This is a genomic window from Streptomyces sp. HD, assembly GCF_028369295.1.
In the GTDB taxonomy this organism is placed as follows: domain Bacteria; phylum Actinomycetota; class Actinomycetes; order Streptomycetales; family Streptomycetaceae; genus Streptomyces.
In genome coordinates this window covers 56833-113547 of sequence record NZ_JAQMYP010000001.1, presented here as the reverse complement: position 1 = coordinate 113547, position 56715 = coordinate 56833, and the positions used below count along the sequence as shown (strand labels likewise).

At 72.1% G+C, this 56715-nt stretch carries 49 protein-coding genes and 2 pseudogenes (2 of these 51 cut by a window edge); 31 read left to right on the top strand and 20 right to left on the bottom strand.

From position 1 onward, the window contains the following. From POF73_RS00535 to POF73_RS00515, 5 genes are all read left to right on the top strand, one after another. A protein-coding gene (locus tag POF73_RS00535; protein WP_272112330.1) for a bifunctional aldolase/short-chain dehydrogenase crosses the window boundary here: on the top strand, positions 1-372 show its end. 1668 nt of this gene lie to the left of the window's left edge; only the last 372 of its 2040 coding nucleotides appear in the window; the start codon falls outside the window, past its left edge; the stop codon is at positions 370-372. Further along, positions 369-1817 (top strand): rhamnulokinase, encoded by a 1449-nt coding sequence (locus POF73_RS00530; RefSeq protein WP_272112329.1) that lies wholly within the window; start codon positions 369-371, stop codon positions 1815-1817. Before POF73_RS00535 ends, POF73_RS00530 begins: the two co-directional genes overlap by 4 nt. A 71-nt stretch (positions 1818-1888) precedes the next feature. Further along, entirely contained in the window at positions 1889-2644 is a 756-nt protein-coding gene (locus POF73_RS00525; RefSeq protein WP_272112328.1) for a (Fe-S)-binding protein, read from the top strand. After that, a complete protein-coding gene (locus POF73_RS00520; protein ID WP_272112327.1) occupies positions 2641-4137 on the top strand; it encodes a LutB/LldF family L-lactate oxidation iron-sulfur protein in 1497 nt (498 codons plus the stop codon). The genes POF73_RS00525 and POF73_RS00520 overlap by 4 nt, the downstream gene beginning before the upstream one ends. Continuing rightward, positions 4134-4811, top strand: a complete 678-nt coding sequence (locus POF73_RS00515) for a LutC/YkgG family protein (RefSeq protein WP_272112326.1) — start codon at positions 4134-4136, stop codon at positions 4809-4811. The genes POF73_RS00520 and POF73_RS00515 overlap by 4 nt, the downstream gene beginning before the upstream one ends. Here the strand turns inward: POF73_RS00515 and POF73_RS00510 are convergent. Both POF73_RS00510 and POF73_RS00505 read right to left on the bottom strand, forming a co-directional pair. After that, entirely contained in the window at positions 4784-7906 is a 3123-nt protein-coding gene (locus tag POF73_RS00510; RefSeq protein ID WP_272112325.1) for an alpha-L-rhamnosidase, read from the bottom strand. The genes POF73_RS00515 and POF73_RS00510 overlap by 28 nt on opposite strands. Positions 7907-8095: 189 nt before the next feature. Then, positions 8096-9025, bottom strand: coding sequence for a hypothetical protein (locus POF73_RS00505; RefSeq protein WP_272112324.1), 930 nt, complete (start codon positions 9023-9025; stop codon positions 8096-8098). A 246-nt stretch (positions 9026-9271) separates the two neighbouring features. On the opposite strand from POF73_RS00505, the gene POF73_RS00500 reads away from it, so the two are divergent. Continuing rightward, on the top strand, positions 9272-10063 hold the full coding sequence (locus tag POF73_RS00500; RefSeq protein ID WP_272112323.1) for an ABC transporter ATP-binding protein: 792 nt from the start codon (positions 9272-9274) through the stop codon (positions 10061-10063). Between the two features lie 3 nt (positions 10064-10066). After that, positions 10067-11377, top strand: coding sequence for an FtsX-like permease family protein (locus POF73_RS00495; RefSeq protein ID WP_272112322.1), 1311 nt, complete (start codon positions 10067-10069; stop codon positions 11375-11377). Between the two features lie 43 nt (positions 11378-11420). On the opposite strand, the gene POF73_RS00490 is transcribed toward POF73_RS00495, so the two are convergent. Further along, entirely contained in the window at positions 11421-11990 is a 570-nt protein-coding gene (locus POF73_RS00490) for a TetR/AcrR family transcriptional regulator (protein ID WP_272112321.1), read from the bottom strand. Positions 11991-12149: 159 nt separating this feature from the next. Between POF73_RS00490 and POF73_RS00485 the strand changes: the two genes are divergently transcribed. Next, a complete protein-coding gene (locus POF73_RS00485; RefSeq protein WP_272112320.1) occupies positions 12150-13007 on the top strand; it encodes an AAA family ATPase in 858 nt (285 codons plus the stop codon). Further along, positions 13004-14359, top strand: a complete 1356-nt coding sequence (locus tag POF73_RS00480; RefSeq protein ID WP_272112319.1) for a vWA domain-containing protein — start codon at positions 13004-13006, stop codon at positions 14357-14359. Before POF73_RS00485 ends, POF73_RS00480 begins: the two co-directional genes overlap by 4 nt. A 64-nt stretch (positions 14360-14423) precedes the next feature. On the opposite strand, the gene POF73_RS00475 is transcribed toward POF73_RS00480, so the two are convergent. After that, positions 14424-15128, bottom strand: a complete 705-nt coding sequence (locus POF73_RS00475) for an SDR family oxidoreductase (RefSeq protein ID WP_272112318.1) — start codon at positions 15126-15128, stop codon at positions 14424-14426. Between the two features lie 224 nt (positions 15129-15352). Here POF73_RS00475 and POF73_RS00470 point away from each other — a divergent pair, with 224 nt between their 5' ends. After that, positions 15353-16330, top strand: coding sequence for an NAD(P)-dependent alcohol dehydrogenase (locus POF73_RS00470; RefSeq protein ID WP_272112317.1), 978 nt, complete (start codon positions 15353-15355; stop codon positions 16328-16330). 24 nt (positions 16331-16354) lie between these two features. Here the strand turns inward: POF73_RS00470 and POF73_RS00465 are convergent, their stop codons facing one another. The 3 genes from POF73_RS00465 to POF73_RS00455 form a co-directional block, all read right to left on the bottom strand. Continuing rightward, a complete protein-coding gene (locus tag POF73_RS00465) occupies positions 16355-16714 on the bottom strand; it encodes a cupin domain-containing protein (RefSeq protein ID WP_272112316.1) in 360 nt (119 codons plus the stop codon). Positions 16715-16855: 141 nt separating this feature from the next. Then, complete coding sequence (locus tag POF73_RS00460) at positions 16856-17833, bottom strand: threo-3-hydroxy-L-aspartate ammonia-lyase (protein WP_272112315.1); 978 nt, start codon at positions 17831-17833, stop codon at positions 16856-16858. Next, positions 17830-18546 (bottom strand): helix-turn-helix transcriptional regulator, encoded by a 717-nt coding sequence (locus POF73_RS00455; protein WP_272112314.1) that lies wholly within the window; start codon positions 18544-18546, stop codon positions 17830-17832. Before POF73_RS00455 ends, POF73_RS00460 begins: the two co-directional genes overlap by 4 nt. Positions 18547-18750: 204 nt before the next feature. On the opposite strand from POF73_RS00455, the gene POF73_RS00450 reads away from it, so the two are divergent. The 4 genes from POF73_RS00450 (at position 18751) to POF73_RS00435 (ending at position 23407) form a co-directional block, all read left to right on the top strand. Further along, entirely contained in the window at positions 18751-19947 is a 1197-nt protein-coding gene (locus tag POF73_RS00450) for an MFS transporter (RefSeq protein WP_272112313.1), read from the top strand. Between the two features lie 63 nt (positions 19948-20010). After that, on the top strand, positions 20011-21792 hold the full coding sequence (locus tag POF73_RS00445) for a glycoside hydrolase family 35 protein (protein ID WP_272112312.1): 1782 nt from the start codon (positions 20011-20013) through the stop codon (positions 21790-21792). Positions 21793-21928: 136 nt separating this feature from the next. Further along, on the top strand, positions 21929-22237 hold the full coding sequence (locus tag POF73_RS00440) for a hypothetical protein (protein WP_443049377.1): 309 nt from the start codon (positions 21929-21931) through the stop codon (positions 22235-22237). A gap of 102 nt (positions 22238-22339) precedes the next feature. Continuing rightward, complete coding sequence (locus tag POF73_RS00435; protein WP_272112311.1) at positions 22340-23407, top strand: LacI family DNA-binding transcriptional regulator; 1068 nt, start codon at positions 22340-22342, stop codon at positions 23405-23407. Positions 23408-23436: 29 nt separating this feature from the next. On the opposite strand, the gene POF73_RS00430 is transcribed toward POF73_RS00435, so the two are convergent. From POF73_RS00430 to POF73_RS00410, 5 genes are all read right to left on the bottom strand, one after another. Further along, positions 23437-25434, bottom strand: a complete 1998-nt coding sequence (locus tag POF73_RS00430) for a heavy metal translocating P-type ATPase (protein ID WP_272112310.1) — start codon at positions 25432-25434, stop codon at positions 23437-23439. Between the two features lie 78 nt (positions 25435-25512). Next, on the bottom strand, positions 25513-26259 hold the full coding sequence (locus POF73_RS00425; RefSeq protein ID WP_272112309.1) for an SOS response-associated peptidase: 747 nt from the start codon (positions 26257-26259) through the stop codon (positions 25513-25515). A 291-nt stretch (positions 26260-26550) separates the two neighbouring features. Continuing rightward, positions 26551-28266 carry a sensor histidine kinase gene (locus POF73_RS00420; protein WP_272112308.1) on the bottom strand — a complete coding sequence of 572 codons (1716 nt, stop codon included), beginning with the start codon at positions 28264-28266 and terminating at the stop codon, positions 26551-26553. A gap of 153 nt (positions 28267-28419) precedes the next feature. Beyond that, on the bottom strand, positions 28420-29448 hold the full coding sequence (gene gap / locus POF73_RS00415) for a type I glyceraldehyde-3-phosphate dehydrogenase (protein ID WP_272112307.1): 1029 nt from the start codon (positions 29446-29448) through the stop codon (positions 28420-28422). 127 nt (positions 29449-29575) lie between these two features. Then, entirely contained in the window at positions 29576-30265 is a 690-nt protein-coding gene (locus tag POF73_RS00410; protein WP_272112306.1) for a response regulator, read from the bottom strand. Positions 30266-30932: 667 nt separating this feature from the next. Here POF73_RS00410 and POF73_RS00400 point away from each other — a divergent pair. The 4 genes from POF73_RS00400 (at position 30933) to POF73_RS00385 (ending at position 36129) form a co-directional block, all read left to right on the top strand. Then, entirely contained in the window at positions 30933-31943 is a 1011-nt protein-coding gene (locus tag POF73_RS00400; RefSeq protein WP_272112566.1) for a zinc-dependent alcohol dehydrogenase, read from the top strand. Between the two features lie 41 nt (positions 31944-31984). Then, complete coding sequence (gene ppdK / locus POF73_RS00395) at positions 31985-34669, top strand: pyruvate, phosphate dikinase (protein WP_272112305.1); 2685 nt, start codon at positions 31985-31987, stop codon at positions 34667-34669. A 205-nt stretch (positions 34670-34874) separates the two neighbouring features. Beyond that, entirely contained in the window at positions 34875-35366 is a 492-nt protein-coding gene (locus POF73_RS00390; RefSeq protein ID WP_272112304.1) for a pyridoxamine 5'-phosphate oxidase family protein, read from the top strand. A gap of 100 nt (positions 35367-35466) precedes the next feature. Then, positions 35467-36129 carry a DUF4389 domain-containing protein gene (locus POF73_RS00385; RefSeq protein WP_272112303.1) on the top strand — a complete coding sequence of 221 codons (663 nt, stop codon included), beginning with the start codon at positions 35467-35469 and terminating at the stop codon, positions 36127-36129. A gap of 35 nt (positions 36130-36164) precedes the next feature. Here POF73_RS00385 and POF73_RS00380 read toward each other — a convergent pair whose 3' ends face one another. The 4 genes from POF73_RS00380 to pflB form a co-directional block, all read right to left on the bottom strand. Continuing rightward, positions 36165-37088, bottom strand: a complete 924-nt coding sequence (locus POF73_RS00380; RefSeq protein WP_272112302.1) for a universal stress protein — start codon at positions 37086-37088, stop codon at positions 36165-36167. A 387-nt stretch (positions 37089-37475) separates the two neighbouring features. Then, positions 37476-37721 carry a universal stress protein gene (locus tag POF73_RS00375; RefSeq protein WP_334313568.1) on the bottom strand — a complete coding sequence of 82 codons (246 nt, stop codon included), beginning with the start codon at positions 37719-37721 and terminating at the stop codon, positions 37476-37478. A 52-nt stretch (positions 37722-37773) separates the two neighbouring features. Further along, on the bottom strand, positions 37774-38502 hold the full coding sequence (pflA, locus tag POF73_RS00370) for a pyruvate formate-lyase-activating protein (protein WP_272112301.1): 729 nt from the start codon (positions 38500-38502) through the stop codon (positions 37774-37776). Between the two features lie 14 nt (positions 38503-38516). Further along, positions 38517-40787, bottom strand: coding sequence for a formate C-acetyltransferase (gene pflB, locus POF73_RS00365; protein ID WP_272112300.1), 2271 nt, complete (start codon positions 40785-40787; stop codon positions 38517-38519). A 240-nt stretch (positions 40788-41027) separates the two neighbouring features. On the opposite strand from pflB, the pseudogene POF73_RS00360 reads away from it, so the two are divergent. The 3 genes and pseudogenes from POF73_RS00360 to narI all read left to right on the top strand — a co-directional run. Next, positions 41028-41651, top strand: a pseudogene (locus tag POF73_RS00360) (molybdopterin-dependent oxidoreductase); the annotation flags it as partial. 136 nt (positions 41652-41787) lie between these two features. After that, the gene (narJ, locus tag POF73_RS00355; RefSeq protein ID WP_272112299.1) at positions 41788-42555 is read left to right on the top strand and encodes a nitrate reductase molybdenum cofactor assembly chaperone; all 768 of its coding nucleotides are present in this window, start codon (positions 41788-41790) and stop codon (positions 42553-42555) included. Continuing rightward, positions 42552-43286: a respiratory nitrate reductase subunit gamma gene (narI, locus tag POF73_RS00350; RefSeq protein WP_272112298.1), complete on the top strand. Its 735-nt coding sequence runs from the start codon at positions 42552-42554 to the stop codon at positions 43284-43286. The genes narJ and narI overlap by 4 nt, the downstream gene beginning before the upstream one ends. Here narI and POF73_RS00345 read toward each other — a convergent pair whose 3' ends face one another. Next, complete coding sequence (locus tag POF73_RS00345) at positions 43287-44291, bottom strand: Acg family FMN-binding oxidoreductase (RefSeq protein WP_272112297.1); 1005 nt, start codon at positions 44289-44291, stop codon at positions 43287-43289. It lies immediately after the preceding gene. Positions 44292-44550: 259 nt separating this feature from the next. Between POF73_RS00345 and POF73_RS00340 the strand changes: the two are divergent. After that, positions 44551-45812 (top strand): annotated as a pseudogene (locus POF73_RS00340) (nitrate/nitrite transporter). A gap of 149 nt (positions 45813-45961) precedes the next feature. Here the strand turns inward: POF73_RS00340 and POF73_RS00335 are convergent. Continuing rightward, entirely contained in the window at positions 45962-46402 is a 441-nt protein-coding gene (locus tag POF73_RS00335) for a pyridoxamine 5'-phosphate oxidase family protein (RefSeq protein ID WP_272112296.1), read from the bottom strand. Positions 46403-46682: 280 nt separating this feature from the next. Between POF73_RS00335 and POF73_RS00330 the strand changes: the two genes are divergently transcribed. Beyond that, the gene (locus POF73_RS00330; protein ID WP_272112295.1) at positions 46683-47387 is read left to right on the top strand and encodes a CBS domain-containing protein; all 705 of its coding nucleotides are present in this window, start codon (positions 46683-46685) and stop codon (positions 47385-47387) included. Between the two features lie 97 nt (positions 47388-47484). Then, positions 47485-47895, top strand: a complete 411-nt coding sequence (locus tag POF73_RS00325; RefSeq protein WP_272112294.1) for an STAS domain-containing protein — start codon at positions 47485-47487, stop codon at positions 47893-47895. 20 nt (positions 47896-47915) lie between these two features. Here the strand turns inward: POF73_RS00325 and POF73_RS00320 are convergent, their stop codons facing one another. Beyond that, positions 47916-48917 carry an Acg family FMN-binding oxidoreductase gene (locus tag POF73_RS00320; protein ID WP_272112293.1) on the bottom strand — a complete coding sequence of 334 codons (1002 nt, stop codon included), beginning with the start codon at positions 48915-48917 and terminating at the stop codon, positions 47916-47918. A gap of 284 nt (positions 48918-49201) precedes the next feature. Here POF73_RS00320 and POF73_RS00315 point away from each other — a divergent pair, with 284 nt between their 5' ends. Together POF73_RS00315 and POF73_RS00310 are read left to right on the top strand one after the other, a co-directional pair. Beyond that, positions 49202-49795, top strand: a complete 594-nt coding sequence (locus POF73_RS00315) for an Rv1733c family protein (RefSeq protein ID WP_272112292.1) — start codon at positions 49202-49204, stop codon at positions 49793-49795. A 139-nt stretch (positions 49796-49934) separates the two neighbouring features. Next, entirely contained in the window at positions 49935-50357 is a 423-nt protein-coding gene (locus POF73_RS00310) for an Hsp20/alpha crystallin family protein (RefSeq protein ID WP_272112291.1), read from the top strand. Between the two features lie 81 nt (positions 50358-50438). Here the strand turns inward: POF73_RS00310 and POF73_RS00305 are convergent, their stop codons facing one another. After that, positions 50439-51341, bottom strand: a complete 903-nt coding sequence (locus tag POF73_RS00305) for a universal stress protein (protein ID WP_272112290.1) — start codon at positions 51339-51341, stop codon at positions 50439-50441. Positions 51342-51521: 180 nt separating this feature from the next. Between POF73_RS00305 and POF73_RS00300 the strand changes: the two genes are divergently transcribed. The 5 genes from POF73_RS00300 to POF73_RS00280 all read left to right on the top strand — a co-directional run. Then, complete coding sequence (locus tag POF73_RS00300) at positions 51522-52346, top strand: universal stress protein (protein ID WP_272112289.1); 825 nt, start codon at positions 51522-51524, stop codon at positions 52344-52346. A gap of 120 nt (positions 52347-52466) precedes the next feature. Further along, positions 52467-52973 carry a hydrogenase maturation protease gene (locus tag POF73_RS00295; RefSeq protein ID WP_272112288.1) on the top strand — a complete coding sequence of 169 codons (507 nt, stop codon included), beginning with the start codon at positions 52467-52469 and terminating at the stop codon, positions 52971-52973. Then, entirely contained in the window at positions 52970-55261 is a 2292-nt protein-coding gene (hypF, locus tag POF73_RS00290) for a carbamoyltransferase HypF (RefSeq protein WP_272112287.1), read from the top strand. Before POF73_RS00295 ends, hypF begins: the two co-directional genes overlap by 4 nt. A gap of 5 nt (positions 55262-55266) precedes the next feature. Further along, on the top strand, positions 55267-55524 hold the full coding sequence (locus POF73_RS00285) for a HypC/HybG/HupF family hydrogenase formation chaperone (protein WP_272112286.1): 258 nt from the start codon (positions 55267-55269) through the stop codon (positions 55522-55524). A gap of 236 nt (positions 55525-55760) precedes the next feature. Beyond that, positions 55761-56715, top strand: partial view of a 4Fe-4S dicluster domain-containing protein gene (locus POF73_RS00280; protein WP_272112285.1) — the 5' portion only. It continues 245 nt past the right edge of the window; 955 of the gene's 1200 nt are visible here — the first part of the coding sequence; its start codon is at positions 55761-55763; its stop codon lies beyond the right edge, outside the window.

The window sequence follows — 56715 nt, the reverse complement described above, 5'->3', positions numbered from 1 at the left end:
AAGAACGCCGTCTTCGCCGGGCCCAACAACATCGCCTACTCGGCCACCAAGGCCGACCAGGCTCATCAAGTGCGGCTGCTGGCGGCCGAGTTGGGCGAGCACGGCATCCGCGTCAACGGGATCAACCCGGACGGCGTCGTGCGCGGGTCGGGAATCTTCGCCGGAGGGTGGGGCGCCAAGCGCGCCGCCGTGTACGGGGTCGAGGAGGAGAAGCTGGGCGAGTTCTACGCCCAGCGCACCATCCTCAAGCGTGAAGTGCTCCCGGACCATGTCGCGAACGCCGTCTTCGCCCTCACCGGCGGGGACCTGACGCACACCACCGGGCTGCACATCCCGGTCGACGCCGGCGTCGCGGCCGCCTTCCTGCGGTGAGCGCGGCCGTGAAGTCGTACGCCGCGGTCGACCTCGGCGCGTCCAGCGGGCGTGTCATGGTCGGCCGCGTCGGCCCCGACAGTCTGGAGCTGACCGAGGCACACCGGTTCGTGAACCGGCCGGTGCGGGTGCCCGAGGGGCTGCGCTGGGATGCGCTCGGCCTCTATGCCGGGGTGTTGGACGGCCTGCGGGCGGCCGGGCAGGTCGACTCGGTCGGCATCGACAGCTGGGCCGTGGACTACGGGCTGCTGGATGCCGACGGGGCGCTGCTCGGCAATCCCGTGCACTACCGGGACTCCCGGACGGAGGGGGTCGCCGAGAAGGTGTGGGCGACCGTGCCCGCGCGGGAGCTGTACGCCGCGACCGGGTTGCAGTACGCCCCCTTCAACACCCTGTACCAGCTGACGGCCGCCCGAGCCTCGGCCCAACTGCCGCACGCCAAGCGTCTGTTGCTCATCCCCGACCTCCTGACGTACTGGCTCACCGGCGAGCAGGGCACCGAGCTCACCAACGCCTCCACCACCCAGCTGATCGACCCCCGCACGCGCGACTGGTCGTACGGCATCGCCTCCCGGCTGGGCATCGACCTGGGGCTGTTCGCGCCGCTCCGGCAACCCGGCGACTTGGCGGGGGTACTGCGCGACGAGGTGCTGGAGGAGGCCGGGCTCACCGGGCCGGTGCCGGTCACGGCGGTCGGGTCGCACGACACCGCGTCCGCCGTGGCCGCCGTTCCGGCCGAGGGCGAGCGGTTCGCGTACATCTGCACCGGGACCTGGTCGCTGGCGGGGCTTGAGCTGGACGCGCCCGTGCTGAGCGAGGAGAGCCGGGCCGCCAACTTCACCAATGAGCTGGGGCTGGACGGCACGGTCCGGTATCTGCGGAACATCATGGGGTTGTGGCTGCTCCAGGAGTGCGTACGGGCCTGGGGGGACCCGGAGTTGGGCGCGTTGCTGCTGGACGCCGCCAAGGTGCCGGCGCTGCGGTCGGTGGTGGACGCGGGTGACTCGGCGTTCCTGGCGCCGGGGCGGATGCCGGAGCGGATCGCCGAGGCGTGCCGGGCCTCGGGGCAGCCGGTGCCCGTCTCGCCCGCCGAGATCACGCGGTGCATCCTCGACTCGCTCGCCCTCGCCCATCGCCGGGCCGTCGCCGAGGCGCAGCGGCTGGCCGACCATCCGGTGGACGTCGTGCATGTCGTCGGGGGCGGCACGCGCAACGCGCTGCTGTGCCAACTGACCGCCGACGCCTGCGGGCTGCCCGTGGTGGCCGGCCCGACCGAGGCAGCCGCCCTCGGGAACGTCCTCGTCCAGGCCCGGGCCCACGGGCTGGTCGGCGACCTGAGAGACGGGCGGCGCCTGCTCACCCGTACCCAGCCGTTGACCCGGTATGAGCCGCGCGGGGGCGCGGCGCGCTGGAGCGGGGCGGAGGCCCGGCTCGCCCGGGGGTGAACGGGGTCTCCCCGCGGCCGCGCTGCCGCATTACCCTGCACTCATCCGATGATCGATCACTAGGAGCCGCGATGCGTGTCGCCCTGTTCCTGACCTGTATCAACGACACGCTCTATCCGGACACCGGGCGCGCCGTGGTGAAACTGCTGACCAGGCTGGGCGTCGACGTCGACTTCCCGATGGCGCAGACCTGTTGCGGGCAGGCGCACTACAACACCGGCTACCGGCATGAGGCCGAGCCCCTGGCCCGCCATTTCTCCGATGTCTTCGGGGAGTACGAGGCGATCGTCACGCCGTCCGGCTCGTGCGGGGCGATGGTGCGGGAGCTGTACCCGCGGATGGGTGAGCGGGCCCGGGCCGAGGGGCGCGGGGACACACTCGCGGCGACGCTGGCGCCGGTGGTGCCGAAGACGTACGAGCTGACGGAGTTCCTGGTGGACGTGCTGGGGGTGACGGACGTCGGGGCCTGGTACCCGCACAAGGTGACCTATCACCCGACCTGTCACGGGCTGCGCGGGCTGGGGCTCGGCGAGCGGCCCCGGCGGCTGCTCCAGGCGGTCGAGGGGCTGGAGTTGGTCGAGTTGCCGGGGGCGGAGGAGTGCTGCGGGTTCGGCGGCACCTTCGCGCTGAAGAACCCCGATGTCTCGGCGGCGATGGGCGCGGACAAGGTGCGCAACGCCGAGTCGACGGGAGCGGAGGTGCTGTGCGCGGCCGACAACTCCTGTCTGATGCACATCGGCGGCACCATGGCCCGGCTCGGCACCGGTATGCGGCCGGTGCACATCGCGGAGATCCTGGCGAGCACGGAGGAGGAGCCGGCCGTATGAGTGGGACGTATCTCGGGATGCCGGCGTTTCCGAAGGCCGCGCACGAGGCCGTGCACGACGCGACGCTGCGCGGCAATCTGCGGCACGCCACGCACACCATCCGCGCCAAGCGGGCCAAGGCCGTCGCCGAGGTGTCGGACTGGGCGGCACTGCGCGAGGCGGGCAAGCGGATCAAGGACCACACGCTGCGTCATCTCGACCGGTATCTCGTGCAGTTGGAGGAGTCGGTGACGGCGGCGGGCGGCACGGTCCACTGGGCCGCGGACGCCGACGAGGCCAACCGGATCGTCGCGGACCTCGTGAAGGCGACCGGAGAGTCGGAGGTCGTCAAGGTCAAGTCGATGGCCACGCAGGAGATCGGGCTGAACGAGGCCCTTGAGGCGGAGGGCATCCGCGCCTACGAGACCGATCTCGCCGAGCTGATCGTGCAGTTGGGCAAGGACCGGCCGTCGCACATCCTGGTCCCGGCGATCCACCGCAACCGGGGCGAGATCCGGGACATCTTCCGCAGCGAGATGGGCGAGTGGGGCCGCCCGGCACCCGAGGGCCTCACGGACACGCCCGCCGAACTCGCCGAGGCCGCCCGCCTGCATCTGCGTGAGAAGTTCCTGCGGGCCAAGGTCGGCATCTCCGGCGCCAACTTCATGGTCGCGGAGACCGGCACCCTGGTCGTCGTGGAGTCCGAGGGCAACGGGCGGATGTGCCTGACCCTGCCCGAGACACTGATCTCGGTCGTCGGCATCGAGAAGATCGTCCCGACCTGGCGAGACCTGGAGGTGTTCCTGCAGACGCTCCCCCGCTCCTCCACCGCCGAGCGCATGAACCCGTACACGTCCATGTGGACCGGCACGACGGACTCCGAGGCGGCGGACGGGCCGCGTACCTTCCATCTGGTCCTGCTCGACAACGGCCGTACCGACACGCTCGCCGACGAGGTCGGCCGCCAGGCCCTGCGCTGCATCCGCTGTTCGGCCTGTCTCAACGTGTGCCCGGTGTACGAGCGGGCCGGCGGGCACGCGTACGGCTCGGTCTACCCGGGCCCGATCGGCGCCATCCTCAGTCCTCAACTGAGGGGCGTGACAAGCGAGATCGACGCCTCACTGCCGTACGCCTCGTCGTTGTGCGGTGCCTGCTACGACGTGTGCCCGGTCGCGATCGACATTCCCGAGGTGCTGGTGCATCTGCGGGAGCGGGTCGTGGAGGGCGGCGAGGTGACGGCGAACGGCAACAAGGTGGTGCTCAAGCCGGCGAAGGGACATGCCGCCGAGCGGGCCGCGATGCGGGCGGCGCGCTGGACGTTCGCCCGTCCCGGCGCCCTGCGGGCCGGGCAGCGGCTCGCCTCGCGCACCCGTCGGCTGCATCCGCGGTCGCTGCCGGGTCCGGGTAAGGCGTGGAGCGGCAGCCGGGATCTGCCGGCGGTGCCCGCCGAGCCGTTCCGGGACTGGTGGCAGCGGACGCAGGGCGGGAACGACGGCAAGGGGGCCGCCAAGTGAGCAGCAGGGAACGGATCCTGGGCCGGGTGCGGCGGGCGCTGGCCGACGTACCGGACGGAGCGCATGACGACACGCCGTACGACCAGGCGGTTCCGCGTGACTACCTGCGGGAGCACGGGGAGCGGAGTGTCGGGCAGACAGTGGATCTGCTGGCCGAGAACCTCGCGGACTACCGGGCGATCGTGCACCGCTGCCTTGCTGGTGACCTCGCGGCGACGATCGCCGGGATGCTCGCGGCGCGCGGGGCGCGGACGGTGCTCGTGCCACCCGGGCTGGACTCCGGGTGGCTCGCGGCGGCCGACGTGGAGCAGATCGCGGATCGGGCGGAGAGCACCCCGCACGAGCTGGACCGGGTGGACAGCGTGGTCACGGCGTGTGCCGTGGCCGTCGCCGAAACCGGCACCATCGTCCTGGACGGCTCCCCCGACCAGGGCCGCCGCCGCATCACGCTCGTCCCCGACCACCACATCTGTGTCGTACGGGTCCCCGAGCAGGTCGTCTCCTCCGTCCCGCAGGCCCTCGAACGCCTCGACCCGACCCGTCCGTTGACGTGGATCTCCGGTCCGTCGGCGACCAGCGACATCGAGCTGGACCGGGTCGAGGGGGTGCACGGCCCGCGCACCCTTGAGGTGGTGCTGGTCGGGGATCAGGCGAGCTCGGACGTCAACTCGTAGCGGCCGGACGGGAGTCGATAGGAGGCGGTGCCGTCCGCGAAGCCCAGGTACTCGACGCCGTCGACCTGGGAGAGGGGGGTGCGGCCCTCGCGGACGGTGGACGGATCGGTGGTGGGGATGCGCAGGGTCGCGGTGCTGTTCGTGGGGACCGTGGCCCGGTAGGTCAGCTTCCGGTCGTCCTTGTGCCACTCGCTGACGATCTCGCCGTACGGCGAGAGATGCGACCCGGTCACCCGTGTGACCTTGCCGGTCGGGTCGAGGTGGGGCTTGAGGAGGAAGTGCCGGAAACCGGGGTGGGCCGGGTCCTTGGCGATACCGGCCATGCCCTCGTACATCCACTCCATGATCGCGCCGTAGGAGTAGTGGTTGAACGAGTTCATGTCGACCGGACCGAAGCCGTCCTCCTTGGAGTACGAGTTCCAGCGCTCCCAGATGGTCGTGGCACCGTTGCGCACCGAGAACAGCCAGGACGGCATGGCGTCCTGGTGGAGCAGCTTGTACGCCAGGTCGACGCGGCCCTCGTCGGTGAGCACCGGGGCGAGGACGTTCACGCCGAGGAAGCCGACGGAGAGGGTGTTCTCGGCGTACTTGACGCGGGTGCTGTCGGGGTGGGCCTCCTTGTAGGCCTCGTCGTTGCCGATGTTCTCGGCGAGCAGTTCGACGAGGCGGCGGCGCTGGGCCTCGGTGTCGTAGAAGCCGAGCTTGAGGACCCAGAGCAGGGCGGTCTGGCTGTTGTCCTCGGGTTTGCCGCCGGTCCACGGCGGTGCCTCGCCCAGGCTGGAGCGGACCGTGACCTCGCCCGTGGCGGGGTCGGTGACGAGGTACTTGGCCACGAAGGCCCGCTTGATGCGGGAGAAGAGCTCGTCGTAGGCACGGGAGTCGGCGTCGCGGCCGGTGGCGCGGGCCATGTCGGCCATCAGGCGGGCGCTGTAGCCGTAGTAGGCGTCGCTGATGAGCTGGGTACTGGTGACCTGGAACGCCAGCCAGTCGCCGAAGATCGCGCCCTGTCCGGCGTAGTTGTCGCCGGTGCGCTGCCGGATCCAGTCCAGGTACTTCGTCATCGCCGCCCAGCTGCGGTCGATGACGGTGGTGTCGCCGGACATCTGCCACACCGTCCACGGCACGACGACCCCGCAGTCCGCCCAACCGCTCGCGGGCACCGGCTGGTTGTAGCGGGAGCCGGGTGCGACCCAGGTGAACTGGGCGCCGTCCTGTCCGTAGGTCTTCTGGGAATCGATCAGGACGTCCTCGAAGTGGCTGAGGAAGTTGACGGCGTCGGCGTTGTAGAGGCCGGTGTTGCAGAAGAGCTGGGTGTCACCGGTCCAGCCGAGGCGTTCGTCGCGCTGCGGGCAGTCGGTGGGCACCCAGAGGTAGTTGCCGCGCTGGCCCCAACGGACGTTGCTGATCAGCTGGTTGACGTCGGTGTCGTCGGTGGTGATCGTGCCGGTGTCGAGGAGGGCGGAGCTCGCGACGCGGCCCGTGAACCGGGTGAGGGTGACGGTGTCGGTCGCGGTGACGGAGACGTAGCGGAAGCCGTAGAAGGTCAGCGAGTCCTCGTGGGTCTCGCCGTCGGGGTCGCCCTTGAGGAAGTAGGTGCTGGTGGCCTTGGCGGCGCGCAGGTTGGCCCGGTAGACCGAGCCGACGGGGCCGTCGGCGCCCGCGCTGTCGTCGTTGAGTATCTCGCCGGGCCGGAAGGTGACTTGGGCGCCCGTCGGGCCGCGCAGGGTGTAGCGGGGCACGCCGACCATGTTCTGGCCGAGGTCGATCACGGCGGTGTCGCCGGGGCGCAGTGTCACGGACGCGGTGGCCGCGGCCGCGGGGTCGGTGACCGTGCGGGCGGGGTCGACGACGATACGGCCCTTGCCGTTGGGGCTGCCGTCCTGCCCGGACACGCCGGTGCAGACGGTGATGGAGTGCGGCTTGCGGTCCCGGTCCGGCACCAGGCGGGCGCTCTCGCCGGGGTAGGCGACCAGCCGCGCGTCGGGGAACCTGCTGGTGAAGTCGTGCTGCTCGGTGCCCGCCCAGGCAGAGGTGTCGAAGCCGTTCGCCGTCCAGCCCGGGAGTTCCTGCCGGGCGTCGTAGGTCTGGCCGTCGTAGATGTCGTCGGCGCGGTGGGGGCCGGTGTCGGTGGCCTTCCAGTCGTCGCCGGGGGCGGTGACGATCGTCTGCTCGGATCCGTCGGCGTAGCGGATGAGGAGTTTGGCCTTGAGGGCGAGGCGGTTGCCGGTGGCCGAGTAGTACGTGCTGTTCTCGGAGACACGGCTGTTGTACCAGCCGTTTCCGAGTACGGCGGCGAGGGTGACGTGGCCTTGGTGCTCCCCCGCGACCAGGTCGGTGACGTCGTAGGTGAAGTAGTTGACGGTGCTGTCGTAGTTGGTCCAGCCCGGGGCCAGCAGTTCGTGGGTGGTGCCCGCGCCCTGCGGTACGGCGACGCGGTGGCCGTTGACGTGGGCCTCGTACACGCCGAGGGCGGTGATGTAGAGCCGGGCGGTGCGTATACGACTGCCTGTCAGCGCGGCTTGTCTGCGCAGCAGCGGGGCGCCGGGGGTGTTGGGTTTCTTGCCGGCCATGGTGATCCACCGAGCGTCGTCCCAGCCGGCGGTGCCGTCGGTGCCGAGGAGGCCGGTCTCGAAGTGGGCGGTCGGGGCGGCGGGGGTGGGGCGGCCGGTCTCGTCCCAGGCCGTGACCGTCCAGTGGTAGCGGGTGGAGGGGTGCAGGGCGGGGCCGTCGTAGGGCACGGCGACCGAGTCCGGTGAGGTGACCCGGCCGCTGTTCCAGACGTCGGCACGGGTGGGGGTGAGGCGGTCGGGGCGGGTGGCCACCAGGATCCGGTACGCCGACTGGCGGCGGCCGCGCACCGAGGAGCTCAGGCGCCAGCCGAACCTCGGGTGGGCGGCGTCCACGCCGAGGGGGTTGGTCCTGTGCTCGACCGTCAGGCCCTCGACCGCGGTGCGTGGGGAGGCCGGTGCGGCCGACGCGGGACCGCCTCCCATGATGCCGCCCGCCACGGCCAGGGGTGCGGCGCCGAGTGCCGTGGTGAGCACCGTCCTTCGACGCACCCCGTCGCCCTGTGTGCTGTCGACTCCGTCATTCATGCCGTAGTCCCTTTCGGCTGCTCGGAGTTGGAACGATTCAGCTCGAACGACGGTGAAGCTAGTGGCAGAAGTGAATGGTGTCCATGCCTGGATCAGGACGAATGCGAGGCAAATTTCAACAGAACTCCCCAGCGGTAGAGGCCTGCTGGAGAGCCAGGGAGCTCGGATTGAAACCGTTCAAAAACGGAATCAGGTGTTCTTGCCCGCTCGGCGCGTCGAGTCACGGCTCAGGATGCCGAAGGCCCACCGCTCGTTGAAGCCCGCCACGAAGCCGACGGCACACCAGAAGCCCCAGAACTCGGTGCCCAGGGCGGCCGATCCCGGGCTGCCCGCGGCCGGACAGATCTCGGCGGTGGTGGCGGGTGGTTCGAAGACCGGCATGACGCCGCCGCTGAGCAGGAAGTAGACGGCAAGGGCGAGGATCCAGCCGACGAAGACCCGGTACACGCCCTCGTGGCGCATGGTGCGGGCCATCTGGCCGGGGACGACCAGGCCCTCGCGGCCGTCCGTCTTGCGCCGCGCCAGCTGGTCGGCGCTGCCCCGCAGCCGTACCAGCACGCTCAGCACGGCCCCGAACGCGCCGACGCCGCCGCACACGAACGCGCCCAGCAGACTCCAGCGGTTGGTGCAGTTCAGCGTCACGCCCAGAGCGCCGAGCAGTCCGACGCCCCAGAGCACCGGCACGGCGAGCAGTGCGAGGCTCGCGGCCGAGCCGACGGCGAGTCCGACGTTGAGGCCCCGGCTGACGGCGGTCGCGCCGTCCTGGGCGAGCCGGCCCTTCAAGTCGGCGATCTCCTCGTCGAGATACAGGGTCAGGTGGTCGCTCGGCTTGGCGTCGGCGAGCCGTGGATCGCTCAGCGCGTTGCCGAGCACCCGCACCGCCGCGACCCGCCCCGAGACCCGTGTCCTGTGTTCGAAGGCGCGCTGCGAGGCACTGTAGAGGAGCTGCAGTTGCACCTGCTGCTCGGGATACAGATCGCAGAACTGTACGTAGGCGCCGTCGAACCCGTCCGGCACGACCTCCATCAGTCCCTCGGGCCACAACTCGGTGTCCGCCCCTTGGACCGACTCACGTAATCCCCGCCACCAAGGGTGGCGCTGTCCCCCGTTGTCCGTCATGAGAAATCTGTACCGGCATCGACCCCACGGCCGGAAGCCTCCCACGGCACCAGACGGCACCAGTCCGGTCACCGACGTCACGGAGCCATGACCTCCGCCTCGACGCGAGCGCCGCGTCAGCGGGTCCTCCCCCCGTCGGGGGTGTCGCTGAGTACACCCGGCAAGACGGGTTCTGCGCCCAATGTGGTCGACTCGCCCGCTCCGTAGCTTCTTCGGCAGGGCACAGGGAGTGCCGGACGGAGAGTGATGACGATGTTCCGGGCAGGCGCACGAGGTACGCACGACAAGGGACCCGCCGCCGAGGCGCTACGGCTGGTCAAGGTCACCAAGACCTACGGTGCGCACGACAGTGCCGTGACCGCTCTGGACGGGGTCACCCTCGGGCTGGGGCGGGGCACCTTCACGGCGGTGATGGGGCCGTCGGGTTCCGGCAAGAGCACACTGCTGCACTGCGCGGCCGGGCTCGACCGGCCCGACAGCGGAATCGTGCGTGTGGACGGCACCGAGCTGACCGGGGGCGGCGAGGCCGAGCTGACGAAGTTCCGGCGGGGCCGGATCGGGTTCGTGTTCCAGCAGTACAACCTGCTGGAGACGCTGACCGTCGCGCAGAACACGGTGCTGCCGCTCAAGCTCGCCGGGCAGCGAGTCGACCGGCGGCGGGCCCGGGAGGTCCTGACCTCCGTCGGCCTCGGCGACCGGCTCGGGCACCGCCCCGACCAGCTGTCCGGCGGCCAGCGGCAGCGCGTCGCGATCGCCCGTGCCCTGGTGACCGAGCCCCGGGTGATCTTCGCGGACGAGCCGACGGGCGCCCTGGACACCCGCAGCGCACGCGATGTGCTGCGACTGCTCCAGCAGGCGGTGCGGGTGCACGGCCGTACCGTCGTGATGGTGACCCACGACCCGGTCGCCGCCTCCTACGCGGACTCGGTGCTGTTCCTGGCCGACGGCCGGCTGGCGGGGCGGATGGACGCGCCGACGCCGGACGCGGTGGCCGAGCGGCTGGCCCACCTCGGCGACGACGTGGCGCTGGGGGTGTGAGCGATGTTCATGCTGGCCATGCGGTCGATCCGGCACCGCCCCGGGCGGTTCCTCGCCACTTTGCTGTCCGCGTTCCTGGGCGCGGCGATCATCATGACGTTCAACTCGATGCACGACACGGCGGCACAGGACCGCGTCGACTCCACCAGCGCGGAGACCCTGTCCACCGCGGCGGGCGTCGTCGGCGGCTACGGCACCCTGCTGGTCTTCTTCGCGGTCGCCTCGACGCTGACGGTCAACGTCCGTCAGCGCACGGCCGAGTTGGAGCTGCTGCGCTGCTCGGGGGCGACTCCGGCGCAGCTCAAGCGGATGGTCGTGGGTGAGGCCGTGGCCGTGGCCCTGGTGGGCGCTGCGCTGGCGATCGGCCCGGCGATGCTGGGCGGCCGGGCCCTGCTGGAGGTGTTCCAGGACAGCGGCCAGGTCGCCGGGTCCGTCGAGCACTCCTTCGGGCCGATCGCGCTCATGACGGGCATCGGCATCACCCTGCTCGCGTCGGCGGGCGCCGCCTTCCTCGCCGTACGGCGTGCCACGCGCGGGCACGAAAAGCGGGGCGGGGCAAGGAAGTTCCTCGCGTATGCCGCGCTGCTCGCCGGTGCGGCGTCGGCGACCTCCACCTTCGCGTTCTCGGCGACGGACGCGGCCCTGATGGCGCCGCCCGCCTATGGGGCGATCCTGCTGTCGGTGGGCTTCGCCCTGATGGCGCCGCGGCTGCTGGAGGGCGTGCTGGACCGGCTGCCGCTGGACGGGGCGAGCGGCTGGCTCGCCGTACGCAATCTGCGGGAGCGGGCCGCTCGGCTGGCCGGGATCCTGATGTCGCTGATCCTGTTCACGGCGGTCGCCACGGCCACGCTCACCATGCAGGCGGTGGAGAGCGACGCGGTCGAGGCCTCGGGTCTGACGAAGTCGATCGACGCGAAGAACCTGGAGACGCTCAACTTCACGGTCGTCGGCATCATCGTGGTCTTCGTCTGCGTGATGCTGGTCAACTCGCTGTACGCGGAGACGAGTTACCGCGGCCGGGAGTTCGGGCAGCAACGGCTCGCGGGCGCGACACCGGGGCAGGTGCTCGGGACGGTCGGTGTCGAGGGGCTGATCCTCACGGTCACGGGCGTCTTCTTCGGCGCGCTGGCCGCGCTCGCGGGGATCATCCCCTTCACCGTGGTCCGCTCCGACGCGGTCCTGCCGGCCGAGGTCTACGGCATCGGCGCTGCGGTCGTCGCGGTCGGGGCGGCGGTGACGCTGGGGACCAGCCTGGTCACGGGGCGGCGGATGCTGCGGACACCGGCGGTCGGGGCGGTCGCGGTGGCATCGTGAAGAGGGCTGCTCGTGCGGGACGGTCGCTTCGGCGGCCGTCCCGTCATTTCATTCCGGCCGCGTCCAGCAGTGTGGTCACCGTCGGCACGGCCAGCCCGCCCAGCGTCTCGACCCGGGCCCCCGCCCGCGCACTGGCTCCGTCGAAGACCAGCATCAACTGGCGGGCGAGCAGCTCCGGATCGCGTGCCCCGCCCTCCTCGGCCTGCGTACGGAAGTAGTCCTTCAGCCGTTCCTTCGCCCCACGGGCGACCACGCTCGCCGGGTGTTCCGGGTCCTTCAGCTCGACCAGTGCGGCGAGGTAGGGGCAGCCCTGGTAGGCGGGTTCGGTGGACACTTCCTCCAGGCGTTCGAAGACACGCAGGATGCCCTCGCGGGGTGTGCCCGCCGGCTGCGACCCGGGCGTCAGCTGCGCCTCGTACGCCGGCAGCCGTCGCTCCAGGCTCGCCGCGAGCACCTCGTCCTTGCTCGTGAAGAGCTGGTACATGGACCGCTTCGAGACCCCGGCCGTCCGGCACAGCGCCTCGACGCCGATGGAGACGCCGTCGCGGTAGAAGAGCTCGGCCGCCGCGTCGAGGAGCCGGTCCCTGGTGGACGCCTTGTCGGTTGTGGCCATACGGGCGAGGTTACCTCGGCGCGGCCCGACAGGAAACCGATCGGTCTACCACCTTCCGGTATCCGGAACCCGCATGACATCATCACTGAACAAGCGCTTAGATATGTTCGCGGGCGGTCCTGATCGCCCCTCACTGTCGCCGCCGACCTGGAGGCCCCGTTGTTCACATCCGTCGACGACGTCTCCGCACGTCTGGCCGAGACCGGCTATCTCGCCTCGCCCGCGGTCGCCACGACCGTCTTCCTCGCCGACCGCCTGGGCAAGCCTCTCCTGGTGGAGGGCCCCGCCGGGGTCGGCAAGACCGAGCTCGCGAAGGCCGTCGCCGAAGTCGCCGGGGCGGGGCTCGTGCGTCTGCAGTGCTACGAGGGGGTCGACGAGTCCCGGGCGCTGTACGAGTGGAACCACGCCAAGCAGCTGCTGCGCATCAGCGCGGGTCGCGACGAGACCTGGGACGAGACCCGCACGGACATCTTCAGCGAGGAGTTCCTGCTCACGCGTCCGCTGCTGACGGCCATCCGGGGCGATGACCCGAAGGTGCTGCTGATCGACGAGACCGACAAGGCGGACGTCGAGGTGGAGGGCCTCCTCCTGGAGGTGCTCAGCGACTTCCAGGTCACGGTCCCCGAGCTGGGCACCATCACCGCGACCCGCCGGCCGTTCGTCGTCCTCACCTCCAACGCGAGCCGGGAGCTGTCCGAGGCGCTGCGCCGCCGCTGCCTGTTCCTCCACATCGGCTTCCCGGACGAGGAGCTGGAGCGTCGGATCGTACGGCTGAAGGTGCCGGGGCTGGACGAGGCGCTGGCCCGTTCGGTCGTGCGGGTCGTGGGCGCGCTGCGGGCGATGGACCTGCGGAAGGTGCCGTCGGTCGCCGAGACCATCGACTGGGCGCGCACCCTGCTCGCGCTCGGCGCCGACACGCTGGACGAGACGGTCGTCCAGGCCACTCTCGGTGTGCTCCTCAAGCATCAGGACGACGTCCTCAAGGCGGGCGCCAAGCTCGATCTGGACGCCCTGTGACCACGCCCGCGGGCGTGGCGGAGCGGCTGACGTCCCTCGTCGGGGCGCTGCGCGCGCACGGCATCCGGATCGGCACGAGCGAGACGGTGGACGCGGCGCGGGCGATCGAGGCACTCGGGCTCACGGACCGGGAGCGGCTGCGCGAGGGACTGGCGGCGACGCTGCTGCACGGCCCCGGCGGGCGGCAGGTGTTCGACCCGGTCTTCGACCTGTACTTTCCGCGGGGTGTCGGCGCGCCGGAGCAGAAGTCCGCGGGTCGGGCCGAGCTGCGCGACCGGCTGGCGGAGGCGTTGACCGCCAACGACCAGGCGCTGATGGGCCGGTTGGCGGTCGAGGCGGTGGACGGTTTCGGCGGCTACGGTTCGCCGGGGTCGGACGGCTGGTCGTCGTACCAGGCGCTCGAACGCCTGCGTCCGCAGACTCTGCTCGCCCGTGTGCGTGACAACGTCCGGGCGCGGGGCGGGAGTTCGGGGTTCGCCGACCGGCTGCTTGAGGACGAGATCCGGCAGCGCATCGAGGCGTTCCGGGCGCTGGTGGCCGCGGAGGCGCGGCGCCGGGTCGCCGAGCGGCGCGGCCGGGACGAGATCGCCCGCCGGGCGGTGACGCCGACCGCCGACCGGGTCGACTTCCTGTACGCCGGGAAGGCCCAACTGGCGGAGCTGCGCAGGGCGGTTCAGCCACTCGCCCGCAAGCTCGCGACCCGGCTCGCGGCCCGTCGCCGCCGCGCCGCGCGGGGCACGATCGATCTACGGCGGACCCTGCGCGGTTCGCTGTCGACGGGCGGTGTGCCGATGAAGCCGGTGCTGCGCCGGCGGCGTCCCGTCCGTCCCGAACTGGTGCTGCTGTGCGATGTGTCGGGCTCGGTGTCCGGCTTCTCGGACTTCACGATGCTGCTGGTGCAGGCGCTGCACGACCAGTTCAGCAAGGTGCGGGTGTTCGCCTTCGTCAACCGGATCGACGAGGTGACCGGGCTGCTCGAACACGGCACCGCCGACCCGGAGGGCCTCGGCGCCCGCATCGAGGCGGAGGCCAGGCTGACCGGCTACCACGGCAGCAGCGACTACGGCATGGCGCTGGGCGAGTTCGCGGAGCGGTACGGCGACGCGGTCGGCCCGCGCACCACCGTGTTCGTCCTCGGGGACGCCCGCACCAACATGAGCGACCCGAACCTGCCGGCGGTCCGACAGATCGCCGAACAGGCCCGCCGGGTCTACTGGTTGAACCCCGAGCAACACTCCCTCTGGGGCACCGGCGACTCCGTCGCGCCCGCCTACGCCGAGCTGGTCGAGATGCACGAGTGCCGCACCGCCCGGCAGCTCGGCGCGCTGGTGACGCGACTGCTGCCGGTGTGATCGGGCGGCGGTCCGCGGACCCCGGGGGCGATCAGGCGGTGCCGAGCCAGGAGGCGGCGGCGAGCTAGGCGGCGGCGAGCTGCGGGTAGAGGGCGGCCGGATCTGCCGCCAGGCCCGCCTTGACCTGCCGTGACAGATCGTCGGCCAGGACCTCGTAGGCGCCCGACGCGATCCCGTCGAGGGCCTGGGCGGCGACGCTCTCGGGCGTGGCCTTGGGCGCGTCGACGGCGGCGGCCAGGTCGGTGTCGACGTAGCCGACGTGCAGGCCGGTGACGTCGATGCCGCGCGGCTTCAGGTCGAGGCGCAGTGAGTTGGTCTGCGACCAGAGGGCGGCCTTGGACGCGCTGTAGGAGCCGGCGAGGCCGATCCATGACAGCACGGAGTGGACGTTGAGGACGTGGCCGCCGCCGTTGCGCTCGATGACGGGGACGAAGGCCCGGGTGACCAGGAGCGGTCCGTAGAAGTTGGTCTCGAATTCGCGGCGGACGTCCTCGACGGGCGAGTCCAGGAAGTTCGCGTTCACCGCGGCGCCCGCGTTGTTGATCAGCAGGGTGACGTCCTGCGCCCGCTCGGCGGCGGCCGCGACGGAGGCGGGGTCGGTCACCTCCAGGGCGAGCGGCACGGCGTCCGGGTGCGTCACCGTGCGCGGGTCGCGGGCGGTGGCGTACACCTTCCGCGCGCCCCGCTCGTAGAGGGCGGCGACCAGGGCGCGGCCGATGCCGCGGCTGCCGCCGGTGACCAGGGCGACGGAGCCTTCGATGGCGGTCATGGGGTTCTCCTGACTGGGTGACGGGCCTGAGGAAAGGCCCGAGGGAAAGCACGCCGCTCGCGGCGAGCATCAGAAAACCGATCGGTTTCCATCCGTGAGAAAGAGTAAACCGATCGGTTTCCTCAGGGCAACCCCGGCATCGCCCCCGGAGAAGTTCAGGGTTCGTCCCCGATGTCCGCGGTGCGAGAACGGCCGTACTGTCCTCGGTAGCGGAGGGGGGACTCATGAAGGCAGTGGTTCAGGACCGGTACGGCTCTGCGGACACGCTGGAGTTCACGGACATCGACCGACCGGTACCGGCCGCCGGCGAGGTGCTGGTGCGGGTGCTCGCGGCGTCGGTCAACGCCTACGACTGGCATTTCATGCGCGGTGACCCGCTGTTGGGCCGCGGCATGATGGGCCTGCGCAGGCCCAGGACGCGAGTGCGGGGCCGGGACTTCGCCGGGCAGGTGGAGGCGGTGGGCGCCGGGGTCACGGGAATCGAGCCGGGCGACGAGGTGTTCGGGGAGGCCGACGGCGCGTTCGCGGAGTACGTATGCGCGCGGGACGGCGAGGTGGGTCCGAAGCCGGCCAACCTCACCTTCGAGCAGGCGGCGGCGATACCCCTGGCGGGGAACACCGCCCTCATCGGCCTGCGGGACGTCGCACGGGTACAGCCGGGGCAGACGGTCCTGGTGAACGGCGCGTCGGGCGGCGTGGGCACCTTCGCCGTGCAGCTCGCCAAGGCGTACGGCGCCGAGGTGACGGCCGTGTGCAGCACGAGGAACGTGGACCTGGTCCGGTCACTCGGGGCGGACCGGGTCATCGACTACGAACGGGAGGACTTCGCCCGGGGCGAGCGCCGCTACGACGTGGTGCTGGACCTGGTGGGCAACCACTCTCTCGCGGAGTTCCGGCGCGTACTGAGCCCCACCGGGGTGCTCGTCCTGTCGGGCGGAGGGGTGTACGAGGGCGGCAGCTTCGTCGGACCGATGGGCCTCTTCCTCAAACGGCGGCTGGTGGCGCCCTTCTCACGCCACCAGCGGCTGCTCGAAATATCGGCCCGGCAGAGCAAGGCGAACCTCGCGGCGCTGCGGGAGCTGGCCGAGTCCGGGAAGATCGCCCCGGTCGTCGAGCGGACGTATCCGCTGAGCGAGGCGGCCGAGGCCATCCGGTACCTGGAGGTGGAGCACGCGCGCGCGAAGATAGTCGTCACCGTGTGACGCGCCGGGCCGGTCCGGTCGGCACTACTTCGGCTTCGCGTACTCCCTCGCCGTCTGCCCCTGGAAGTCGTAGACCACGACCTGCTCGTCGCCCACGACCCAGGCGTCGTGTCCGGGCGAGCACACGAAAACGTCCCCGGGACCGACTTCGGTCTCCCCGCCCTCGTCCATGGTGATGTGCATGCGGCCCTGCACCATGTAGCAGTTGTGGTGCATCTGACAGCTCTCGGTGCCCGCGAGCGGGGCCACGGACTCCGACCAGCGCCAGCCGGGCTCGAAGGTCGCCACGGCGAAGTCGAGATCCGTCATGTGGACCGCTTCGAGGTGCCCACGGGGGAAATCACGCCGCTCGTCCGGCTTTTCGAGGGGCTTCACTTCCAACATGACGTGCTCCCTTCCGGCCGCGGTCGACCGCGGCCGGGGCCGGACTCCCCGGCGGCCCTGGGCACCGCCGCGGGCTGGCCGACCCCCTACCACTCCATGGTCCGCCCGGCCTCCCGGGGCCGCCAATCGGCAGACGCCCGCTCAGCCCTGCTTCCCGCAGAGCTCGGCGAAGCGCGCGGCGTCCACATTGCCGCCGGAGATGATCACGCCGACCCGGCGCGGAAGTGCGCCCACCCGGCCGGTGAGCAGAGCCGCCAGCGGGGTGGCGCCGCTCGGCTCGACGACGATCTTGAGCCGCTCGAAGGCGAACCGCATCGCGTCCCGGATCTCGTCGTCGCCGACCAGCGCGATCTCGTCCACGAGCCGCCGGTTGACGGAGAAGGTGAGCTCGCCGGGCGTGTGCAGGGCCTGGCCGTCGGCGATGGTCCGCGGCACCGGGATGCTGATGCGCCGCCCCGCCTCCAGGGACCGCTTGGTGTCGTCGCCGGCCTCCGGCTCGACGCCGATCACCCGGGCGCCCGGGTGCAGCCCCTTGACGACGGTGGAGCTGCCCGCGATCAGCCCGCCACCGCCGACCGGCGTGATCAGTGCGTCCAACTCCCCCACCTCTTCGAGGAGTTCGAGGGCGGCGGTGCCCTGCCCGGCCATGACGTGCGGATGCTCGTAGGGCGGGATCAGGGCGAGACCGCGCTCGGCCGCCAGGGCCTCCCCGATGGCGACACGGTCGCCGGTGTAGCGGTCGTAGGTGACGATCTCCGCGCCGTAGCCGAGGGTGGCGTCCCGCTTGGACGGTGGGGCGTCCTCCGGCATGAGGATCACCGCGCCGGTGCCGAGCTCGCGGGCGGCCAGGGCGACGGCCTGGGCGTGGTTGCCGGAGGAGTAGGCGGCGATGCCCCGGGCCAGCTGCTCCGGGCTCAGCCGGGACACCGCGTTGTAGGCGCCGCGGAACTTGAAGGCGCCGACCCGCTGGAAGTTCTCGCACTTGAGGAAGACCTCGGCGCCGACGAGTGCGTCGAGCGTGCGTGAGCGCAGCACCGGGGTGCGGTGCACGACGCCCTTGAGCCGGGCGGCGGCATCGCGGACGTCGTCGAGGGTGATCGGCGGGGTGGTGGTCGTCACGCGTGTCCTCCGGAGGAAGTCGTATCGGTCGTGGCGCCGTCCGCCGCCGTCCCGGCCTCGGCGCGTGCCTGCGACAGATAGCTGTAGGCGGACGCGCGGGAGATGCCGAGCCGCGCCGCGACCTGCTCGATCGCACGCCGCACGGCGAAGACGCCCCGCTCGTCCAGGCCCCGGAACAGCTCCAGCCGCTGGGCGCGGTCGAGGGCGGCCCAGCTGCCGTTCTGCCGGAGCCGGTGGGCGTCGAGGATGGCGTCCACGACGGAGTCGATGTCGTTGCCGAACGTGGTGACCGGCGGTTCGGCCGGGGTGCCGCCGAGGCCGGCGAGGGCGCCGAGCAGGGCGTGGGCGTCGCCGACGGCGGTGACGTCCAGGTTGACGCAGAGGGCTCCGAACACGGTGCCGGTGGAGTCCCGCAGCACCATCGTGGACGCTTTCACCAGCTTGCCGCCGCGGGTCCGGGTGACGTAGTTCAGCTCGTCGCCCGCGTCGTCGCCGCGCGCCACGATCCGCATGCCGATCTCGCTCATCGCCCCGCCCACGGCCCGCCCGGTCACCGAACCGGCCACGGCGACCACCGACTTCTCCAGCCGCCGGTAGTCGTGCAGGACCACCTCGCACATCGGCCCGAACGTCGCCACGAGCCCGTCCACGACCGGCCGCAGCGCGGCAACGATCGCGTCCCGCTCGGATTCCAGGGCCTGCTCGGCCGCCATCGCCCACTCCTCGCTCCGCCCGGGCCCGACGGTTGCCCACCGAGCCACCTCTAGACTACACGTCCAATCCTTGTACTGACAGTCCAACCCCCTCCCGGCCTGACAGGGCCGGGCCGTCGCACCCCCGCCCCCCGGATCCCACCATCGATCAGCCCGCCGTAAATCTTGACGAGCGCGCGGATGTTACCGGTAACATCACTCTCCATGACGCTGACGTCGGCGCCCCCTCACCTCCGGGTCTTCAGCCCCGCCGCCGTGGTCGCCTCCTGTGTGGGCTTCGTGCTCATGGGTGCCCTCCAGGCCCTGTACGGCCCGGCGATCCCCGCCTTCCGCGAGGAGTTCGGCCTCTCCCCGTCGGCCGCCGGGCTGGGACTGAGCGCACACTTCGTCGGCGGGTTGGCCGGTGTGCTGCTCTTCGACCGGCTGTACGGCCGCATCGGCAACCGGCAGGTGCTCGGTGCCTCGTATCTGCTGATGGCCGTAGGCGCGGCGGGGTTCGCACTGGCCCCCGACTGGCCGACGGCGCTGGCCATGGCGCTGCTCGCCGGGCTCGGCTTCGGCGGGATCGACTACGGGCTCAACCAGCTGTTCGCCGTCGGCTTCGGTCACCGCTCGACGGCCATGCTGAACATCCTCAACGCCCACTTCGGCATCGGCGCGATCCTCGGCCCCGCCCTGATCGGCGCGATCGGTTCGGCGCACTACCCCGCGGTGTTCCTCGGCTTCGCGCTGGCCAACCTGCCGCTGCTGCTGTGCCTGCGCGGCGTGCGCGACCGGGCACCGCAGCCGTCCGGGACGCCCGGCGGGTCGGACGAGGGCGAGGGCGGCGGCCAGAGCAGCGGCCCGGTCCTCGCCCGCAGTCTCGGCTCCGTGCTCGCCGTGTTCGTCGCCCTGTACGTCCTGCACGTCGGGATCGAGGCCGGTGTCGGCGGCTGGGAACCGACCCACTTGGCGACCGTCGGCTACGGCGCCGGATTCGCCGCCACCGCGACCTCCGTGTACTGGCTGATGATGACCGTCGGCCGCTTCCTCGTCGCCCCGATCGCGTTACGTTACTCGGCCCAGACCATCATCACGGTCTCGTGCGCGGGCATGACGGTCTGTCTGCTGCTCGCCGCGGTTCCGGTGCCGGCCCCGTACGCCTACGCCGGTGTCGGCCTGTTCATCGCGCCGATCTTCCCGACCGGCCTGCCGTGGCTCCACCGTGCCGCCCCACGGGCCCGCCGGGCCGGCGCCCTCGTCATCGCCGCCTCCATGGCCGGCGGCGTGGTGGCGGGCCCGGCGCTGGGCAAGGCCATCGAGTGGTCCGGCGTCCGCACAGTCCCGCTCCTCCTGGGCGCCGTCTCGGCCCTGTGCCTCGCGGCGGCCCTGTGGCTGATCCGAAGTACCCGTCCCCGCTGATCCGCAGTGCCCGTCCTCGCTGAACCACCGCCGAAGCCGTTCGCATCGAAGGGAAGCCTCCGTATGCCCGCCATTCCCGCCACGCCCGCTCTGACGACCTCCTCCGACGGTTTCCTGCTGCACGGCGAGCCCTTCCGGATCATCTCCGGGGCGATGCACTACTTCCGCGTCCACCCGGACCTCTGGGCCGACCGGCTGCGCAAGGCGCGGCTGATGGGCCTCAACACCGTCGAGACGTATGTGCCGTGGAACCTGCACCAGCCCCACCGCGACGGCCCCCTGGTCCTCGACGGCTTCCTCGACCTCCCCCGCTATCTGAGCCTCGCCCAGGCCGAGGGCCTGCACGTCCTGCTGCGGCCCGGGCCGTTCATCTGCGCCGAATGGGACGACGGCGGGCTGCCCGCGTGGCTCATCGCGGACCCCGACATCCAGCTGCGCACCAGCGACCCGCGCTTCACCGAGGCGGTCGACCACTACCTCGACGTACTGCTGCCCCCGCTGCTGCCGCACATGGCCGCGGCGGGCGGCCCGGTGATCGCCGTGCAGCTGGAGAACGAGTACGGCGCCTACGGCGACGACTCCGCCTACCTGAAGCATCTGGAACAGTCCCTGCGCTCCAGGGGAGTCGAGGAGCTGCTGTTCACCTGCGACCAGGCCAACCCCGAGCACCTGTCGACCGGCACCCTGCCCGGCGTCCTCGCCACGGCCACCTTCGGCAGCCGGGTCGAGAGGAATCTGGCCGAACTCCGCGCCCACCAGCCCGAAGGCCCCCTGATGTGCGCCGAGTTCTGGATCGGCTGGTTCGACCACTGGGGCGGCCCGCATCATGTGCGGGACGCGGCCGACGCCGCCGCCGACCTGGACCGTCTGCTGTCCGCGGGCGCCTCCGTCAACATCTACATGTTCCACGGCGGCACCAATTTCGGCTTCACCAACGGAGCCAACCACAAGCACGCCTACGAGCCCACGGTCACGTCGTACGACTACGACGCGGCCCTCACCGAGTGCGGTGACCCCGGCCCCAAGTACCACGCCTTCCGCGAGGTCATCGGCCGCCACGCGCCCGTCCCCGCCGAACCGGTCCCCGCACCGGCGCCCAAACTCCCGCCCACCACAGTCGAGTTGGACCGCCGTGCCGCGCTCCTCCCGTATGCGTCCACGCCGGCCGAGCCGATCCGCACCGAGGACCCGGCGACCATGAACGACCTGGGCCTGCACGCCGGTTACGCCCTCTACCGCACGGCGTTCAAGGCAGCGGGCGACGGCCTGCTGCACTTCACGGGCGGGGTCGGCGACCGCGCCCAGGTCTTCGTGGACGGCGCGCCCGTCGGCGTTCTGGAACGCGAACGCCACGACGCGACCCTGCCCGTCCGTGTCCCCCGCCCCGGCGCCACTCTGGAGGTCCTCGTCGAGAACATGGGCGGCGTCAACTACGGCCCCCGCATCGGCGACCCCAAGGGCCTGCTCGGCCCCGTCACCTTCAACGGCGCCCCCTTGCACGGCTGGGACTGCCACCCGCTGCCGCTGGACGACCTCAGCGGGGTGCCGTTCCACCCGTCCGACGCGACCGCGGCCACCGAACCGGCCTTCCACCGCGGCACCTTCGAGGTGGACACGCCTGCCGACACCTTCCTGGCCCTGCCCGGCTGGACCAAGGGTCAGGCCTGGATCAACGGCTTCCACCTCGGCCGCTACTGGAACCGCGGCCCACAGCACACCCTGTACGTGCCCGCCCCGATCCTCCGCCCGGGCGCCAACCACCTCGTCGTACTGGAACTCCACGCCACGACCGACACCCGCGCCCGGCTCACCGACACCCCCGACCTCGGCCCGGAGATCGACTGATGCCTCGCCCGCACCACCTGCGCGTCCCCGCGCCCACCACTCCCCCGCTGACGGGCCACCTCCCCTTCACCGACGCGCCCGGCGTCCCCGACCCGATCGAGGTGACCAGCCGCTGGCTCACCCGTACTTCGACACGGTGGCCGCCGAGTACCGCGTCGATGTGCCGGAGGACCTCCCGGAGGGCAGCGTCCTGCGGCTGTACTGGAGCGGGGACGTGGGGCGGGCGTACGGGGGAGACACGCTGGTCGCCGACCAGTTCTTCTCGGGACGGGTCTGGGACATCGGTCGGCTCCCGGCGGGAGCGGCGCTGCGGGTGCGGGTCCTGCCGCTGCACGCCGATGCCGGGGTGTATGTGCCGCGCGGTGCCGGGGAGGCGGCTCGGACGGCTGCCGTGACGCGTGCCGAGTGGGTGCTCAGCCGTACCCGGACCGTCAGGGCGGGCTGAGGCGGCGCTCGTGAGGGATCCCGCCCCGGCCGGTCCTGCCTATGCTGTGATCGTGCCGGGGCGGGACCGCACCGCCGTGCCGACGTCGAGGAAACAGCCATCATGACCCGAAGCTCCGCCGACGGCCCCGCTCCGAGGGGGCGCAGCAGACGGAACTTCGCGGGCGCGCGTCCCGTGATGGACGACGTGGCCCGGCTGGCCGGGGTCTCCAAACAGACCGTCTCCCGCGTCCTCAACGACCATCCGTCGGTGCGGCCCGAGACCCGCGAGGCGGTTCTGACCGCCATGCGGACGCTGGGCTACCGGCCGAGCCGCAGTGCCAGGTCGCTGGCCAGCGGGCGGACCCGGATGCTCGGCGTGATCTCCTTCGACGCGGCCCGCTACGGGCCCGCCTCCATCCTGACCGCGATCAACACGGCGGCCCAGGAGGCCGGTTACCTGCTGAGCTCGATCGCGCTGGACACGGCCGAGCCCGACACGGTGGTCGAGGCGGTGAACCGGCTGTCGGCGGAGGGCGCGGACGGTGTGATCGCGATCGCCCCGCAGCTGTGGGTGGGCAAGGCCCTGGCGGACACCCGCCTCGACACCCCGCTGGTCGTGCTGGAGAACGGCCTCGACGCCGACACCCAGCAGGTCACCGGCGACTCCCGGACCGGGGCCCGCAAGGCCGTCGAGCATCTGCTGGGCCTCGGCCACCGCACCGTGTGGCACATCGCCGGCCCGACCGGCTGGACCTCGGCCGACCACCGGCTGGGCAGCTGGCAGGCCACTCTGGAGGCGGCCGGCGCCGAGGTCCCGGCTCCGCTGACCGGCGACTGGAGCGCCGGCTCCGGCTATGAGCTGGGCCGGCGGCTGGCTGCGCGCCCGGAGGTCACGGCCGTGTTCGTCTCCAACGACCAGATGGCCCTCGGTCTGCTGCACGCCCTGCACGAGGCGGGCCGCTCCGTCCCCGGCGACGTGAGTGTCGTGGGCTACGACGACATCCCCGAGGCCGCGCACTTCCTGCCTCCGCTGACCACCGTACGGACGGACTTCGCCGAGATCGGCACGCGTTCGCTGCGTCTGCTGCTGAGCCGGCTCGACGGCCCCGCCGAGCCGCCCCAGGTCGACACCCTGGTCCCGGTCGATCTCGTCGTCCGCCGCAGCAGCGGGCCGGCGCCCGGGCGCTGACGGCCCGTCGGCCGCGTCGGCGGTGCCTGTCAGCCGGCCCCGTCGGTCGCCGCCCGTTTCCAGGCCGCGTCCCGCAGCATGCGCAGCCCGTTCAGGCCGACGAGGACCGTGGAGCCCTCGTGCCCCGCGACGCCGAGCGGCAGCGGCAGGGTGCCGAGCAGGTCCCAGAGGACCAGGCCGGCGATGAACACCCCGGCGATGACGAGGTTCTGCACGACCAGTTTCCGGGCACGGCGCGAGAGGGCGACGGTGGTGGGGACGGCGGCGAGTTCGTCGCGGACGATCACCGCGTCGGCGGTCTCCAGGGCCAGGTCGGAGCCCGCCCCGCCCATCGCGACACCGATGTGGGCGGCGGCCAGGGCAGGCGCGTCGTTGACACCGTCCCCGACGACCATCACCTTGCGCCCGGCGCCCTCCAACTCCTTGACCGCGCTCATCTTGTCCTGCGGCAGCAGCCCGGCACGCACGTCCCCGACCCCGGCCTCGGCGGCCAGACGGGCGGCGGCCCGGGGGTTGTCGCCGGTGAGGAGGATGGGGGCGGTTCCGGTGAGCGCGGTGAGGGCGGTCACGGTGGCGGCCGCGTCGGGACGCAGCCGGTCCGCGATGCCGAGCACTGCGGCGGGGGCGCCGTCGACGACCACGAGGACGGCGGTACGGCCCTCCTTCTCCAGCTCCTCGGTCAGCGCCACGACCGTGCCGTCGGGGTCGTCGGGTTCGTCGGGTTCGTCGAGCAGGCGGGCCGGGGCGCCCACCTCGACCGTACGGCCGTCGACGACCGCCTTCACCCCGACGCCGGGCGCTGACGCGAAGTCCCGCGCGGCGGGGAGTTCCAGGCGCCGTGCGTGTGCGGCGTCCACCACCGCCCGGGCCAGCGGGTGTTCGCTGGGGTGCTCGGCGGCCGCGGAGAGCATCAGCAGCCCGTTCTCGTCCAGGCCGCATGCGGGCAGCGGCCGTACGTCGATGACGCGCGGTGTGCCCTCGGTGAGGGTGCCGGTCTTGTCCAGGGCGACGGCGTCGACCTGGCCGAGGCGTTCCATCACCACCGCCGACTTGACCAGGACACCGTGCCGGCCGGCGTTGGCGACGGCCGACAGCAGCGGCGGCATGGTCGCCAGGACCACCGCGCACGGCGAGGCCACGATCATGAACGTCATGGCGCGCAGCAGCGCCTCGGCGAAGTCCTCGCCGAGGGCGAGCGGGACACCGAACACCGCGAGGGTCGCGGCCACCATGCCCAGGGAGTACCGCTGTTCGACCTTCTCGATGAACAGCTGGGTGGGCGCCTTGGTGCCGGACGCCTCCTCGACCATGCGCACGATCCGGGCGATCACGGAGTCGGAGGCGTCGCGCTCGACGCGGACGCGCAGCGCGCCGGTGCCGTTGAGGGTGCCCGCGAAGACCTCGTCGCCCGGTTCCTTCACGGCCGGCAGCGGCTCTCCGGTGATGCTCGCCTGGTCCACCTCACTGGAGCCGTCCAGTACCCGGCCGTCGGCTCCGACGCGCTCACCGGGCCGCACGAGGATGATGTCCCCGACCGTCAACTCCTCGACGGCGACGGTCTGTTCGGTGCCGTCCGGTCCGATCCGGGTGGCCGTGGCGGGGGCCAGGTCGAGCAGTCCGCGCACCGAGTCGGCGGTACGGGCGGTGGCGAGTGCCTCCAGGGCGCCCGACGTCGCGAAGATGACGATCAGCAGGGCGCCGTCCATCACCTGCCCGATCGATGCGGCGCCGAGGGCGGCGACGACCATCAGCAGATCGACGTCGAGGGTCCGGTCCTTGAGCGCCTTCAGCCCCTCCCGGCCCGGCTCCCAGCCACCCGTGGCGTACGCCAGCGCGTACAGCGGGCCCCAGGTCCAGGCAGGCGCTCCGGCGAGCTGGAAGGGCAGCGCGAGCAGGAAGAGCGCCGTGGCCGCGCCGGCCCGGCGGACCTCCGGCAGCGCGAGGAGCCGGGTGCCCGGGCGGGGCGCGGCTGCGGGGCGCGCGGGCACGGCGGGGGCGGCCGACCGTGGAGTGAGCGTGGCAGTCATGGCCCCACAATAAAGGAACAGATGAAGACTCGTTCATATCTTCATGCCGACCTCGACGCCTCCGCCTGCCTTCCGCGGTCAGGGGGCGGCGACCTCGTCCAGCAGCTGGGGGCCGTTGTTGCGGACGCTGTTCACTGCGGGAGAGACGGGGCGGGCATCCAGGTGGCCGCCTGCCGGAGGGGTGAGCAGGGTGCGCAGGTCGTCGGTGGTCCGGTGACGCGGGTCGAGCCAGGCGTCGTAGTCGTCGGGGGTCAGCGCCAGGGGCATGCGGGGGTGAATGCGGCCGGCGGCGTCGGTGGCCTCTGTGGTGATGATGGTGCAGGTCATCAGCCAGGCGGCGGGGTCGTCGGCGTCCTTGACCTCCGGATCGCGCCAGTACTCGTAGAGGCCGGCGAGGGCCATCACCTGCCCGTCCTCCGGGTGGATGTAGTACGGCTGCTTGCGGGTCTTGCCCGACTTGGTGTCCTTGACCTCCTCCCACTCGTAGAAGCCGTCGGCGGGCAGCAGGCAGCGGCGTGTGACGAAGGCGCGGCGGAAGGCGGGCTTCTCGTGCACGGTCTCCACGCGCGCGTTGATCAGCCGCGCGCCGCCCTTCGCGTCCTTCGCCCATGAGGGCACCAGGCCCCAGCGCAGCGGGCGCAGCCGGCGTCGCGCCGGCGCGTCCTCGTCCCCGTCACGCGGTGTGCGCTCCAGGACGGCCCACACCTCGTCGGTCGGGGCGACGTTCCAGCTCGGTGCCAGGGCTTCTTCCGGGTGCCACTCGGAGACCTGGAACAGCTGGGCCAGGTCCTCGGGGCCGCGGGTGGAGGCGTAGCGGCCGCACATCTCAAACCACCTCTCCGAACTGCGGAAACGCTGGTTCACATCGGCTCGGTCAGCACCAGATGGGCACGGTTCCGGGTCAGGGTCGGATCCGTCACCTTCACAGTGTGGGCCGTCGCGTCCGGGGCGGCACGGGCACAACAGCGGGGCCGTACGTCCCCCCGCGCGGGACCGAAGCGCCCAACGGCCGACGGCGTCCGTTCTGCGACGGTGCTCTGCGGGCCGGCCCGGACCTGTGGTTGGGCCAGGGGTGAAACCGGGCCCGGGAGCCACGGCCCCTGAGCGCCCGCCGCCCTACGCCTGCCCCGTCGGCACCTGCCAGACCAGTGTCGTCCCGCCGCCCTCCGGGGACGTGAACTCCAGTGTGCCGCCCAGCTGTTGGGCGCGCTCCGCCATGTTGCGCAGGCCGCTTCGGCGCCCGTCGGCCGGGATGCCCACGCCGTTGTCGGAGACGGTCAGCCGCACCTCGCGGCCGTCGGTTTCCAGCACGACCTCCACCCGGTCGGCGCGGGCGTGCCGGGCGACATTGGTGAGTGCTTCGGAGAGTACGGCGACGACGTGGTCGGCGGTCTCCTTGGGCACCTGGGTGTCCAGCAGGCCCTCCATGCGCAGGCTGGGTGCGAAGCCCAGGACCGGCGCCGCCTCGCCGACGGCGCGCACCACTTGGGCCCGCAGGTTCTGCACCGCGGCGTTCTCCCGCGTACGGAGTCCGAAGATCGTCGACCGGATGATCTTTATGGTCTCGTCCAGGTCCTCCACCGCGCGCACGACCCGCTCCGAGGCCTGCGGATGCTCGATGAAGCGCCCCGCGCTCTGGAGGGTCATGCCGGTCGCGAAAAGCCGCTGGATCGCCAGGTCGTGCAGGTCCCGGGCGATCCGGTCGCGGTCCTCCAGCAGCGCCATCTGCTCGGTGTCGTCCCGCCGCTCGGCGAGCTCCATCCCCACCGCCGCCTGCGCGGCGAAGGCCTGCAGCGGCTCGGTCTCCTTGTCCGAGAACACCGTGTGGCCGCCCTCGCGGACCAGCAGCACCACGCCCCGCACGCCGTCGCCCTTGCCGATCGGCACCGCCACCGCCGGGCCGAGTCCGGTGAAGCGCTGCCGGCCGGCCAGGAACCGCTCGTCCCGCAGGACGTCCGTGCTCGTCACGGGTGAGCCGGCGGAGAACGCCTCGCCCATCAGGCTGCCGTCCACCGGCACCACCAGTCCGCGGTGCGCCTCGGCGTCCCGGCCCGTGGCCAGCTCCACCGTGAGCGTGTCGGTGTCCTTCACCGGTACGCCGACCAGGGACAGGACCGCTCCGGCGATCTGCCTCGCCCGTTCGGCGACCAGGCTGAGCACCTCGCCCCGCGGGCTGCCGGACAGCAGGCTGCTGGTGATCTCCGCGCTCGCCCGCACCCAGCGCTCGCGCCGCTGGGCCTCCTCGTAGAGGCGGGCGTTGTCGATCGCGACACCGGCCGCGACGGCCAGCGTCGACAGTACGGACTCGTCCTCGTCGTCGAAGTGGGCGCCGCCCCGCTTCTCGGTCAGGTACAGGTTGCCGAACACCTGGTCGCGGACCCGGATCGGGACGCCCAGGAAGGTGTTCATCGGCGGGTGGTGCGGAGGAAAACCGTACGAGGCCGAGTGCTCGGAGATCTTCACGAGCCTGAGTGGTTCGGGGTGGCGGATCAGCTCACCGAGGATGCCATGGCCCTCGGGATACGGCCCGATCCTCGCGATCTGCTCGTCGGTCACGCCGACGGTCAGGAATTCCGACAGCCGCTTGCCGTCCGGCCCGATCACGCCCAGGGCCGCGTACTGGGCCTCCACCAGGACCGCCGCTGCCTCGACGATGCTCCGCAGGACCTGCTCCAGGTCCAGCTCGCGGCCGACCGAGAGCACCGCCTCCAGCAGGCTGTGGACCCGGTTCTGGGTCCCGCGCGCCGCGTCCAGGCGGGCCTGCAGTTCCTCCAGCAGTTCGTCGAGCTTCAGCTGCGGCAGTCGTACGCGACCGCTCTCGGAGCTTCCCACCGCTGATTCCTCCAGGCATCCCGTGCCCAGCCGACGGACAGTCGTCCGCTGTCCCGTCACCGTACCGTGACGGGATTTCGGTGGAGAAGGAGATTGGCTGCATCGGCTGGGTGACGGGGCAACCACAGGTCTCGGGCGGGTGAGCGGCTCGGGTCAGACCTGCGGGAGCCGGGCGGCGACGTACTCGGTCAGGTCGAGCAGGCGGTTGGTGTAGCCCCACTCGTTGTCGTACCAGCCGAACACCTTCACCAGCTCGCCGTGTGCCTGGGTCAGGGGTGCGTCCAGGATGCAGGAGGCGGGGTCGCCGACGATGTCGCGGGAGACGATCGGGGCGTCGGAGACCCGCAGGATGCCCTTCAGCGGACCGTCGGCGGCCTCCCGGAACGCGGCGTTGATCTCGTCCGCGGTCACCGGCCGGTCGAGCACCACACTCAGGTCGGTCAGGGAGCCGTCCTCGACCGGGACGCGTACGGCGATGCCGTCCAGGGTGCCGGCCAGGTCCGGCAGGACGAGGCCGACGGCGCGGGCGGCGCCGGTGGAGGTGGGGATGATGTTGACGGCGGCGCTGCGGCCGCGACGCGGGTCCTTGTGCGGGCCGTCCAGGACGACCTGGTCGTTGGTGTAGCCGTGGATGGTGGTCATCAGGCCCTTGACGAGGCCGAAGCTGTCGTCCAGGACCTTCACCATCGGCGCCACGCAGTTGGTGGTGCAGGAGGCGTTGGAGACCACGTGGTCGCTGTCCGGGTCGTAGCTGCCCTCGTTGACGCCCATCACGACGGTGGCGTCGACGCTCTTGCCGGGCACCGACAGCAGCACCTTGCGCGCCCCGGCCTTCAGGTGCAGTCCGGCCTGCTCGCGGGTGCGGAAACGGCCGGTGGACTCGATGACGATGTCGACGCCGAGGTCGTCCCAGGCCAGGGCGGCCGGGTCGCGCTCGGCGGTGACGGCGATGCGCTGCCCGTCGACGGTGATCGAGGCGTCGTCGTGCTCGACCGCGCTGCCGAGACGGCCGTACGTCGAGTCGTACGCCAGGAGGTGGGCCAGCGTGGCCGGGGAGGTGATGTCGTTGACGGCGACCACCTCGATCGGTGTGCCGGTGCCCCTCCGCGCTCGTTCCCGTACGCAGCGCAGGTAGTTGCGTCCGATGCGGCCGAAGCCGTTGATGCCCACACGCACGGTCATGTCCGTCGCCCTCCCGGTCGGTGTCTGTGGGGTGCGCTGCCAGCCTGCGGCTGCGGCTCCGGTCTGGGCTTGGGCCGTACGGGGGTGAGCCCGGGGACGTTCGGCCCCCCGGCCCACCCGGCGGCTCTCAGTGCCCTTCCTGCCTGAGCCGGTCCTGGGCCTGGGTGGCGATGACGGCGGCCTGGATACGGCGCTCGACGCCGAGCTTGGCGAGCAGACGGGAGATGTGGTTCTTCACCGTCTTCTCGGCGAGGTAGAGGCGCTGGCCGATCTGGCGGTTGGTCAGGCCCTCGCCGATCAGTGCCAGGATCTCCCGTTCACGGTCCGTCAGGCCGGGCAGCGCCTCCGGCTCCGGCTCCTGCGTCTCGCCCGCGCGCAGCCGGGCCATCAGCTTGGTGGTGGCGCTGGGGTCGAGCAGGGACTGGCCCGCGGCCACCGTGCGAACGGCCGACACCAGGTCCGATCCCTGGATCTGCTTCAGGACGTAGCCGGAGGCGCCCGCCATGATCGAGTCGAGCAGGGCCTCCTCGTCGTCGAAGGAGGTCAGCATCAGACAGGCCAGCTCCGGCAGGCGCGAGCGCAGCTCCCGGCAGACCGTGACGCCGTCGCCGTCGGGCAGACGGACGTCGAGGACCGCGACCTGCGGGCGCAGGGCCGGGACGCGGACCAGCGCCTGCTCGGCGGTGGCCGCCTCGCCGACCACGGTGATGTCCGGTTCGTCGTTCAGCAGGTCGTGCACCCCCCGCCGTACGACCTCGTGGTCGTCCAGCAGGAAAACCCTGATCGGGTCACCGCCGGCCAGCGCACCGTCCGCCATGAGTTGCTCCTGTTCCGTCACCTGCGCCGTCTGCTGCCCGGTTGGGCCGAGTGAGCAGCACATGACTGCCGTCTGTCTCCGATCCTGCGCCCACCGGGGCCGATCGGCCAGGGCCGATCGGCCCTGATTCACCCGGGCCGCCCGCGAGGCGCAGCGGCGGGGTCTGCCGCCGCGCCTGGTGCCCGCCTGGATCCGGCGTTTTCCTTGCGGTATCCGGATCTGGTGATCTACACCGCGCAGGTCTCCGGTGCGGCGACCGGTGTGCTGCTCGGCGAGGCGGGGAGGGCCGAGGCACTGGTGCTCGGCTCCAACGGCACGGCGCGATCGCCGGATTCCTGCTCGGCTCGGTGGGCCAGGCGGTCCTCGTCCGGGCCACCCGGCCGGTGGTCATGGTGGCGGCCGCCCGCGGGGCGGGACTTCGGGCCGCCACGCCTGGCAGTTGCCGCCCGTCTTCGGCCACCACCCCGAGGCGGGGCACATCAGCGGCACCGACGGCGGACTGGAGGGCCGGGGGAGCACGGGGCCGCCCCGTCGCGGTCGTCCCGCTCGATTGAGGGCCGATCGGCCCAACGGTCGAGGACATCCGGGACCTGCCCCGGCGCGAGGGCCCGTTCGAACCTGTAACCGCAACCACACAGACGTCTCCGACGCAGCCCAGGAGCATTCCATGAAGGCAGCAGTCGTCCACTCCTTCGGCGAACCGCTGGTGATCGAGGACCGGCCGGATCCCGACCCCGGCCCCGGCCAGGTGCGCATCCGCGTCGAAGCATCGGGGCTGTGCCACACCGACATCCACGCCGCCCACGGCGACTGGCCCGTCAAGCCGAACCCTCCCTTCGTCCCCGGCCACGAGGGCGTCGGCATCGTCGAGGCGCTCGGCTCCGGCGTCACCCACCTGGCAGTCGGGCAGCGTGTCGCCGTGCCGTGGCTCGGCTGGGCCTGCGGGCGCTGCGAGCACTGCCTCTCCGGCTGGGAGACGCTGTGCGAGCAGCAGCAGAACACCGGCTACGGCGTCGACGGCGGATACGCCGAGAAGATGCTGGCCCACGCCGACTTCGCGCAGCCGGTGCCCGAGGGCATCGACCCGCGCGACGCCGCCCCGCTGACCTGCGCCGGCGTCACGACGTACAAGGCACTGAAGGTGGCCGGCGTCGGCCCGACGCAGCTCGTGGCGATCTCCGGGATCGGCGGTCTGGGGCACCTCGCCGTGCAGTACGCCAAGATCGCCGGCGCCACCGTGGCCGCTGTCGACGTCACCGACGACAAGCTCGAACTCGCCGCCGAACTGGGCGCCGACCTCGTCATCGACGCCCGCAAGGACGACCCCGCCGAGGTCCTCAAGCGGTACGGCGGTGCCCACGCGGCGATCGCGCTGGCCGTCGACGAGCAGGCCTTCGCCGCTGTGAACCGCGGACTGCGCCGCGGCGGAAAGCTGGTCATGGTCGCCCTCCCGGCGCACGGCACCATCCGCGTCCCGATCTTCGACACCGTACTGAACGGCACTTCCGTCATCGGCTCGATCGTGGGCACGCGTCAGGACCTCGCCGAGGTGTTCGCGCTGCACGCCGCCGGGCGCACCCGGGTGATCTACGAGACCCGGCCGCTGGACACCGTCAACGAGTGCATCGACGAAATCCTCCGCGGCCAGGTCAAGGCACGCATCGTCTTCGAGATGTGACCCGGCTGCGGCCAGGCGCCCGGAAGGAAGAGCACACCGCCATGACGAATCACGTGTACGACTTCACCGAGGGCGGCCGGGACATGGCCAACCTGCTCGGCGGCAAGGGGGCCAACCTGGCCGAGATGACCCGGTTGGGGCTGCCCGTCCCGCCGGGGTTCACGATCACCACCGAGGCCTGCCGGGCCTTCCTGGCCACCGGCACCGAGCCGGCGGGCCTGGCCCGCGAGATCTCCGCGCACCTGACCACCCTGGAGCGGTCCGCCGGGCGGCGACTCGGGCAGCGGGACGATCCGCTGCTGGTGTCCGTGCGCTCAGGGGCCCGTTTCTCCATGCCGGGCATGATGGAGACGATCCTCGACATCGGTCTGGGCGACGAGTCCGTGCTGGGCCTGGCCAAGGTCTCCGGGGACGAACGCTTCGCCTGGGACTCCTACCGCCGCCTTGTGCAGATGTTCGGCAGCACCGTCATGGGCGTCGACAGCGAGCGGTTCGAGAGCGTGATGGCCCGGCTGAGGGAAGCACGGGGTGCCGCCGACGACCTGGAGCTGGACGCGCACGACCTGGCCGCTCTCGTCGAGGCCTACAAGGACCTGATCCACCAGGAGACCGGCGAGTACTTCCCGCAGAGCCCTGCCGAGCAGCTGCGCCGGGCGGTCCTGGCCGTCTTCGAGTCCTGGAACGGCGAACGCGCCCGCCTCTACCGCCGTCGCGAGGGCATCTCCGACGACCTCGGTACCGCCGTCAACGTGCAGCAGATGGTCTTCGGCAACCTGGGAACCGACTCCGGCAGCGGCGTCGCCTTCACCCGCGACCCGGCCACCGGCCACCGGGGCCTGTACGGCGACTACCTGCCCAACGCGCAGGGCGAGGACGTGGTCGCCGGTATCCGCAACACCGTCGGGCTGGCCGAACTCAAGCACCTGAACCCCGAGGCGTACGTCCAACTGCGCGACCACATGGGCCTGTTGGAGACCCACTACCGCGACCTGTGCGACATCGAGTTCACCGTCGAGCGCGGCAGGCTGTGGATGCTGCAGACCCGGGTCGGCAAGCGCACCGCGGAAGCCGCGTTCACCATCGCCGCCGAGCTGGTGGACGAGGAGGTCATCACCCCGGACGAGGGGCTCGCCCGGGTGAGCGGCGACGGACTGGCGCGGCTGATGTTCCCGCGCTTCGACACCGACGCGGTCGGCCCGGCACTCGCGCACGGCCTTCCGGCCTCACCCGGCGCCGCCGTCGGGGCGGCGGTCTTCGACTCGGCCGAGGCGGTACGGCATGCCGCGGCCGGCGAGAAGGTGATCCTCGTACGGCAGGAGACCACCCCCGACGACCTTCCCGGGATGGTTGCCGCCCAGGCCGTGCTGACCAGCCGCGGCGGCAAGACCAGTCACGCGGCCGTGGTCGCCCGCGGGATGGGCAAGGTGTGTGTCTGCGGCGCGGAGGAACTCTCCGTCGACACCCAGGCACGCCGTTTCACCGCGAACGGCACGACGGTCGAGGAGGGCACGGTCATCTCCGTCGACGGCTCCGAAGGCGCCGTGTACCTCGGGGCCGCGCCCCTGGTCGACTCCTCGGTGATGCGGTACTTCGAGACCGGTGCGCGGTCCGCGGGTCTGGTCGACGCCGTGGCCCGCGCTCTCCAACGGGCCGACGGTGTACGGCGACTGGGGGTGCGGGCGAACGCGGACACCCCCGAGGACGCCGCCCGGGCCCGCCGGTTCGGTGCCGAGGGCATCGGCCTGTGCCGCACCGAGCACATGTTCCTCGGCGAGCGGCGCAAGCTGGTGGAGGCGATGATCCTGGCCCGCTCGGACGCCGAGCGCGACCGCGCGCTGGACGCCCTGCTCCCGCTGCAGCGGCAGGACTTCGTCGGCATCCTGGAGGCGATGGACGGCCTGCCGGTCACCATCCGGCTCCTGGACCCTCCGCTACACGAGTTCCTGCCCGACCGCACCGAACTCGCCGTACGCATCGCCACCCGCGAGGCGCGCGGCGAGCCACCGGACGCGCACGACGCCGAACTGCTCGACGCGGTCAACCGCATGCACGAGGAGAACCCGATGCTCGGCCTGCGCGGTGTGCGTCTGGGCCTGGTGACGCCGGGCCTGGTCGCCATGCAGGTGAGGGCCGTCGCCGAGGCGGTCGTGCGGCGCAGGCGGACCGGCGGCGATCCGCGGGCCGAGATCATGGTTCCGCTGGTCGACACGGTCGAGGAACTACGGCTCGTGCGCGAGGAGATCGAGCAGGTACTGGCCGAGGTCTCCGCGTCGTCCGGCGTCGCCGTCGACTGCCCGGTCGGCACGATGATCGAGCTGCCCAGGGCCGCCCTGACGGCGGGCTCCATCGCCCGGGAAGCGGACTTCTTCTCCTTCGGCACCAACGACCTCACCCAGACCACCTGGGGTTTCTCCCGCGATGACGTGGAGGCGGCCTTCTTCTCCGCCTACCTCGACAAGGGCATCTTCAAGGTCTCCCCGTTCGAGACGATCGACCGCGAAGGTGTGGGCCGGCTGGTCGAGATCGCCGTCGCCGAGGGACGCGCCGAACGGCCCGACCTGAAGATCGGCGTCTGCGGCGAGCACGGCGGCGACCCCGCCTCGGTCCACTTCTTCCACGCCGCCGGCCTCGACTACGTCTCCTGCTCGCCGTTCCGCGTTCCGGTCGCCCGGCTGGAGGCGGGGCGGGCCGCATTCGACCGGATGAGGGCGAGCGAAGCCAGGTGAGGACCGGCCCGCGGTAGCTGCGCACACGCGCGGCGCAGAAAGGGCCGAACGGCCCTGGCGCGACACGATCAGTCACCGTTCGATGGACGTCTGAGCACACCCGCACTCGGCCCGGGCCACTCCAGCAATGGGGTCCGGGTGACCTCCTCGCTGCCCGGGACGGCGGCATCTGATGAACTGCGACGACTCCGTACGGAATCACACCATGGCAACCACCGACGGCCGGGCGACCGAGACCGGCCCGCGCCACAGCGTCGAACTCGCGGTCGCGGAGGCGATGCGCCTGCTCGGCAGCGTCTCCGTGGGCAGGATCGTCTTCACCCGGCACGCGCTGCCGACCGTCCGGCCCGTCAATCACGTCCTGGTCGACGGTGACATCGTGATCCGCACCCACGAGGGAGCGACCCTGACCGCGCACACGCGCGGCGCCGACAGCCAAGGGGTTGTCGTCGCCTACGAGGCAGACGCCATCGACCCCGACACCCACCTCGGCTGGAGCGTGGTGGTCACGGGATACGCCCGCCTGGTCACCGACCCGCGCGAGCTGGCCCGCTACCAGGCGCTGCTGCGCCCCTGGGTGCAGCACACGATGGACTACGCGGTCCGCATCCACCCGGACCTGGTCACGGGCATGCGCCTGACCGCAGCCCCCCGGTTCGGTTACGGCCATGGCAACGGCAACGGTTCCGCGCCGTAACCCCTCCGTACAAGCACGGCCGTCTTCGCCAAGAGGGTGCGGGAGGTCCCGGCAGCCCTCCCTGACGGCCCCGATCGGCAGGCCAAGGAGCTGATGGCCCATGGCGGCCTCGCTGGAATTCCCCGACCGTCCCGTCCGGCTGAACGCGGTACTCGGCGCGCCGCTGTCCCGGTGGCTGTGGCTGGTGAAGTGGATCCTGGTCGTCCCGCACTTCGTGGTGCTGTTCTTCCTCTGGATCACCTTCACCGCCGTAAGCGTGGTCGCGTTCTTCGCGATCCTGTTCACCGAGCGCTATCCACGCGCGCTGTTCGACTTCAACCTCGGTGTGCTGCGCTGGAGCTGGCGGGTCGCGTACTACTCGTACAGTGCGCTGGGCACGGACCGTTATCCGCCGTTCAGTCTGGGTGAGGAACCCGAGTACCCGACCCGGCTGGACATCGCTTACCCCGAGCGCCTGTCCCGCGGTCTGGTGCTGGTGAAGTGGTGGCTTCTGGCCATCCCCCATTACGTCGTCATCGGGTTCTTCCTCGGCGGCGTCCGGCTCGGCTGGTGGACGGGCGGACTCGTCGGCGTGCTGACGTTGATCGCCGCCGTGATCATGGCGTTCACGGAGAAGTACCCGAGGGATCTGTTCGACCTGATCCTCGGCCTCAACCGCTGGTGTCTGCGGGTGGTGGCATACGCCGCTCTGATGACGGACGTATACCCGCCGTTCCGTCTCGACATGGGAGGCACGGAACCCGCCGGCCGGGCGGAGTCGTAGACGACCGCGTTCTTTCGGAGCCGCCGTGTCGAAGGTCAGTCGTGCGGGACGACCGCGACGGGCGCTTCCGCGTGATGCAGGAGGGCGTGGGTCGTCGGCCCGATGTGCCTGCCGACCGGTGCGTGACGGGTGGGGCGGCCGACGACGACGAGCGCCGCGTCGCGTGATGCGTCGACCAGGTGGGGGCCCGCACCGCCGATCGTGGCCTGCTCGGTCACCGCGACCCCCGGGTACTTGCCCCGCCACGGCTGCAGCACGCCGGTCAGCTCGGCCCGCACCTGTGCGGCCAGCTCGGCGTTGAGCTCGGGGTCGAGGGCGCCGCCGTAGCCGTAGTAGTAGGGCGGCAGGCTCCAGCCGTGGACCACGCGCAGGTTCGCCGCCCGTCGCAAGGCGGCGTCGAACGCGAACTCGATCACGGAGTCGGCGGGGCTGTGCAGATCCAGGCCGAGCACGACATCGCGGTACGGCGTGGCCGTGGAGGCGGTCCCGGAGCTGTCCGGCACGTGCTCGTCCTCGGCGCGTTCACCGGTCCTCACCAGGACGACGGGCCGGTGGGTGCGGGAGACGACGGAGAGGGCGACCGAACCGACCAGGAACCCGGTGACGCCGCTCAGGCCGCGGGACCCGAGCACCAGCAGCTCGGCGTCGTCGGCGGCGGCCAGCAGCGCGGGTACGGGCTGATCGGCGATCCGGTCGATGGTGATGCTCAGACCCGGGTGACGCCCCGCGAGCCGGCTCTCGGCCTCGCGGGGCATCCGGTCGGCCCACTCACGCTGCGTGTCACTCCCTTCCGGCGGCAGGGTGACCCCGGCCAGCGGTGCATGGACATACGGCTGCCACTGCCAGGCGTGCATCAGGCGCAGGGGCAGGTCGCGGAGCAGGGCTTCGCGTGCGGCCCAGTCGGCGGCGGCAAGGCTCTCCGGGGATCCGTCGAGGCCGACGGTGACGGTGCGGGACATGGGGGATCCTCCTTCGCGGACGCACGTTCAGTCTTGAGGCGGCATGTGCGCGACAGCAGGGGCCGCTGGTCCCTCGTCGGGACCGATGGTCCCCGGGCAGGTCGTCTGTCCCGGTTCGCCGGCCCGGGTGTTTCAGAGCAGCCGGCGGTTCCGGCTGACGGGGCAGCTTCGCCCACGCCTTGCCCGCGCTCCACGTGGCACCGGCGCGTGGCCGGGTTCCCTCCGGGCCGGTCGGGCCAACCATGTCCTGCCTTCAACAGCGGCCGGGGACGATGACGACCGGGCGGTGGGAGCGATGCGGCAGGTTATCGTCGGGCACCGGGACCGCGGGCACCGCGGCCGGCAGTTCGGGGCTCAGGTGCCGAGAGGCCCAGGCGTGCAGAACACTCAGGCGGGCGCCGCGGCGTTCCGCCTCCGTGAACGCGTATGCGGCGGCGTCGGCGTTCCGGGACGGCGGTCATTCAGTCGTGAGGCGGCGTACGCCAGAACCGGTGCGGCCGCGTCGCGGTCGGTCACGGCATACACGACGTCCAGTACGGCGGCGCGTGACCGCGCCTCCTGAGCGGCCCGGTCGAGCGCCCGTACGGCGCCCTGTGAGCCGTCCATTCCGACGACCACGCGTGCAGTGGCCATGGCTGTTCCCTCCCCTGATATGTGACGCACAGCCGGGTGAAGCGTGTGTGGGTCAGAGCGCCCTGAGACCGTGCTCGCGGAACTGCTCGCGCACCCGCTCGGTCAGGCCGTGGTCCGGCACCGGGGTGTCGCGCAGCGGGAACGGGATCCCGAGGGCGTCGTACTTGTGGGCGCCGAGCTTGTGGAACGGCAGGACGTCCACGCGGTCGACGTTGCCGAGCCCGGCCACGAAGCCGGCCAGCCCGTCCACGGCTTCCGGGTCGTCGGTCCAGCCGGGAACGAGGACGTAGCGGATCCACACGGGGACGCCGAGACGGTCGAGGCGGGTGGCGAAACCGAGCGTGGGGGCGAGTTCGCTGCCGGTCAGCCTGCGGTAGGTGCCGATGTCGAAGGACTTGATGTCCAGCAGCACCAGGTCGGTGTCGGCGAGCAGTTCGTCAGTGGCGCGGGCGCCGAGGAGGCCGGAGGTGTCGAGGGCGGTGTGCAGGTCCGCCTGCTTGCAGCGGCGCAGCACCTCACCGAGGAAGGCGGCCTGGAGCAGCGGCTCCCCGCCCGTGAACGTGACCCCTCCCCCGGCGGTGGTCACGAAGGCCCGGTACTTCTCGATCTCGGCCATCACCTCGTCGGCGGTGGCCTCCTCGCCGTCGCGCATCCGCCACGTGTCCGGGTTGGCGCAGTACAGGCAGCGCAAGGGGCAGCCCTGCAGGAAGAGCACGAACCGGGTCCCGGGACCGTCCACGCCGGTGGACAGGTCCCAGGAGTGGATCCGGCCGGTCGTCATCCTCCTCACCGCGCTCACAGGGATCCGTGGAAGGTGCGGCTGATGACGTCGAGTTGCTGCTCGCGTGTCAGGCGGACGAAGTTGACGGCGTATCCGGACACCCGGACCGTCAGCTCCGGGTACTCCTCCGGGTGTTCCATGGCGTCTTCCAGCGTCGCCCGGTTCAGGACGTTGACGTTCATGTGGAAGCCGTCGGAGGCCACGTAGGCGTCGAGGATGCCGACCAGGTGATCCGCGCGCTCGGCCGGGTCGTGCCCCAGCCCCTCCGGAGTGATGGTCGTGGTCAGGGAGATGCCGTCACGTGCCTGCTCGTACGGCAGCTTGGCCACCGAGAGCGCCGAGGCGACCACACCGTGCCGGTCGCGGCCGTTCATCGGGTTGGCGCCGGGGGCGAAGGGCTGTCCGGCCCGGCGGCCGTCGGGAGTGTTCCCGGTGTGCCTGCCGTACACGACGTTGGAGGTGATCGTCAGCACCGACTGGGTGTGCTCGGCGTCGCGGTACGTGGGGTGGCGGCGCACCTTGGCCATGAAGGACGTCACCAGGTCGGTGGCGATGGCGTCGGCGCGGTCGTCGTTGTTGCCGTACGCCGGGTAGTCGCCCTCGGTCTCGTAGTCGACGGCGAGCCCGGTGTCGTCCCGGATGACCTTCACGCGCGCGTATTTGACCGCGGAGAGGCTGTCCACGGCGACCGACAGGCCGGCGATGCCGCACGCCATGAAGCGGTGCACGGGGTGGTCGTGCAGGGCCATCTCGATGCGTTCGTAGGCGTACTTGTCGTGCATGTAGTGGATCACGTCGAGCGTGTTGACGTAGGTGGCCGCGAGCCAGTCGAGCATGTGGTCGTAGGCCGCCCGCAGTTGCTCGTAGTCCAGGTACTCGCGGGTCAGCGCGGGCGCCTCGGGCGCGATCTGTTCGCCGGTCATCTCGTCCCGGCCGCCGTTGATCGCGTACAGCAGCGCCTTGGCCAGGTTGACGCGGGCGCCGAAGAACTGCATCTGCCTGCCCACCGCCATCGCCGAGACGCAGCAGGCGATCGCGGTGTCGTCTCCGGTGCGTGGGCGCATCAGCTCGTCGGACTCGTACTGGATGGCGCTGGTGTCGATGGAGACCTGCGCGCAGAACCGCTTGAAGCCTTCGGGCAGGCGTGGCGACCACAGCACGGTGAGGTTGGGTTCGGGGGCCGGGCCAAGGTTGTACAGGGTCTGCAGGAAGCGGAAGGACGTGCGGGTGACCAGGGGGCGGCCGTCGGTGCCGATGCCGCCGATGGACTCGGTCACCCAGGTGGGGTCGCCGGAGAAGAGCGCGTCGTACTCGGGGGTGCGCAGGAACCGTACGATGCGCAGCTTGATGACGAAGTCGTCGATCAGCTCCTGGGCGCGGACCTCGTCGATGACGCCCTCGTCGAGGTCCCGCTGCAGGTACACGTCCAGGAACGTGGAGGTGCGGCCCAGGGACATCGCCGCACCGTTCTGCTCCTTCACCGCCGCCAGGAACCCGAGGTGGAGCCACTGCACGGCCTCGTGGGCGGTGGCGGCGGGGCGGGTGACGTCGCAGCCGTATGAGGCGGCCATCTCGGTCAGTTCCGCGAGCGCGCGGAGCTGTTCGGCCAGTTCCTCACGGTCGCGGATGACGTCCGGCGTGGAAGGCGGTGCGTCCAGCAGAGCCCGCTCGGCGCGCTTGGCCTCGATCAGCCGGTCGGTGCCGTACAGGGCGACGCGCCGGTAGTCGCCGATGATCCGGCCGCGGCCGTAGGCGTCGGGCAGCCCGGTGATGATGCCGGCCTTGCGGGCGGCGAGCATTTCGGGGGTGTAGGCGTCGAAGACGCCGTCGTTGTGGGTCTTGCGGTACCTGCCGAAGACCCTGGTGACGAAGGGGTCGGGCGCGTAGCCGTACGCCTTCAGGCCGTTCTCGACCATGCGCAGACCGCCGTTCGGCATGATCGCCCGCTTCAGCGGGGCGTCGGTCTGCAGGCCCACGATCAGTTCGCGGTCCCGGTCGATGTAGCCGGGTGCGTGCGAGGTGATAGTCGAGGGGGTGGCGGCGTCCACGGCGAGGATGCCGCGCCGCCGCTCCTCGGGGAACAGGGCGCTGACCTTGTCCCACACTGTGCGGGTGCGCCCGGTCGGGCCGGTCAGGAAGCCGGAGTCGCCCTCGTAAGGCGTGTAGTTGGCCTGGATGAAGTCGCGTACGTCGATCACGTCACGCCAGCGTTCACCCGTGAAGCCGCGCCACGCGGACGCGGATGTCTGCGCTTCGCCCACTTCGTGCCGCGCCACCGTCGTCATCGTTGCCTCCGCCTGCGCCGAACGACGCGTCCGCGATCTCGCCCGGACGCCTTCGCTTTCGATGCTCGTCCTCGGCGTCGGCCATGGGCAGGGCCGTCGGGAGTCCGACAGCTCGCCGTACGGCCCCGGCCAAGGGACCATTGGTCCCGCGGCCGCAGTGCGGACTGGGCCGGAAGGCCGTTTCCGGGGGCCCACTGGACCCAGGTACCTCATCTCGCCCGGAACCTAGCGTTCTCAGCCATGGAGAAGGACCAGAACGCACGACAGCGGCGGGCGGCCGACGCACAGAGCTGGCCGCTCGCGGCCCGCAGACTGCTGACGCACCGCGAGGTGTCGGCCGACGGCCGCGCGGTCTTCGGCGCGAACGACGGCAAGTGGGAGGGCTTCTACCGGGACCGCTGGGCCCACGACAAGGTCGTGCGCTCCACGCACGGCGTCAACTGCACCGGTTCCTGCTCGTGGATGGTGTATGTCAAGGACGGCATCATCACCTGGGAGCACCAGGCCACCGACTACCCGTCGATCGGCACGGACTGCCCCGAGTACGAGCCGCGCGGCTGCCCGCGCGAAGCGTCCTTCTCCTGGTACACGTACTCGCCCAGCCGGGTTCGCCACCCGTATGTGCGCGGCGCGCTGCTGAAGCTGTGGCGCGAGGCGCGGCGCAGGCTGGGCGACCCGGTGGCGGCCTGGGCCGAGATCACCGGCGACCCGGCCAAGGCGCGGTCGTACAAGCGGGCCCGGGGCAAGGGCGGTCTGGTGCGCGCCGACTGGGACGAGGTCAGCGAGCTGATGGCCGCCGCCCACGTCCACACCATCGAGAAGTACGGACCTGACCGCGTCGCCGGATTCTCGCCGATTCCGGCGAGGACGCCGCCGCGCTCAGCGCGATGGAGAACCGCTGCCCGGTCGATGCCTCCGGCTGCTCCGGCGGCGAGCGGTCGGACCGCCGCGTGATGCTCGGCCTCCCCACCCTGCGCCGCAACTCCACAGGAGACCCCGCATGAGCCCGCTGCCCTCCACCGTGCCGGCCATCGTCCGTACCCGGGTCCGCGCCGCCGTGCGCCGCCGGACCGTTTCGGACCCGGTGGAAGCCGAACGCCGCAGCCTGCTGCTGCGGTTGATGTCCCTGATGCTGCAGTATCCCGACCCGGAACTCGCCGCCGCCCGGCCCGGCGTGGCCGCTGCGGTCAGGGCCCTCCCCGCGTCGCGTGCGGCCACCGAACTGGCCGCCTTCACCGACTGGTTCACGGCCCAGGACCCCGACACGCTCGCCCGCCACTACGTCGAGATGTTCGACCTGCGCCGCAAGAGCAGCCTCTATCTCACCTACTACCTGCACGGCGACACCCGCCGTCGTGGCATGGCCCTGCTCGCACTTGCCCAGCGCTACCGGGCCGCCGGGTGGGACACGGACGGCGGCGAACTGCCCGACCACCTCCCGGTCGCGCTGGAGTTCGCGGCCCTGTCCGGGGCGGGCGCGGGCGAGGCCCCCTTGCGTCAGCACCGGCGCGGTCTCCAGCTGATCCACCGGGCGCTGACCGACGCGGACTCGCCCTACCGGCATGTCCTGGCCGCGCTGCTCACCCTGCTGCCGCCGCCGACCGCAGCGGACCTGGAAGCGGTCGCGGAACTGGACGCGCAGGGACCGCCGAGCGAGGACGTCGGCCTCGACCCGTACGGCGCCGGGGAGTTCGCTCCGCCGGGCACCTTCGTCCCGCCCGCACCGGCTCCGCCGACCCGCACGACACACGAGGAGGACAGTCGATGAACGTATCCGGCAGCGACCTCCTCCTGTGGGTCGCGTTCCCCTACATCTGCCTCGCGGTGTTCGCCGTCGGCCACGTCTGGCGCTACCGGCACGACCAGTTCGGCTGGACGAGCCACACCAGCCAGCTCCTCGAACACCGCTGGCTGCGTTTGGGCAGCCCGCTGTTCCACCTCGGCGCCTTCATGGTGATCGCCGGGCACGTGGCCGGCCTCGCCGTGCCCGCCTCGTGGACGGACTCGGTCGGCATCAGCGAGCACGCGTACCACACCACCGCCGTGTGGGCGGGCTCGGTGGCGGGCGTCGTCATGGTCGTCGGCCTGGGCATGCTGTGCGCCCGTCGTCTGCTCACCCGCCGGATCCGCCTCGGCACCGACCGCAGCGACAAACTCCTCTTCCCGCTGCTGTCCGCAACCGTCCTGCTCGGCATCGCCGCCACCGCCGCCCACAACGTCTTCGGCAGTGGCTACGACTACCGCAGCACGGTCTCCGTCTGGTTCCGCGGCCTGTTCACCCTCCAGGCCCGTCCGGAGGCGATCGCCGACGCCCCGCTGCTGTTCCAACTGCACGCGCTGAGCGCCTGTCTGCTCTTCGCGGCCTGGCCGTTCACCCGTCTCGTCCATGTGCGGAGCGTGCCGATCGGGTACCTGGTACGGCCCTACCTGGTCTACCGGCGGCGGGCGGTCACACCCGCACGGGTGCCGGCCGAGGCGCGAGCGCGCCGCGTCGCATGATCACGCGATCTCCAGGACGTCCCGGACGGAGCGGCGAGGGGTGACCGGGCCCTGTGGGCCGTAGCCCAGGCGCAGCACCATCTGTACGTGGCCCATGCCGCTGACGGGATCGCGGGTCAGCTCGCGCAGGTCGGAGCTCTCCAGTGAGTGGGAACTCAGGGAGGTGGCCAGGTCGGCCAGGGTCGCTTCGAGCAGGACGCGTTCCAGGGCCTGGCCCGCGCACAGCCAGTCGGCCGGCCGGTCCGTGCGCGTGCCCAGGAGCGCCAGGTGCGGCGTGTGCTCGAAGGCGGTTGTGCCGCGGTCGGCCACCTGCCGTCGTCCGGCGAAGTCCCGCCAGGCCGCCTTTCCCTCGCTCGGACGCGGCCCGAAGGCGTACTCGGGAACGCCGTCGACAGCGGTGTCCGCCTCGGGTCCGAGACGGGTCCAGCGCTCCAACTCCTCCCGGCCCGCGGGTTCCAGACTGTCGCGGCTCTCCGCGTCGCGCACCAGCTTCAGCATGAAGTCCGCGTGCCAGGGCTCGGCGAACATGAGCTCCGCGCCCTCGTCGGCCGCCGCTTCGCGCAACGCCTGCCGCACCGGCTCGGGTACGTCCCTGTCGGAATAGGGGTTGCGGCTGGTGTGCCGACGCCTGATCGCCGGATGCAGCCGGGCCAGGTCGCGCTCCCGTTCTGTGCGGGCAGGCTTCGGCGCCAGACCGACGACGGCCAGCAGCCGCGGATCCGCGGGGTCGGGCAGTACCCGGACCTCAGCGGCGAGTCCCGCATGGGCGGCGGCCACGCGAAGGTTGAAAAGGGCCGCACCGCAGCCGATGTGCAGGGCCCGGTCCCGGGGGTCCGTGCGGGGCATCGCACGCGTCGGGTCGGCCCGCACGTGCAACAGGTGCTCGCCGGTCAGGTAGTGGAAGGACCAGGGCTGCGCGTTGTGCATGGAGGGAGCCCTGATCGCGTCACCGACCAGGGCGGTCACGTCCTGGGGACCAGGCGGGTGGGACTGCCGCTCGGACATCACAGCCTCCTCCGTTACGGAAGGCCACGTGCACTCCTGTCATTAACCACGGTGCACCACATCGGGGCCGAGCGTCACCCCCGACCGGCAGCCGGACACGGCCCCATCGGCCGGTCCAGTGGGGCCTGATGGCCCACCTCGCAGCGGCGTGTTGTGCCAGACGCCGGCCCAGGGCCCGCCGCGCTCGCGAGCACGGACGCGGCCCGATCCCGGCCAAAGGCGTGGTCCGGGCCACCGCATTCGGGGAGGGGCAGACGGAATGCTGCAAAAGGCGAGAGAGCGGGGCACCGGGACGGTGCCGGGGCGGGCGTGGCTGATGCTGACCCTGGCCACCATCGGCTTCGCCCTCAACTTCTGGGCGTGGGCGTTGCTCAGCCCGCTGGGCCCACGGTTCAAGGACGGTCTGGGGCTGTCCTCGTTCGAACAGTCACTGCTGGTGGCGGTGCCGGTGGTGGTCGGCTCGCTGGGCCGGATCCCGGTCGGTGCGCTGACCGACCGGTTCGGCGGGCGGGTGATGTTCCCGATCGTGTCCGCCGCCACCATCGTGCCGGTGCTGTACCTGGGCCTGGCCGGTCACTCCTCGCTGACCGCGCTTTTGGTCGGCGGGTTCTTCCTCTGGGTCGGCGGCACCGCTTTCGCCGTCGGCGTGCCGCTGGTCAGCGCGTGGTTCCCGCCCGAGCGGCGTGGGCTGGCGATCGGGATCTTCGGCGCCGGCATGGGCGGCACCGCCATCAGTGCGCTGACGACCGTGAAGCTGGTGGAGGCGTACAGCATGGCGGTCCCGTTCCTGATCACCGCCGGTGCGCTGGCCGGGTACGCCGTGGTGGCCGCGCTGCTGCTGCGCGACGCTCCCGGCCGTACCGTGCCCGCCGAGCCGCCAAGCCGCCAAGCCGCTGAGCCGCCGAGCCGCCGCCTGGCCGACACCTGCCGCCTCGCCGTCACCTGGCAGGCCTCAGCGCTGTACGCGGTGGCGTCGGCGGTTACGTGGCGTTCTCGGTGTACCTCCCGACGTACTTGAAGACCGGCTACGGCCTCACTCAGGCCGACGCCGCGAACCGGATGGCCGGGTTCGTGCTGCTGGCGGTGGCGATGCGCCCGTTCGGCGGCTGGCTGTCGGACCGGATCGGCCCGGTGCGGGTGCTCGGCGGATCCCTGGCCGTGGTGCTCACCGGAGCCTTGGTGCAGTCGCTCACCCCGTCCCTGACCCCGGTCGGAACCCTGGCGTTCCTGTCGCTGGCCGCCGCGCTCGGCGCGGGCAGTGGCGCGGTCTTCGCCCTGGTGGCCCTGCTGGCCCCGGCGAACAAGGTCGGCTCGGTGACCGGCATCGTCGGTGCCGCGGGCGGTCTGGGCGGGTTCCTGCCGCCGCTGGTCATGGGGACGCTGTACGGCACGTACGGGTCGTACGTGGTCGGCCTGGCCTTGCTGGGCATGGTCGCGGCGGCCGCGCTGGCCTTCACCGGCACGGGCGTGCGCCGAGCGGTCTCCCGCCGAGCCGGGGTCGCCCAGCCTCAGCCGCACTGACCGGCCGAGGAGCCTCACCGACCGGCCGAGGAACAGGTGCGAGTACAGCGGCCCGGTGGCATTCTGCCCTCGCGCGTCCGCTCGGCGGAGAGCCCTCCTGCCGGGCGGACGGCTGTCCGGAACGGCCGCGGAGCGGTGCCGACCACGCCTCAGGCCGGAAGATCCACCCCCTTGATCGTGCGCCCGCCCACGAGTTCACGTCCGGTGACCAGCTCCGGCTCGATGCGCACGAAGACCTCCACCGGGGAGGCGACCCACGAGCGCGGCCCCGTCCGGGCCAGCCGGCCGAACTCGGCGGGGTCGGTCACCACCGTCGCCCGGCCGGTGACCACCACGCTCCAGCCGGCGTGCGCGACGGCATCCACCTCGTCGGCCTCGAAGGCGACCACCACCCCGTCGATCGCCCGGGCCAGTTCCGAGTCCGCCGCAGTGCGCAGAACGACGGCGGTGTCCGTGTCCAGGCAGAAGTTGACCGGCAGAACCGCGGGCAGGGCCTGACGCGTGTGCACGATGCGCCCGACGGACGCCGTGGCCAGCAGGCGGAGGCACTCCTGTCGGCAGAGTTCGCGGAAGCCGTCGTTGGCATACATGAGGCGATCCCACTTTCACGCAGTGCAGCTGTACGTCCCATGCTCGGCGGCAGCGACGGCAGTGGGGAGAGTCCACCGGTCCCGCGCCGCCGGAGAGTGGCCCCTCCCGCGGGAGGGGGTGCGTGATGTGGGCGGACCCGGGCGGGCGGTCGGCGGCCGTCGTCGGGACGGGCAGGGCCGAGCGGGCCGGTTTCTGTAATCAGGCCGGTCGGCCCATGCGGGGCGGGCCGCCGTGGCGGACCGTGGAGGGTGAGGAAGTACGTCGAAGGAGGCGGGACCCATGCGGCATCGCACCGTAGGAGAGCTGATGACCACGGACGTCGTGAGTGTGCGACGGGACGAGGCCTTCACGGACATCGCCAAGCTGCTCGCGGAGCACGGGATCACCGCGGTTCCGGTGGTGGACGACGGCGGCCGGCCCGTGGGCGTGGTGTCGGAGGCCGATCTGCTCCGCAAGGAGGCGGGCCGACTCGACGCCGCCGGGTTGCTGCCCGCCCTGCACCCGCAGCCCGACGCACGCGACAAGTCGGAGGCGACCACGGCGCAGGGCCTGATGACCAGCCCGGCCGTCACCGCCCGCCCGGAGTGGACGGTGGTCGAGGCGGCCCGCGCCATGGAGCAGGGCGGGGTCAAGCGGCTGCCCGTGGTGGACGGCGCCGGGCAGTTGATCGGCGTGATCAGCCGGGCCGATCTGCTGCGGGTGTTCCTGCGCGGGGACCGTGCCATCCGCGAGGAGATCACCGGGGACGTTCTCATCCGGACGCTGGGAATCCCACCAGGTGACGTGACCGTGCACGTCGTCGACAGCCGGGTCACCCTGCGCGGCACCGTCGAGCGCGGCAGCACCGTTCCCGTGGCCGTGCGGCTGTGCCGCGCCGTCGACGGAGTGGTCTCGGTCGCCGAGGAGTTGGAGTACCGGGTCGACGACATCGGCAGCCCGGCTTCGGACACCGAGGTGCCACGCCGTGACCAGCTGGCCCCCTGAGCGACGACCACCCCTGCCGCTTCACCGGGACCCCCGGGCTGTCAATGGGGCCGACCGGCCCTTCCGCGCGCCCCGGTACCGGGACTTTTCTGGCCTCATGAACGAGATCCGGCTCCGGTCCGCCCCCGATCTGCGGGAACACGTCGTCGACGGTACGACGGTCGTGGAACTGGGCGGCGAGATCGACATCCTCACCGCACCCCGCATCTCGGCGCATCTCGACGCGCTCACCGCCGGACGGCAGCCGCAGCTGGTGCTGGACCTGCGCCCCGTCACCTTCATCGACTGCAGCGGCCTCGCAGCCCTGTGCCGGACCCGCAGCCGCGTGCTCGGCCGGTGCGGGCGACTGCGCCTGGTGATCAACAGCCCGCGGGTTCTGTGGATCCTGAACCACACGGGCCTCGGCAACTCCTTCGACGTGTCGCCGCACCTGCCTGCGGACCTGTCCGGGGCGCCGGGCGCCGAGGACACCCCGGTGGCCGGGAAACACCGCACGGCGCCGGTGTAAGGGGCCGTGCGGCCCGCGCCCTATCGATCCGGCCCGCCGGGGTCGAACACCTGGTCCACAGCCCGTCGAGGAGTCACAACGCCTTCCGGGCCGTAACCCAGCCTGACCAGTATCTGGACGTGCCCTGCGACGCTCGCCGACCCGTTCAGGGTCGGCCTCAGGTCCGGCCATTCCACGGCCTGGTGCAGCAGTGACGCGCGTACGTCGTGAACCGTGGCGACCAGCAGGACGTGCTCCAGCGCCTGTCCTGCCCGCATCCAGTCGGCTCGGCGGTCGTGCTGGGTGCCGAGTACCGCGACGACCGGCTCCGGCTCGAACGGCTGGGAGGGGAGACGCTCGGGATGACGTTCGGCGGTGAAGTCCCGCAGCGGGACTCGTTCACGGGCGTCCTGCGGCCCGAGCGTGGCCTGAGGCAGCCCGACGCCGGCCCGGCCGTCGGCATCGTGGCGGATCCACCGGCGACTCTCGTCACGGCGGTCGGGGTCGTTGCGGTTGCGGCGCTCGGCCTCGGCGGTCAGCCGCAGCAGCCGTGTCGTGTCCTCGGCCGTGGGGAAGGTGAGCCGCGCTCCCTCCATGTGGGCGGCCTCGATCAGTTCGGAGCGCACCTGCGACGGCAGCGGCCTCCCGGAGAAGGGGAGCCGACTGCTGTGCCTGCGTCGGATCGCGGCGTACAGGTCGGTGCGGTGGCCGGTGGCGGAGCGGGCCGCGGGGGCGGCCAGGCGGACGGTGGCGAGCAGTTCGGGGTTCTCCGGCAGGGGCAGCAGGCGGGTGACCGGACACCAACCGAAATGGGCCACCGCGACACGGAGGTTGAGCACGGCCGCGCCTACCGACATGTGCAGGGCACGACCCGTGGGGTCCACGTGGCGCAGGCCCCGCTCGGGCGCCGCGCGGACCTGGAGCGTGACGGTCTCGGGGTCCAGCCGGTAGTGCCACGGCTGCGTGTTGAAGATCGAGGGCGCGGCGACCGCGGCTGAGATACAGGCTTCCAGGGTGGAGGCGTCGATCGTCGTCGACTGCATGGTGGTCTCCTCCTCCGCAGCGACTCGGGGCGGGTGGTGCTGTCCTGACGAGCCTGCGGCACCGGGCGTGCCGCCGTGAGGGGCTGATGGTCCCCGGCCGGCCGCCGGACGGACTGGAGTCGGCCGCCCTGCGCCCGCGGGCGTGCCGGCAGCAGGGGCCGAACGGCCCCCGCCGCTCGACAAGATGGCCCCGTACGACCCCACGGTGCCCCCTGTTCGGCCCCTGCCGCGGCGCCGTTCCGGATGGCACCTTCCTGTCCGAGACGACGAGGAGGTGCAGTCCGATGCGCGAAGAGCAGCGAACGAAGCCCGCGAAGCGTCTGCTGTGGCGGTGGCGGAGCAACTCGCTGCGGCGTCACGACGACATCGTCGAGGCATGGACGGTGCTGGCCGTGTGGACGGTGATCGCGCTGGGCGGCACGCTCGTCGGCGTGCTGACCGCCGAGGCCGCCGACGACTCCTTCGCACAGCAGCGCGGCGAACGCCATGCCGTCCGGGGCGTGCTCGTCGAGAGCACGACGGACACCGGGCTCGCCGGCAAAGGGACCATGACCGACCGCGTCCGGGCGAAGGTCCGCTGGACGGCGTCGGACGGCTCCGCACGCTCGGGCCGGACTCTGGTGAACACCGGGCAGACAGCCGGATCGAAGGTCACGGTCTGGCTGGACGACAGGGGACAGCTGACGCGGGAGCCGCAGACCGCCGGCGAGGCCGCGCTGGAGGCGGCCGTGCTGGGCACCGGTGCCGCCGCAGCGTTCGGCTGCCTGACGTACGGCGCCGGACGCGTCGTGCGGTGGCGGCTCGACCAGCGGAGGTACGACCAGTGGGGCAGGGAATGGGAGCAGACCGGCCCCCAGTGGCGCCGCAAGACCACGTGATTCGCCGCCGGACCGCGGGAGCCGGGGCCGGTTGGCCGAGCAGAGGGCCGATCGGCCCTGGCGGCTGCTGTCACGGTCGGCGGAAGCTCGAAGAAGCGGGGGAACCAGAGGAATACGCCCCAGCATTCGGGAGAGCGTGATGACTGGAATGATCGAACGGTGGCCGGGCTGGCCACCGTTGCCGGACCTGTTCGGCTGGATCGAGAGCGGTGTCCCGGGCCTGCACCAGACACCCGGGGTGCATGGCATCCGCGTCGAGGAGCACCTCACGGACGGCAAGTACGTCCTGCGCGCCGAACTCCCGGGCATCGACCCGGCCAAGGACGTCGAGATCACCGTGACGGAGGGGGTGCTGACGCTGCGGGCGGAGCGCTCCGCGGAGAAGACCGAGAAGCATCACACGGAATTCCGCTACGGCACCTTCGCCCGTGCCGTCCGGCTGCCGGCCGGGGCCCGCGGCGAGGACGCGACCGCGCAGTACAAGGACGGTGTACTGACCATCACAGTCCCGGTTCCCGAGACGAAGAGCGGTACCCGGACCATCCCGGTGCGGCACGACTGAACTCCCCCTCGGCCGGGACCGCGTGCGGTACGTCGACGGAGGCTGCCCGGTGCGCCGGGACGGGGCGCAGGCCCTGGCCCTCTACTCATGGGGGACGACGGCCAAGGGGCAGCCGCCGTGATGGATGGCCGCGTGGGTGACGGGGCCGGTGCGGGGGCCCGCCGGGCGTTCGGTCGTCCGGCGGCCGACCACGAGGAGACTCGCCCCGGTGGCGGCGCGGACCAGCACGGACTGGGCGCGTCCCGCGGTCACGGTCTCGGCGACCTCGACCTCGGGGTACTTGTCCCGCCACTCGTTCAGGACGGCGGTGAGGAAGCCGAGCCACTCGTCGGCCTGTTCCGGGCCGCTCACCAGGCCGATGTCGCCGGGGCCGAGCCCCAGCGGGGACGGTGTCTGCCAGGCGTGCACGGCGTGCAGACGCGCGCCGCGCATCCGGGCCGCCTCGAAGGCGAACTCGATCACCTCGTCACAGGGGTCGCCGAGGTCGATGCCCAGGACCACGTCCCGGTAGCCGGTTCGGGTGGACGGGCTGCCGTCATCGGCCGGAAGGTGTTCGTCCGACGCCTCTTCGCCCGCCCGGACGAGGACGACCGGCCGGGTGGCGCGCGCCACCACGCCCAGGGCGACCGAACCGACCAGGAACCCGCTGAAGCCGCTCAGTCCGCGCGAGCCGAGGACGAGTAGGTCGGCGTGTTCGGCGGCGTGGAGGAGGGCGGCGGTGGCCGGTCCCTCGATCTGCCGGTCGTCGAGTTTGACGCCGGGGCAGGTACGACGGACGCGGTCCTCGGCCTGGCGCAGTGCGCGCCGGGCCAGATACCGCTGGGCTGCCGTCACAGGCTCGCCGGTTCCCTGGCGGGGGTGCCAGTTCCAGGCATGCACCAGACGCAGCGGCCGGTCCCGGCGTTCCGCCTCGCGGGCGGCCCACTCGGCAGCGGCGAGACTCTCGGTGGATCCGTCGACTCCGGCGATGACGGGCACAAGCATGGCGCCGCACCTCCTGTGGTCGGTGTGTTCCTCGATGCCAGCGTCCCGGCGTGCCATGCCGGCGGACATGGGCCGCCAGGGCTGCGATCCGGCCCGTTCGGCCCCGTGCGCGCGGGCGGTGGCGCGGCGACGCTGGGCCTGCCCGGGCATCAGGTCCACCCGGGCGGAAGGCGGCCCATCATGGAGCGAGAGATCATCGCCGGTGTCGACCGGTCGGCACGCAGCCGTTCCGCGGCCGACTGGGCCGCGCGCGAGGCGCTGTTGCGTGGGATGCCCCTGCGGGTGGTGCATGTGTCGCCGCCGGAGGGTCCGGATCCGGCCGAGCGGTGGCCGTACCGCCCCGAGACGGTGGCGGAGCACGTGGTCGCCGAACTCACCGACCGGCATCCGGCGTTGCGGGCTCAGGGTGTGCACCTCACCGGGGCTCCGGTGGCGGCCCTGCGCGCCATGGCCGAGGACGCGGAGCTGCTGGTGCTCGGTCTGCGCGGCGAGGACAGTCACCCGAGGATCCCCGTGGGCTCCACCGCCACGGCCCTGGTCCGGGCGTGCGAGCGGCCGGTGGTGCTGGTCCCCGGCACTCTCGCCGGCGGGGGACCGCAGGGCCGCGCCGACGCCGTGACCCTCGGGATCGACGCCCGCAGCCCGGCGGGCGGTGCGATCGGCCTCGCCATCGAGGCAGCGGGGCTGCGTGGCGCACGACTGCACGCCGTGCATGCCTGGACTCTGCCCGCGCAGGCGGCGCGGCGGCCCTTCCCCGTCCTGGAGGAGGATCGCGCCACGTGGGAGGACGACGAGGTGCAGCGGTTGTCGGACGCGTTGCGGCCGTGGCGCGGCAAGTATCCGGAGGTCGACATCCTGGAGGACGTCGTCCTGCTCGCCCCGGAGGTGGCGCTCGCCCACGCCGCCGGGAACTCGGGCCTGGTGGTGGCGGGTCGTCGCTCGGGCCGTACGGCACTCGCGCTGCTCCCGCACACCAGGTGCCCGGTCGCAGTCGTGCCGGTGTAGCGTGCGACGGCTCACCGGCGCGGAGCCGACGGGGGCGGATCACTGCCGGGGATGTCCGGCCCTGTGGGTGGGGCCGTTCGGCCCATGCGGCAGGCGACGGCAAGAGCCCACCGTGAGGGCATGAACATCCGCGGTCGGATCGCCGTCATCGGCGTGGGGAACGAGTTCCGGCGCGACGACGGCGTGGGCTGGGCCGTGCTCGCCCGCCTGCGCGAGCGGGCCGTGGACCGGCCGTTGCCACCGGACACCGACCTCGCGGCCTGCGACGGCGACCCCGGCCGGCTGATCGGCCTGTGGGCGGGCGCCCGGCTCGCGGTGGTCGTGGATGCGGCCCATGCCCACCCGGGCACCCCCGGCCGCGTGCACCGCCTGGCACTCGACGCCGGAGTCCTCGCGCAACCTTCGGCCACCAGCTCCCACGGGCTGGGCCTCGGCGAGGCCGTCGAGCTGGCACGCGTGCTGGGTCTGCTGCCCGGGCATCTCGTCGTGTACGCCGTCGAGGGCGCCGAGAGCGAGCTGGGCACCGGCCTCTCCCCCGCCGTCGCGGAGGCCGTGGAGCCGGTCGTGAGGGCCGTCGAGGAGGAGATCGCCCGCCACGAGGACACGACGGTCGGGAGGCCGGCATGACCGTACGGCGCTTCCACGTCGAGGGCATCGTGCAAGGCGTCGGCTTCCGGCCCTTCGTCTACCGCACCGCGGCCGAGCTCGGACTGGGCGGCTGGGTGGCCAACGTCAACGGTCACGTGGAGGGCGAGGTCGCCGGACCGACCCGCGCGATCGAGGAGTTCGCGGCCCGGCTGCGCACCGGCGCACCGGCCCTCGCCCGGGTGCGCCGCGTCCGGCTGACCGGCGGCGCGCGCCAATCGCCGTACGCCACCGGCTTCCAGGTGCGGCACAGCGCCCCCGGCGACTCGGACGCGGCACCTCGCGAGATCCCGCCGGACGCGGCGATCTGCGACGCCTGTCTGAGCGAACTGCGCGACCCGCGCGACCGCCGCTACCGCTATCCGTTCATCAACTGCACCGACTGCGGCCCACGCGCCACGATCATCGAAAGCCTGCCGTACGACCGGGTCCGCACGACCATGCGCCGCTTCCCGCTGTGTGCCGCGTGCGCGGCCGAGTACACCGACCCAGGAGACCGGCGCTTCCACGCGGAACCCGTCGCCTGCCCGGTCTGCGGGCCACAGCCGGCCTGGGCGGAACTGCGCGGTGAGGAGGCGCTGCGGGCGGCGGTACGGACGGTCGACGAGGGCGGAATCGTCGCGCTGAAGGGGCTGGGCGGCTATCAACTCGTGTGCGACGCGGGCGCTTCGGCGGCCGTGGCGGAGCTGCGGCGCCGCAAGCGCCGTCCGGTGAAACCGTTCGCCGTGATGGCGCCCGATGTCGAGACGGCGGCGCGGCTGGCGCAGATCGGTGCCGGGGAGCGTCGGGCCCTGACCTCTCCGGAGCGCCCTGTCGTGCTGCTCGGCCGGCGCCGGTGGCGTGGGCGAGCGGCTCCGCTTGCTCCCGAAGTCCACCCCGGCCTGAACCGGGTCGGGCTGTTTCTCCCCACCACCGGCCTGCACCATCTCCTCCTCGACGGGCTGGCCCGGCCGCTCGTGGTCACCAGCGGCAACCTCAGCGACGAGCCGATCGCCATCGGCGACGAGGAGGCCCGGGACGCCCTGGCCGCGGTGGCGGACGGCTTGCTGACCCACAACCGGCCCATCCGGTCCCGGTACGACGACTCCGTCGTGCAGTTCACCGGACGGACCCGGATCACCGTCCGCCGGGCACGCGGGCTCGCTCCCGCCCCGCTGCCGCTGCCCGTGCGGCAGCCGGTCGCCGGGGCCGGAGCCCAGCTGAAACACACGTTCACCCTGGCTGCCGACGGCCGGGCCCACATCGGGCCGCACACCGGGGATCTGGCCGATCTGGCGACGTACGAGGCGTTCACGGCGTCGTACGAGCACCTCAAGGAACTCACGGGCATCGAGCCGGTGGTCCTCGCCCATGACCTGCACCCCGGCTATCTCTCCACGCAGTGGGCCGAGGCTCAGCCGCTGCGTCGCGTCCCGGTGCAGCACCACCACGCGCACGTGGCCGCCTGCGCGGCCGAGCACGGGGTGCGGGGCCGGTTCCTCGGGGTCGCCTACGACGGGCTGGGTCTGGGCGACGACGGCACGCTGTGGGGCGGCGAGATCCTCGTCGCCGACCGATGCGGCTACCGCCGCGTGGGCAGGTTCGCCACCGCGCCCCTGCCCGGCGGCGACGCGGCGGTACGCCATCCCTCCCGCACCGCCCTGGGCCATCTGCTGGGCGGCGAGGCGCTGGGCTCCCCGCGCCCGTATCCCTGGCTCACCCAGCCCTTCACCGACCGGCTCGACCCGGCAGAGGTCGACGTGGTGCGCGCCATGATCGCGCGGGACGTCAACTGCCCGCGGGCGTCGAGCGCCGGACGGCTCTTCGACTCGGCGGCGGCGCTGCTCGGCCTCGCCGACCAGGTGAGTTACGAAGGTGAGGCAGCCGTCCTGCTCGAAGCGACGGCCGGGGACGAGCATGCCGTACCTCTCGCCCATCGGGTGGTAAGGGCGCAGGGTCTGTGGGTGTACGACCCGACGCCGACCCTGGCCGACCTGCTGCGGCGGCAGCTGGAGGGGGAGCCGGTGGCCCGGCTGGCGGCGGCCTTCCATCTGACGCTCGCGATCGTCACCGCCGAACTCGTCGGGCGCGTCGTGGCCGAAGGTGCACCGCGCACGGTGTGTCTGGGCGGTGGCTGCTTCGTCAACCGGCGGCTGCTGACCGAGGTGAGGCGCCGGCTGCACGCGCAGGGGCTGCGGGTGCTGGTCGGGGGTCAGGTCCCCGTCGGGGACGGCGGCATCAGCTACGGCCAGGCGGCGGTCGCGGCCGCACGGCTGGCCGGGAAGGGGTGAACGCGATGTGCCTGGGCATCCCCGGCCGGGTCCTGGAGATCCACGACGACGCCGGTCTGCGCATGGGGACCGTCGACTTCGGCGGCATTCGTCGCGAGGTGTGCCTGAGCTGCACGCCCGAGGCGGGTGTCGGGGCGTATGTCGTCGTGCACGTCGGGTTCGCGATCACGCAGGTGGACGAGAGCGAGGCACAGCGGACCCTCGCGGTGCTGCGGGCGATGGCGGGGGCGGTCGAAGGCGAGTTGGGAGAGCCGTTGCCGTAGCGCTCCGCCGGGTTGGGCCGACCGACCTGGATGGGTGGCCTGCGTGGGTCGTTCACTGCCGGTCGTAGGTGGCTGATCGCGCAGTTCCCCGCGCCCCTTCGGGGCGATGCTCGACCCGGCGTCGAAAGATCCGGTCGGCTCATGACCAGGGCCGGTCGGCCCCTGTCGCAGGCGACCCTCGCAGTCGGAACCTGATGCGGGAGAAACCCGGAGCCGCCCGGACTAGGAGGACCGTCATGACCGCTACCGCAGCACCGGCCGTGCTCGACCGGGACGGCCTGAATGCTCTGGTCGCGGCACTGGTGGCGGAGGGTCGGACGGTCGTCGGGCCGACGGTGCGGGACGGCGCGATCGTGCTGGCCGAGCTGGCCTCGGCGGACGCCCTCCCCTACGGCTGGGGCGTCGAACTGGAAGCCGGGCGCTACCGGCTGGCCCGCCGCGAGGACGGGGCCGCCTTCGCGCACAGCTCGGGTCCGCAGTCGTGGAAGTCCTACCTGCATCCGTCGCGGGAGCAGCTGTGGAGCGCCGACCGGACGCCGGAGGGAGACGTCCGCTTCACGCCGCACGAGCCGGAGCCGCCGTCGTATGCCTTCCTCGGCGTCCGCCCCTGTGACCTGCGGGCCATCGCCATCCAGGACCGCGTGCTGACCGGCGGGCGGTACGAGGACTCCGGGTACGGCAAGCGCCGCGCCAGGGCGTTCCTGATCGCCGCCGAGTGCACCGAACCCGGTGCCACCTGCTTCTGCGTGTCCACGGGTGGTGGCCCCGCGGCCGACCCCGGGTACGACCTGGCGCTGACCGAGGTGATCGACGAGGACGGGCACCGCTTCCTCGTGCGCGTCGGCAGCAAGGAGGGCGCCGAGCTGCTGGAGCAGCTGCCGCACCGCACCGCCGACCCGGGCACCGAGGCCACAGCGCGTGCCGCCGTGGACGGCGCCCGCGATCGCATGGGCCGCGCCCTGCCGCCGGTGGACCTGCGCACCCTCATGGGCGCGAGCCTCGACGCCGAGCGCTGGGACGACGTCGCCGCCCGCTGTCTGACCTGCGGCAACTGCACCATGGTCTGCCCGACCTGCTTCTGCACCACCACCGAGGAGGTCACCGACCTCACCGGTGACCACACCGAGCGCTGGCAGCGCTGGGACTCCTGCTTCGACCTGGACTTCTCGTATCTGCACGGCGGCCCGGTCC

Bases quoted from the DNA above. Each gene is read 5' to 3' on its own strand.
- POF73_RS00525 (WP_272112328.1), top strand. From the start codon at position 1,889: ATGCGTGTCGCCCTGTTCCTGACCTGTATCAACGACACGCTCTATCCG.
- POF73_RS00520 (WP_272112327.1), top strand. From the start codon at position 2,641: ATGAGTGGGACGTATCTCGGGATGCCGGCGTTTCCGAAGGCCGCGCAC.
- POF73_RS00510 (WP_272112325.1), bottom strand. From the start codon at position 7,906: ATGAATGACGGAGTCGACAGCACACAGGGCGACGGGGTGCGTCGAAGG.
- POF73_RS00505 (WP_272112324.1), bottom strand. From the start codon at position 9,025: ATGACGGACAACGGGGGACAGCGCCACCCTTGGTGGCGGGGATTACGT.
- POF73_RS00500 (WP_272112323.1), top strand. From the start codon at position 9,272: ATGACGATGTTCCGGGCAGGCGCACGAGGTACGCACGACAAGGGACCC.
- POF73_RS00495 (WP_272112322.1), top strand. From the start codon at position 10,067: ATGTTCATGCTGGCCATGCGGTCGATCCGGCACCGCCCCGGGCGGTTC.
- POF73_RS00490 (WP_272112321.1), bottom strand. From the start codon at position 11,990: ATGGCCACAACCGACAAGGCGTCCACCAGGGACCGGCTCCTCGACGCG.
- POF73_RS00475 (WP_272112318.1), bottom strand. From the start codon at position 15,128: ATGACCGCCATCGAAGGCTCCGTCGCCCTGGTCACCGGCGGCAGCCGC.
- POF73_RS00470 (WP_272112317.1), top strand. From the start codon at position 15,353: ATGAAGGCAGTGGTTCAGGACCGGTACGGCTCTGCGGACACGCTGGAG.
- POF73_RS00465 (WP_272112316.1), bottom strand. From the start codon at position 16,714: ATGTTGGAAGTGAAGCCCCTCGAAAAGCCGGACGAGCGGCGTGATTTC.
- POF73_RS00455 (WP_272112314.1), bottom strand. From the start codon at position 18,546: ATGGCGGCCGAGCAGGCCCTGGAATCCGAGCGGGACGCGATCGTTGCC.
- POF73_RS00450 (WP_272112313.1), top strand. From the start codon at position 18,751: ATGACGCTGACGTCGGCGCCCCCTCACCTCCGGGTCTTCAGCCCCGCC.
- POF73_RS00445 (WP_272112312.1), top strand. From the start codon at position 20,011: ATGCCCGCCATTCCCGCCACGCCCGCTCTGACGACCTCCTCCGACGGT.
- POF73_RS00435 (WP_272112311.1), top strand. From the start codon at position 22,340: ATGACCCGAAGCTCCGCCGACGGCCCCGCTCCGAGGGGGCGCAGCAGA.
- POF73_RS00430 (WP_272112310.1), bottom strand. From the start codon at position 25,434: ATGACTGCCACGCTCACTCCACGGTCGGCCGCCCCCGCCGTGCCCGCG.
- POF73_RS00425 (WP_272112309.1), bottom strand. From the start codon at position 26,259: ATGTGCGGCCGCTACGCCTCCACCCGCGGCCCCGAGGACCTGGCCCAG.
- gap (WP_272112307.1), bottom strand. From the start codon at position 29,448: ATGACCGTGCGTGTGGGCATCAACGGCTTCGGCCGCATCGGACGCAAC.
- POF73_RS00410 (WP_272112306.1), bottom strand. From the start codon at position 30,265: ATGGCGGACGGTGCGCTGGCCGGCGGTGACCCGATCAGGGTTTTCCTG.
- POF73_RS00400 (WP_272112566.1), top strand. From the start codon at position 30,933: ATGAAGGCAGCAGTCGTCCACTCCTTCGGCGAACCGCTGGTGATCGAG.
- ppdK (WP_272112305.1), top strand. From the start codon at position 31,985: ATGACGAATCACGTGTACGACTTCACCGAGGGCGGCCGGGACATGGCC.
- POF73_RS00390 (WP_272112304.1), top strand. From the start codon at position 34,875: ATGGCAACCACCGACGGCCGGGCGACCGAGACCGGCCCGCGCCACAGC.
- POF73_RS00385 (WP_272112303.1), top strand. From the start codon at position 35,467: ATGGCGGCCTCGCTGGAATTCCCCGACCGTCCCGTCCGGCTGAACGCG.
- POF73_RS00380 (WP_272112302.1), bottom strand. From the start codon at position 37,088: ATGTCCCGCACCGTCACCGTCGGCCTCGACGGATCCCCGGAGAGCCTT.
- POF73_RS00375 (WP_334313568.1), bottom strand. From the start codon at position 37,721: ATGGCCACTGCACGCGTGGTCGTCGGAATGGACGGCTCACAGGGCGCC.
- pflA (WP_272112301.1), bottom strand. From the start codon at position 38,502: ATGACGACCGGCCGGATCCACTCCTGGGACCTGTCCACCGGCGTGGAC.
- pflB (WP_272112300.1), bottom strand. From the start codon at position 40,787: ATGACGACGGTGGCGCGGCACGAAGTGGGCGAAGCGCAGACATCCGCG.
- narJ (WP_272112299.1), top strand. From the start codon at position 41,788: ATGAGCCCGCTGCCCTCCACCGTGCCGGCCATCGTCCGTACCCGGGTC.
- narI (WP_272112298.1), top strand. From the start codon at position 42,552: ATGAACGTATCCGGCAGCGACCTCCTCCTGTGGGTCGCGTTCCCCTAC.
- POF73_RS00345 (WP_272112297.1), bottom strand. From the start codon at position 44,291: ATGTCCGAGCGGCAGTCCCACCCGCCTGGTCCCCAGGACGTGACCGCC.
- POF73_RS00335 (WP_272112296.1), bottom strand. From the start codon at position 46,402: ATGTATGCCAACGACGGCTTCCGCGAACTCTGCCGACAGGAGTGCCTC.
- POF73_RS00330 (WP_272112295.1), top strand. From the start codon at position 46,683: ATGCGGCATCGCACCGTAGGAGAGCTGATGACCACGGACGTCGTGAGT.
- POF73_RS00325 (WP_272112294.1), top strand. From the start codon at position 47,485: ATGAACGAGATCCGGCTCCGGTCCGCCCCCGATCTGCGGGAACACGTC.
- POF73_RS00320 (WP_272112293.1), bottom strand. From the start codon at position 48,917: ATGCAGTCGACGACGATCGACGCCTCCACCCTGGAAGCCTGTATCTCA.
- POF73_RS00315 (WP_272112292.1), top strand. From the start codon at position 49,202: ATGCGCGAAGAGCAGCGAACGAAGCCCGCGAAGCGTCTGCTGTGGCGG.
- POF73_RS00310 (WP_272112291.1), top strand. From the start codon at position 49,935: ATGACTGGAATGATCGAACGGTGGCCGGGCTGGCCACCGTTGCCGGAC.
- POF73_RS00305 (WP_272112290.1), bottom strand. From the start codon at position 51,341: ATGCTTGTGCCCGTCATCGCCGGAGTCGACGGATCCACCGAGAGTCTC.
- POF73_RS00300 (WP_272112289.1), top strand. From the start codon at position 51,522: ATGGAGCGAGAGATCATCGCCGGTGTCGACCGGTCGGCACGCAGCCGT.
- POF73_RS00295 (WP_272112288.1), top strand. From the start codon at position 52,467: ATGAACATCCGCGGTCGGATCGCCGTCATCGGCGTGGGGAACGAGTTC.
- hypF (WP_272112287.1), top strand. From the start codon at position 52,970: ATGACCGTACGGCGCTTCCACGTCGAGGGCATCGTGCAAGGCGTCGGC.
- POF73_RS00285 (WP_272112286.1), top strand. From the start codon at position 55,267: ATGTGCCTGGGCATCCCCGGCCGGGTCCTGGAGATCCACGACGACGCC.